The following is a 57,671-nucleotide window of genomic DNA, read 5'->3' as shown; positions in this document are numbered from 1 at the left end:
AGCAGCTGCCGGGCCTGGGCCACGTCGCGCTTGCGCGCAGGTAGCGGGAAGTACTCGGGGTGCGACGGCGCCACATGGTGGTCCTCGCCCACGGTGCCCATGCCGCGGTAGGCGATCTTGAGCATCTGCGCGTTGTCGGCGCAGAGCACCACGGCCTTGCGGATGCGCAGGTCGTCGAACGGCTTCTGGTCGCAGGCCATGCGCATGACCACGGTCTGCGCCGACTTGCAGCTGAGCAGGCGGGCATTGGGCAGGCGCTTGGCCAGGTCCACCTCGGCCACGCTGATGCGGTACAGCACGTCGACCTGACCGGCCTGCAGGGCGGCCAGTTGCGAGGAAATGTCGGTACCCATGTCGATATAGCGCAGCTCGTCCAAAAGCGCCGGCTGCCCCCAGTAGTCGGCACGCTTGGCGAAGGTCGCCTGCTTGTTGACATCGAACGACACCAGCTTGAACGGTCCGGTGGCCAGCGGATTGCGCGCCCAGTCGTCGCCATTCTTGAAGCTGCGGTGGACGATGGCGCAGGTGAAGGCGTTGAGCATCTCCGGGATGGCCAGCATCGGCCGCTTGAGGAGCAGGCGGAACTGGAAGTCGTCGACCTTCTCGAAGGCGGCGATTTCCTGGAACGCGGTGCGGTTGACCGACTTGGAATCGGCGGCGGTCCAGCGCTCGAAGTTGTGCTGCACGTCGGCGACGTTGAAGGTGTCGCCATTGCTCCACTTGACGTTCTGGCGCAGCTTGAAGGTCCACACCTTGAGGTCTTCGGACGGGCTCCAGCTTTCGGCCAGGTACGGGTGGGTGATGTTGTCGGCGTCGACCCAGGTGAGGAACTCCAGGCTGTTGCGCAGCAGGTTCGAGGCTTCGATCCAGGTGATCAGCATCGGGTCCTGGATTTCCTGGATGGCGCAGGCGAAGCGCAGGCTGCCTCCCGCTTGTGGAGTGGCGGCTTGCAGCGGCGAACCGAGCAGGCTGGAACCGAGGAAGGTGCTGGCACTGGCGGCCGCCACGCCGAGCAGGCTGGCGGTGCGCAGGAACTGCCGGCGGTTGATTTCACCGCGCTGCACTTGCTGGCAAAGGTCGTTGACGGCCGGGTGCGGCGCGGAGCCGTCCAGGGTGATGAGTTCGTCTTTCATGCGTCGCTCCAAACGTGACCAACGGCTGCGTGCAGTCGTGCGCGGGGCACGGCGTTGCCGCTGGTGGAAACAGGGATGGGAGTACCGTAAGGCTGCTGGCGTGGCTTCAGCCCGGGATCGATCGACGGCAGGAGTACGGCGTAAGGAGGACAGCGAGGGTGTGCGGCATGGTGGCGGCTCTCATGTTGTTTTTATTAAGAGATGCCTGAAGTTTCATGAATCGAAGCCGCTTCGACAAACGACTATTACGTCAGCCTAACCTGCGCTGGACGCATGTTACTGGGCGCGTGCAGCCTGTTCGCCACGAAAAAAGCCCCGGCTTGCGCCAAGGGCAAAACGCGGTGCCGAAGGAGGCGCGGCACCGGGGTATGCAACGCGGTAGAGCGGTGGGTCACTGGCAGTCGGCAACTTCTCCGGTACCGCCGAGGTTGCGCTCGGCCAGCCACACTTCATGCATCAGCCATTCGCGGAACTGCTCGACATGCAGCGGCAGGTCCTGCCCCGGACGGCTGACCCACCAGTACGACTGATGGCCGTCGACCTGCACATCGAGGACCTGCACCAGCTGCCCCGCCGCCAGTTCGCGGGCGACCATCTGCCGGTCGGCGATGGTGATGCCCAAGCCATCCATGGCCGCGCGGATGGCCATGTCGAGGGTGTCGAATTCGTAGCCGCCGCTCAGGTCCACGTCGCTGATGCGTGCCGCGTCCAGCCAGTGGCGCCAGGTCAGGTAGCGCTGGTCCTCGCGGGCCAGGACATGCAGCAGGGTCATGTTGCGCAGGTCGGCGCGGCGGTTTTCCTGTTGCAGCAGCAGGGACGGCGAGCACACGGCGATATGCCGCTCGTGCATCAGCAGCGAGCTGTCCAGTCCGTCCCATTCACCATTGCCGAAGCGGATGGCGCCATCGAGGGTGGCCATCTCCGCCAGGTTGTCCTGCAACTGGCTGGTGAGGGTCACTTCCAGGCCCGGGCAGGCTTCGCGCAGGCGCCCCAGGCGCGGCAGCAGCCAGCGGCTGGCGAAGGTCGGCGGTGCGTTGAGGCGGATGCGGTTGGCTTGCTGGTGGGTCTGGATGCCGCGAACCGTCAGTTCGATACGGTCGAACGACTGTTGCAGAGCACGCAGCAGGGTGCGCCCGGCGTCGGTCAGTTGCAGATGGTGGTGGCGGCGTTGCAGCAGCGCCTCGCCCAGTTGTTCTTCCAGCTGGCGCACCTGGCGACTGACCGCGCTCTGGGTGACGTTGAGCAACTCGGCGGCGCGGGTGAAGCTGCCGGTGCTGCCGGCCACTTCGAAGGCTTTGAGGGCGTTGAGGGCGGGGATCTTGCGCTTCACGTGCCAGGGTCTCCTGCGGTGTGGTTGGGGCTCGCTTTACTGGCTTTCCTGGCTAGGCGCGGAGCGGGGCGAAAAAAGTCGCGAAGTTACGCAGCGCGAGTGGTGCTCGCAAACGAGCAATACGCACCTGGAGCATGATAAAAGCGCACGCTTGTAAAGTCAGACGTTTCTGTAGAATTGCCCTACAAATACAAACAGTCGTGTAGGACCATGCGTACATTACCTCCGCTGAATATGCTCAGGGTCTTCGAAGAAGTCGCACACCATCGCAGTTTCAACCGTGCCGCCGTGTCGCTCAGCGTGACCCAGGGTGCGGTCAGCCGGCAGATCAAGCAGTTGGAGGACTACCTCGGCCTGCTGCTGTTCGTGCGCAGCCCGCGTGGCCTGGCTCTGACCGAAGCCGGGCAGGCCCTTGCCGGGCAACTGGGCGAAGCCTTCGACCGTATCGAGCGGGCGGTCGAAGTGTTGCGTGTACCTAACCTGCGCCAGCGCCTGCGCATCCTTGCGCCACCGACCTGGGCCACCCGCTGGCTGTCGCCGCGCCTGCGCCAGTTCATGCAGCGCTGTCCGGACATCAGCCTGAGCGTCACCAACCAGCAGGATGACCAGCACCCGGGCGAGCTGGACCTGCGCATTCTGTTCAGCCATCAGGACCAGGCCCATGGCCAGCAGCGCCTGCTGGTCATGGAACGGCATATCGCCGTGGCCAGCCCCGAGCTGTTCGAGGCGGGCAACCCGCCGCAACTGGGCGAGCATCCCTTGCTGCACATCCTGCATGGCGGCAAGCGCTTGCAGGTGTGGGAAAACTGGCTGGCCGCCACCGGCCAGCATGCGGTCGATGCCGCTGCCGGCATCGAGTTCTCCACCCTCGACCAGGTGATCAATACCGCCCTGGCCGGTGGCGGTCTGGCGGTGATTGACCGGCAGATGATCGAGCGTGAACTGGCCAATGGCAGTCTGTTGCCGATCAGTCCGGTCGAGGTCAGCGGCCCCTATGGCTACTGGCTGGATATTCCCGGCGACAAGCGCGGCCTGGCCAAGGTCGAGCGCTTTCAGGACTGGCTGGGCCTGATGAGCAACCCATGAGCCTCGGCGCCCGCCGGGTCGGTCTCGCCGGAGCCCGCTTCATCGAGGGATAGCGCCTTGGTTTCCGGGGCCCAGGCGATCGATACCAGCGCGCCCACCAGCAATACGCCGGCCAGCAGCGCCATGGTCGGGTTGAGGCCGATCCCGGCGACGCTCACCGGCAGCAGGAAGGTGCTGATCGCCGAGCCCAGGCGGCTGGCGGCGGTGGCCAGGCCGATGCCGCTGGCGCGCACTTCGGTGGGGAAGCTTTCGGCCGGGTACACGCCGACCAGGTTGCTCACCGCCGACAGCACCAGGGTGAACAGGCCGAACAGCGCCACCATGACCCAGGCCATGCTGCCCGGCATCAGGGTGAGGAGGAACAGCGCCGTGGCGAGCAACAGGAAACTGCTGATCAGGAAGCCGCGGCGGGTGAACTTCACCGTGCAGTAGATGCCCAGCAATGCGCCGACGATCAGCAGGGCGTTGAGCATCATTTCCGTGCCGAAGCTTTCGGCCAGTCCCATCTTCTGCAGGATGCTCGGCAGGAAGGTATAGATGGCGAAGTAGGGCATGACGATGCAGATGAAGAACAGGCAGTTGAACGCCGTGCGCTTGCGGTAGCGGGCGCTGAACAGGGCGGCGAAGCCGGATTGGCTGGCACGGCTCGGTGTTTCGTCGAGGGTGACGTGGGCGCCCAGGTGCTTGTGCACGATGGCGCGGGCTTCCTTTGCGCGGCCTTGTTGCAGCAGCCAGCGCGGCGATTCCGGGGTGCCGATGCGGGCGATCAGGATCAGCGCCGCCGGCAGGGCGGCGGAGGCCAGCATCCAGCGCCAGGCGTCGTCGCCCAGCGGCAGCATCGCGGTGCCGACGAAGGTCGCGGCGACGTAGCCGAAGGTCCACACCACCGAGAACGAGCCGAGCAGCACGCCGCGGTGCTTGCGCGGCGAGAATTCGGCGAGCATGGCATGGCCGACGCTGTAGTCCCCGCCCAGGCCGATGCCGATCAGTACCCGGCAGATGAACAGTTGCAGGGCGCTTTCGACGAAGAACTGCATGGCCGAGGCCAGGGTGATCAGCACGAAGCTGACCAGGAAGATTTTCTGTCGGCCCACCCGGTCGGAAATCCAGCCGAAGAACAGGCTGCCGAGAAACAGCCCGATCAGCGCGGAGCTGCCGATCAGCCCCTGCCACAGCGGCGACAGCTGCATCTGCGGGCTGATCAGGGTGAAGGCGATACCGATCAGGCCGAGGATATAGCCGTCGGTGAAATGCGCGCCGAAGGTCAGCCCGGCGATCTTGATATGGAAACGACCGATGGGCAGGTCGTCGAGTTTTACCGTTTGGCCCGTCATGTTGACACCTCGTTGTTCTTGTTGGGTCGGGCGGAGCAGGGGTGTGCCGCGTCGCTCGGCGACGCGGCAACCGGCGTGGCGGCTATCAGCCGGCAAGGCCTCCCATCAGCACGTACTTGATCTCCAGGTAGTCATCCAGACCGTATTTCGAGCCTTCCCGGCCCATCCCCGATTCCTTGATGCCGCCGAAGGGCGCGACCTCGGTGGAGATGATTCCTTCGTTGACGCCGACGATGCCGGCTTCCAGGCCTTCGGCCATGCGCCACACCCGGCCGATGTCGCGGCTGTAGAAGTACGCCGACAGGCCATACGGCGTGTCGTTGGCCAGGCGCAGCACCTCGGCCTCGTCCTTGAAGCGGAAGCACGCGGCCACCGGACCGAAGGTTTCCTCGCCGGCGATCAGCATCGCGTCAGTGGCCTCGGCCAGCACGGTCGGCTCGTAGAAGGTGCCGCCCAGCTCATGCCGGCGACCGCCGCAGAGCAGGCGGGCGCCACGTTCGAGGGCGTCGCCGACATGCTGTTCGACCTTGGCCAGGGCCGCCGCGTTGATCAGCGGGCCCTGGTCGCTTTCGCCCTGCAGCGCGTCGCCTACGCGCAAGGCCCGCACGGCCTCGGCGAAGCGGCTGGTGAAGGCTTCGTAGATACCGTCCTGCACGTAGAAGCGGTTGACGCACACGCAAGTCTGCCCGGTGTTGCGGAATTTCGAGGCCATGGCCCCGCGTACCGCGGCATCCAGGTCGGCGTCGTCGAAGACGATGAACGGGGCGTTGCCGCCCAGCTCCAGCGAGACCTTCTTCAGGGTGTCCGCAGCCTGGCGCATCAGCAGCTTGCCGGTGCGGGTCGAGCCGGTGAACGACAGCTTGCGCACCACCCCGGAGGCTTGCAGGGCTGCGCCGATGGCCGGGGCATCGCCGGAGACGATGTTGAACACACCGGCCGGCACGCCGGCCTGTTCGGCCAGCACGGCGAGGGCGAAGGCCGACAGCGGGGTTTCTTCCGAGGGCTTGAGCACCAGGGTGCAGCCGGCGGCGAGCGCCGGGCCGACCTTGCGGGTGACCATGGCCAGCGGGAAGTTCCACGGGGTGATGGCCGCGACTACGCCCACCGGCTCCTTGGTCACCAGCACCCGGGCATCGGCCTTCGGCGTCGGGATGACATCGCCGTAGACCCGCCGCGCTTCCTCGGCGAACCATTCGAGGAAGCTGGCGGCGTAGGCCACCTCGCCCTTGGCCTCGGCCAGTGGCTTGCCCTGTTCGCGGCTGAGCAGCGCCGCCAGGTCATCGCGGCGGGCCAGCATCAGTTCGGCCCAGCGCCGCAAAATCACCGCGCGCTCCTTCGCCAGCAGGCCACGCCAGGCCGGCAGTGCCTGCTCGGCGGCGGCAATTGCGGCGCGGGTTTCTTCGCCACCGCCCTTGGCCACCTCGGCGACCACTTCGCCGTTGGCCGGGTTGAGCACCGGGTAGGTGGCCGCGCTGTGCAGCCACTGGCCGTCGATGTAATGGCCGGTTTTCAGCAGGTCGCTCATGCCACCGCCTCCCGCAGGTCGAACGGGCCACGGGCCGGGCGGGCAGCACGGAGAATGCGCTTGCCGGCGGTGTAGTCGTTGATCACGTCGCACGGGGTGTAGTTGCGCTCCAGCTCGTACAGGTCTTCCTCGTCCAGGCGCATGTCCAGGGCGGCCAGGGCGCTGTCGAACTGGGCGGTGGTGTCGGCGCCCACCAGCATGCTGTCGACGCCGCCATGCTGGAGTACCCAGGCCTGGGCCACCTGGGCATTGCTCACGCCGTGGCGCAGGGCAACCCGTTGCACCGAGCGGGCGATCTCGAACGAGGCTTCGTCGCTGTACATCTGCTGGGTGAAGAAATCGGTCTGGTTGCGCGTCGATTGCACGTCGCCGGTGAGCAGGCCGCGGGCCAGCGGGCTGAACACCGAGACGCCGAGGCCCTGGTCCTGGCAGAACGGGATCATCTCGCGCTCTTCCTCGCGGTAGGCGCAGTTCAGTTGCAGCTGCATGTTGATCGGGCGTGCCCAGCCGTTGCGCTCGCAGGCCAGCAGGAGCTTGGCCAGTTGCCCGGTGAGCATGGTCGAGACGCCGATATAGCGGGCCTTGCCGGCGCGCACGATATCGTTGAGCGCTTCCATGGTTTCCTCGACCGGGGTGTTCAGGTCGAAGTAATGCAGCATGTAGATATCGAAGTAGTCCATGCCGGCGCGCTGCAGCGAGGCGTCGATGCTGTCCATGATGTGCTTGCGCGAATGACCGCTGGCGTTGATGCCCGTGCGGGTGCCGTAGCCGCATTTGGTGGTGACCACCAGGTCGTCGCGGCGGGCCAGGCGCTTGAGGATGCGCCCGACCACTTCCTCGCCGACCCCGGCGGAATAGAAGTCGGCCAGGTCGATAAAGTTGACCCCGTTGTCCAGGGCGTGGCGCACGATCGGCTCGCTCTGCTGTTCATTGAAGATCCACGGCTTCCAGTCCGGGGTGCCCATGTTCATGGTGCCCAGGCACAGCTTGGAGACCTGCAGGCCGGAGTTGCCCAGTCGGATGTATTGCATGGCGCGGACCTCAGGCTTTCGGGGTGTAGAAGGGGTTGGCGATCTGGTTGACCACGTCGGCCAGCTGGGCGCGGGCCGGCAGGCATTGCAGCGCGGCGCGGATCGCCGTGCGGCAGGCGTTGTAGTTGTTCAGGTAGACCGCATCGAGGTCATCGCAGGACGGGTTGACCCAGTTGGCGGTGACGATGGCCCAGTCATCCTCGGCTTCGGCCGGCAGGGTGCCGTCGAGCAGGGCTTCGGTGACCGCCTTGGCGATACCGGCCTGGGACGCGCCCCAGGTGGCGTTGGCATGCAGGTCGCCGTTGATCTCGGCCTTGTTGACGTACAGGGTCATGGGTTTGACCGGGATGTTCGGCGCGGCGATGACCATGAACGGGCAATGGCCCTGGCTGGGGGAGGCGAGGCTGCTGGCGAAGGCCTGCCCGGCCGGGCCGCTGCGCGGGCCCATCATGATGTTGATATGGGCAGCGTTGACGCCTGGGCCTTCGAAACCTTCGCCGATGTACAGGGCAAGTTGCTTCATGGAGCTAACCTCGATCATTTTGCGGTCTTCGGAAAACCCGGGCGGCACCTGCTGCCCGGGCTGCAAATCAGGTACTCGGCTCAACCGCAAAACGAAGGTGCTGGGTGCATGCGCAAGGGTGGAAGCAGGGGCATGCCGCGACGCTCTTTTTTGTAGTTGGACGAGCTTGCTGGCGCTGGCCAGTCGCGACGATTTTTAGCATCGGGGTGCGGCGGGGATGTAGCGAGATTAAGTCATCGGGTTATGCGCTGGAGTAATAACCGCGAGGCCGGGCAACGCTGCCAGCCGGGTGCTGGCAGCGGGCCGGGAGATCAGCGCAGCGGAATGCTGTAGCTGAGGATCAGCCGGTTCTCGTCGACCGAGCGGCTGAAGCTGGAACGGTAGGCGGCGTTGCGCCAGCGCAGGCGTGCCGTTGTGGCGATGAGCGGAGTGTGGTGGGGGCGGTCAGTTACAACTGGTAGGGGAATTACCAGCCTCTGAATCGATGCTGCCCAGGGCATCCATTCAGAGGCTGCGGGGTTCTAAAGTGCGCACCCTCCCGGTCGATAACTCAGGGTACGCATGGGCTCAAGTTCCTCATAACAACACATGCGACGTTCAGCGTTAGCGTTTCCCCTTGCCAAAACTATAAATACCCGCGGGTGAAGTCATGAATATCAAGCAGAAGCTGACCTGGGCGTTCGCGGCTATCGCGTGCGTGCCTGTCATCCTGGTCGCCGTTCTGGTGGTGTTGAATCTGCGTGAGGGGGCCCAGGCCGGTTTCCTCGACAGCAGCGGTCGTGAGATCCGTCAGATCGACAATGGCATGAAGCAGTTTTTCGACGGCATCAGCCAGAACGTCGACTACGTAGCCAAGGACCCGCGAGTTATCGCGGCCAAGGACCTCAAGAGCTACATCGGCGCCGACGCGGCACAGATTCCCCTTACCCAGACCAACAAAGAGTTGCTGGCGATCTTCGACCAGTTCGCCAAAAGCCACCCAAGTACCGCCTACCTGTCCCTGGGCCAGAGCGATGGCGGCTACGCCAGCTGGCCGGACGACACCAAGCTGAGCAACTACGACCCGCGCGTACGTCCCTGGTACAAGGCGGCCATCGCCGCGCCAGGCACCACCGTACGCACCGGTGCCTACTATTGGGCGCCGGACGATGTGACGCTGATCGGCACCGTGCACACGGTCGCCGACGCTACCGGGAAGATTCTCGGTGTGGTTGGCCTGGACGTATCGCTGAAACAGCTCACGGAACTGGTGCGCAACATCAAGCTGGGCGACAGCGGCTACCTGATGCTGGTGGAGGACAACGGCAACGTGCTGGTAGACCCCAGCGACGCCAAGCACAACTTCAAACCCCTGGCCGACCTGGGCCCCAACTACGCCGAGCTGGCCAAGCAAGGCGACGGTGTGACCCAGATCGAGATCGACGGCGTGGCCTACATGGCCAACGTGGTCAGTTCCAAGGACCTGGGCTGGCGTTTTATCGGCCTGATCAAGCGTGATGAAGTGATGGCCGAGGCCAGCCGCCTGACCTGGTTGATCGCCGCCATTGCCGCGGCATTGGCCCTGGTGTTCGCGATTGTCGGCGCCAGCTTCGCCAGCGTGATCGTGCGTCCGATTCGCAGCGTGGCCGACGGTCTGCAGGAAATCGCCGAAGGCGAGGGCGACCTGACCCGCCAGCTCAAGGTGCAGGGCAAGGACGAAACCGCCAGCCTGGCGGGCTGGTTCAACCAGTTCCTGGGCATGATCGCCCAACTGGTGCAGCGCATCGGCAGCGCCTCGTCCGACCTGCAGACCGCGGCCACCGACACCAGCCAGGTGGCCAACAACCTGAACCAGGCTGCCGGTCGCCAGCGTGAAGCGGTGGAGCTGGTAAGCACGGCGTTCAACGAAATGGTCGCCACGGCCAACGAAGTCGCGCGGTCATGCAGTGCCGCCGCGTCGAGTGCCGAAGAAGGCTACCGCGACGTCAATGACGGCCAGCAGCACATCGGCGAGGCCACCGGCAGCGTGCTCAAGCTCAGCGAGGATCTGCAAAAGTCGACCCAGACCATGCAGTTGCTGGAGCAGGACAGCCAGAACATCAACACCATTCTCGACACCATCCGCTCGATTGCCGAACAGACCAACCTGCTGGCGCTCAACGCCGCGATCGAAGCGGCGCGCGCCGGTGACCAGGGCCGAGGCTTCGCCGTGGTCGCCGACGAAGTCCGCGCCCTGGCACGGCGCACCGCCGACTCCACCGGCGAGATCGACAGCCTGCTGGGCAACCTCGCGCGCCGTACCCAGGAAGTCACCCAGCAGATGCAAGGTAGTCTGCAGGTGTCCCAGGCCAGTGTGGAGCGCATTCAGCAGGCACGTGACAGCTTCGACAAGATCCGTGGCTCGGTGGACTCGATCCGCGACCAGAACACCCAGATCGCCACTGCCGCCGAGGAGCAGCATCAGGTGGCTGAGGAGATCAACCGGCATATCGCGCAGATCCATGCCGATGCACAGTTGGTTGAAGGCTTTGCGCAGTCGTCACGGACGGGGTCGGGGCGGTTGATAGAGATTTCGGCGCAGCTTAAGGGGTTGGTGGGGCGGTTCAACTATTAGCATCTTCGTCTGGGTGAAAGCGCCGAGCGACGAGCGCTCGGCGACCCATCGTTAAGTCAGTCGTGCCATTCCACCAGCGGTTGCGGAATCCGACAGCCATCTAGCCGTTCGATCACAGCGGGACGAAGCTGCATGCTCACCTCGCTCCGCATTGGATGAAAGGTAAACGCTCAAGTGACTTCGCGAGACTGTGCTCGCTCGACCACGATGGAGATACCCATGAGCAACAAGCCCAGTACAGCCAGGCAACTGGCGACCCAGCCGGTCGAGGCCCAGCCCCAGCCAGCGGCGATCGCCCAGCCGCCCAGAGTGGCGCCAATGGCATTCGAGATATTGAAGGCGCTGTGGTTCAACGCCGCAGCCAGGGTCTGTGCGCGTCCCGCGACCTTCATCAAGCGCACCTGAAGCGCCGGCACCAGGGCAAAGCCACAACCGACCATGAACAGGGTGATCAGGGTGCCGATCGATGAGGACGAGAAGGCCGAGAAGAGCGCCAGGAACAGCACGTTCCACAACATGATGCAGACGATCGCCGGTATCAGGGCGCGATCGGCCAAGCGTCCGCCAACCAGATTGCCGGCGATCATTCCTAGCCCCCACAGGGCGAGGACCATGGGTACCTGGTCGACGCTGAAGCCCGAGACTTCGGTCAGCGTTGGGGTGATGTAGCTGTAGACGGCGAACATGCCGCCGAAGCCGATCGAGGCACTGGCGAGTGTCAGCCAGATCTGCAGGCGCTTGAGCCCGGCCAGTTCCGCTGCAGGGCTGGCGTGCCGATCCTTGGGAATTGCCGGGATGAAGTACCTGAACAGCGCTATGGAAATGCCGCCGGCCACGGCCAGCGCACCGAAGGTCGCTCGCCACCCCAGGATCTGGCCGATCCAGGTCGCCACCGGAACACCTATCACATTGGCTGCTGCCAACCCCGCCATGACGTAGCCTGCCGCCTGGGCTTTCTTGTCCTCGTCCACCAGCGTCGCAGCGACCAGGCAGGCGACACCATAGTAGGCGCCGTGGGGCAGACCGCCGATGAAACGCGCCGCAAGAAGAGACGCGTGGTTCCACGCCAGGGCACAGGCTGCATAGCCGAGGGCGAAGAGGGCCAGAAGCAGGATAAGGAGCAGCTTCCTCGGCCAACGCGCTGCAAGAATCGCAATGAGCGGGGCGCCCACCACCACCCCTAGCGCGTAGGCCGTGATGTAGCTACCCGCAGCGGGGATGGAGACGCCGGTGGTCCTGGCGATATCCGGCAAGAGGCTCATGGAGACGAATTCACCGGTACCGATGAACAGCCCTCCCATGCCGAGGGCCACGATCGCCGTGATTACCCCGCGAGGCGCGGAGAGGGGTTGGGTATCGCGGGCCGGGTGCGTCACTTGGGTATTCATGGAGATGCCTTTTCTAGCGTCAAGCAGCCTGCACTCGTTGCGCATGACCGCAACGAGCAGGTGTGGTATCGAGTGGGGGAGGTCTTACGCCAGGTCGGCGATCCAGGCCTTGAACTGGTCCGCGTAAGCTGGATGCCAGCGGGACAGTGCAGGGCGATTGTGGATCATGTCGTCTGCCGACCATTGCATCCGGCGCTGGTCGAGTTTGCGGGTGACTTCGTTGTCTTCGCAGAACAGATAGAACTCACCTCGTGCCATGCTTTCGAGCATGCGCTCGGCGACCTGGTCAGCTGTCCAGGGGGCCTGCGGCTTTACCGAGCGATCCGTCATCCCCGGGAAATTCATCGGCGTATAGGTGTAGCCAGGGATCAGCAAGTGGGCGCTCACGCGGTTTTCCGAACGCAGGTAGAGCTCGTGGGCCAGCTGTTCGGTCAGCACCTTCAGTGCCGCCTTGGAGACGTTGTAGGCCGCATTGCCAGGAGGGGTGGTGATCCCCTCCTTGGAGCCGAGGTTGACGATGGCGGCCGGCGTGTCCTTGCCGAGGAGGTACTCGGTAAACAATTGCTGGACAGCCAGCACACTCCAGAAGTTGACCTCCATGGTCTGGCGCCACTGATCCGGCTCGTGCCATGGTCCCGCGCCTTGGGCGATAGCCGCGTTGTTCACGATCAGCGATACGTCACCAAACCCTCGAGCGCGATCGTACAGCTGCTGCAACGACTGCGCAGAGGTGACGTCCCCGGTTATTGCCAGTAGCTGTGCCCGCGGATCGGCCTCGTTCAGTGTGTCGAGGGCGGCATCGAGCGCAGCCTGGTCCTTGTCGAATAACACGACTTTCATGCCTTGCGCGCAGAGCCGACGTGCGATCGCGAAACCGATGCCGACGGCTGCGCCAGTGACTACGGCAACATTGGCTTGATGGATGGCGGGATGGTTCATGGGATCAGTTCCTCAGTGGTGGCGGGTATGCAGTGTCAGCTCGGTGATTTCCGGCGGGACACCGAGCCGGACAGGAAAGCCGTTCCACAGGGCCGTGCCATTGCTGACGTAGAGGGTCATGTCGGCAACCTGGTACACGCCGGAAATGAAGCCGTCATTGGCATAGCGTGCGATTTGATCCAGGCCAAGGATCATGCCGCCATGGGTGTGGCCCGAAAGCTGGACGGCGACGCCTGCCGCCGCCGAAGCACTGGCATTTTCCGGGCGATGCTTGAGCAGCACGACCGGGGTTTGCGGGGGGATATCGGCAATCGCCTGGCTGAGATCGGGCGCGGATTGGTTGTAGTTCACGGCTACCTCGTCGGCGACACCGGCAATCGCAAGTTGCTGGTCATTGCGGGTGACCAGCACGTGCTCGTTGACCAGCATGTGCATGCCCAACAGTTCGAAGACCTGCCGCCACTGGCGTTCCTGGAAGTAGTATTCGTGGTTGCCGGGGATCGCGATGACGCCCAGCGGCGCACGCAATTCTCCCAGTGCGGCCACGTCGTGCTGCCTGGCCTCTGGTGTGCCGTCGATGAGGTCGCCGGTGATCACCACCAGGTCGGCATTCAGCGCGTTGGTCTTCTCGATCACGCTTGCCGTCCACGGCGCGTTGAACAAGCGACTGATGTGCAGATCCGACAGTTGCACGATGCGCATCCCCTCCAGCCCGGCTGGCAAGTTGGCGATCTCGATGCTTACGCGTTTGACCGCTGGAACCTGAACGGCCTGATGGACGCCGTATACCGACAGCAGTGCCGCGAGCACTGCTGCGCTGGCTCTGCCACGACGGCTCGGCCGGTTACGCTCGCCGGAAAGCAGCTTCAGGGCCAGGCCAATCAGGTCCAGCAAGAGCGTGATCACGATGAGCAGCACGAAGGCGCAAAACGCCCAGCCGAACAGGATGACCAGCAGGCGAGGCAATTCGGGAGAAAACATCGTGCCGGTCATGACGATCTGGAGAGCGTGGTACTGGGCGATACCAAGCAGCAAGATGGCCGCCATCACCCGGCAAGGAGTGGTCGTTAAGACCGGTAGAGCCCATCGCCAGATGAGATAGAGAGAACCGACAAAGGTGTATACGTGGAACACGTTGTTACCATCCATATTGAGTTGAATTTATGGTAGCGATCCGGAGCATGGGTTAGGTTTAGGTCAAATGAATGCCGTGTTTAATTTTGCTCATCACTGGAGGCTGAATGCCTGTTTTGCCAACCGCCAGGCTGTCCCGATCCGACCTGGCCGACCTCAATTCCTTTCTGGTGGTGGAGGGGCATCGCAGCTTCACAAAAGCGGCGATTGAACTGGGCGTGACGACTTCTGCGCTAAGTCATTCCATTCGCAATCTTGAGCAGCGGCTTGGGGTACGCCTGCTCAATCGCACCAATCGAACCGTGTCGCCCACTGCAGCGGGCGCGACCTTGGCGAAACGGCTGGCCGTGGGGTTTCAGGAAATTGGCGGGGCGTTGGCGGAGGTCGACCAGCATCGTGATCGGCCCTCCGGGCGCTTGCGGATCAACGTGCTGAGTGACGGTGCCAGGTTGCTGTTCACCAGGCGCCTTCCAGTCTTTCTGGATGCCTACCCGGACGTCGCAGTGGAAATCGCCATTGATGATCGCATGATCGACATCCTGGCGGCGGGATTCGACGCGGGTGTGCGTTATGGCGAGACCATTCCCGAGGATTTCATCGCCGTGCCGATCAGCGATCGAATTCGCTGGGTCGCCTCGGCGTCCCCCCGGTACATCAATCGCGCTCCTCGGCTTAATGTCCCGGAGGACCTGCTGAACCACAAGTGCATCCAGATCCGTACGGGACAGGGGGTGATCTACCGGTGGGAGTTCGAGAAAGACGGGGAGCAACGGGTGATCGACGTGCCCGGACAACTGTGCGTCAACGAAACCGAGTTCGGCATCCAGATGGCCCTCGCTGATCGCGGCATCACCTACTGCCCCGAGGAGCGCATCCGTCCGCATCTGGAGACGGGTCGCCTGCAGGTCGTGCTGCCTGACTGGTCGCCCGTCGAGCCGCCGTATTATCTCTACTATCCAGGGCGACGACAGATGCCTCCAGGCTTGCGCGAGCTTATCGACACGTTGCGTGCCGATTCGGCTTCATGGTCTGCACAACCATAGCCTTGGGCTGGTCGCGAACGTTGTAGCGCCCTCGGCAAAGCGGCATCAGTGCACCGTACCCGCGAGAAGTGCCAACAAGGCATCGGCATCCAGTTTTGCGCTCATTTCACCACCTTCCAGCAGGCTGTCGGCCAGGTCTCGTTTGCGAGCGTGCAGGCCGACAATCTGCTCCTCGATGCTGTTTTCGGCGACCAGCCGGTAAATGGTCACCGGGCGCTGCTGACCAATGCGATAGGCGCGGTCACTGGCCTGGTCCTCCACCGCCGGATTCCACCACGGGTCAAGATGGATCACATAGTCGGCAGCGGTGAGGTTAAGGCCGCTGCCGCCGGCCTTGAGGCTGATGAGGAAGATCTCGCCCATGCCAGCCTGGAACGCGTTCACTCGACGTTCCCGCTCTTTGGGCAGCACGCTGCCGTCCAGATACTGGTAGGTGATGTGTTTTTCATCGAGCAAGGTGCGGACGATGTTCAGGTGATCAACGTACTGGCTGAACACCAAGGCTCGATGGCCATTCTCAAGAAGCTCTTCGACGAGGGCGGCAAAGGCCTGAAGCTTGCTGCCTGGCAGCGTCGAATCCGCAACCACCAGGCTGGGATGGCAGCAGAAGCGGCGCAGGCGGGTGATTTCCGTGAGTATCCGAAACGACCTGTCCGCTCCTGGGGCCGATGCGGACACGTTGCTCACCGCTTGCTGGCGAAGGGCTTCGTAGAGATGAGCCTCTTCATCGGACAGCGGTACCTTGTAGGTGATTTCCGTGCGGGCGGGGAGTTCGTCGAGCACCTGGCTTTTCAGGCGGCGCAGGATAAAGGGTTGGATAAGCGCTTTCAGGGCCCGTCGGGCTGCTGCATCGCCCTGTTCGATCGGTTGGGCGAAGCGGCTGTTGAAGCTTTCCTGGCTGCCGAGCAGGCCTGGGTTGATGAAGTGGAACAGGTTCCACAGCTCGCCCAGGTGGTTTTCCAGCGGGGTGCCGGTGGCGACCACGCGGAAATTCGACTGCAGGGCCATGACGGCCTGGGAGCGCTTGGTCTGGGCATTCTTGATCGCCTGTGCTTCATCCAGCACGACACTGTTCCAGGAGCGGGCGGCGAAGGCTGCACTGTCCTGCTGCAGGAGCCCGTAGCTGGTGATGACCAGGTCACCGGGCCCGAGGTCATCCAGGTTGCGTTCCTGGTGATACAGATGCAGTTTCAGATGGGGAGCGAATCGCCTGCTTTCAGCTTGCCAGTTGAGGATGACCGAGGTCGGGGCCACGACCAGTTGCGCACCGCCGGTAGCCCGTTGCAGGAGAATGGCCAGGACCTGAACGGTCTTGCCCAGACCCATGTCGTCGGCCAGGCAGGCACCGACGCCCCATTGCGCCAGGCGTGACAACCAGATGAATCCCTCGTGCTGGTAGGCACGCAGGTCGGCTTGCAGGGTGCGGGGTAGCCGGGGTTGGTAATCGCGCAGCGACTGCAGTTTTTGCAGGTGCGTGTGCCAGCTCTCGTCGGCGGTGAATTCGCCGACCTCCGCTGCCAGGCCGGCCAGTATCGGTGTGGTCAACGGATTGAGGCGAAGGCCCTGGTCGGTGACCCGATCGGACAGGTAGGCCAGTTCATCCAGGTGTTTGCGCAGCTTGTCGTCAAGTGCCAGCCAGTCGTGCTCGTTGAGCCTGAGGAAGCGCCCCGGGCTGGACTTGATCAGTTCCAGAAGCTGGCGCAGACGCAGCACCTCGCCGTCATCGAATGTCATCTCGCCCTGCAACAGGAACCATTCCCCCTGTTTGCGCACGCCAAGCTTGAGCCCATCCAGCTTCAGGCGACCTTTTATGCGCATGCGTTCGCCTTCCGGCCAGATGCAGTGCACCTGATTGCCGTCCAGTGCGTGCAGTTCGGCGAGTACCTGCAAGGCATCCTGGGGCTGGTCCAGTTGCCATTCCTGACCATCGCTGTTGGCGTTGGCCAGTCCGGGGCAGGCTTGCAGCAACTGTTGCAGCGCCTGGCGCTCGCCGGTCAGGTCGCGGCATACCTGCAATGGCTTGCCGTCGCGCTCGCCGAGCACGTTCTGTGCGCCCTGGCCCGGTCGGAACCAACTGCTCTCGGCTAATGGGCGCACCAGCAGTTGCAAGCGCAAACCCTCCGCGAGTGGTAGCAGATAGGCGTAGAGGCGCGGATCTGCCGGCTCCTGATCGAGCTGCGCGGCGAGTTCGGGGAGGTCTGAATGGATCGGCAGCAACGGGGCGATGGCGCTGACGGCCTCGAGCAGTTGCGCCTTGCCTGATAGCGGTACGCTCAGGCCTTGGCCGATGATCTTGACGACTTGGCGCAGGTCGCCGTTGAGCGAGTAAATCTGCAGGCGGGTCGGCGTTTGCCTGTGCAGGTAATAGGTGTCGTCGGTGGTGAGGCCCTGCGGATCAAGGCGCAGATGAATCTGCCCGTCCCCGGCTTGCAGATGCAGGCTGGCATGGCCCGTTTCAAGCTCGACGCGCACGTCCGGGGCGTCGTGCCAGAACAGTGCCGGGTGGCCGACCAGCCTGGGCAAGGCCACGCCCAGAGGCAGTTCGTAATCGGCGTGGGAATAGAAGGACCGGTTGGCCTGGATCCCGCTGATCGCCTGACGGTCCTGTTCGCAGAGAAAGTCCAGGCTGTCGACTTCATCCATCAGGCGCTTGAGTGCCACCGGACGGCCTTTGCTCCATTGCCCCTTGGCGCCGAGCTTCTGCTCGCGCGGTTCAAGCTTGTTGGACCAGTGCTGGGGATTCACCAGCCACGCCAGGCGAGTCTTGTTCTTGCCCACGTTGCTGGCCGGCGCGCTCGCGGGCTTTAGCTGGCTCAGCGCGTCAAGTGCGTGCTGCCAGGCCGCCCGGCGTTGGAGCAGTGCGGCCAGTGGTTGCAGCCCTGCATCCTGATGCAGATCGTGAAGATGGCGCGGCACATCGAATTGCGCCGAGATCAACACATCGAACTCGGCCGCCAGCCAGGCGTAACCCCGTTGATCCAGTTCATCCCGGTAATCTTGCAGTGTCGTGCGCCAATCCTGCTCGCGCGCGAACGGGGCATCCAGCCAGTACGCGGCGAGGCCATGCATCAGGCCATCCAGACCCTTGAGCTGCTTGGTGCCCACGTATGACAGGTTCGGCGTATTGCCTTGCAATTGCTCGAAGAACTCATAGAGCGCCCAATAGGCGTTGCCGTACTGCTCCTTTTTGCCCAGGACCAGTGCCTGCTTGAGCGCGGCGTAGTGCTGGCTATCGTTTTCAGCGAAAAGCGCCAGAGAGTACATCGCGTTGAGCAGTGGCGGCAGGTCGATCTTGCGCTTCTTGGTCTGTCTGCGCTGTTCGGTGAGCCAGCTGCGCAGCACAACCAGGGCCTCGCTGGTCTGGCCGCGTAGCATCGAGTGCAGGGTTCGGGAGGTCAGTGGGCAATGCTCACCGCAGTGGCGCAGTGTTTCCGAGTCGCCTCGCCACAGAGCTTGCTCCATCAATTGCACATCCAACGCGGGGTAGGGATGGTGCGCCATCTCGCGCAGAGCCAATGCATAGCTCTCGCCTGTAGCGCCCAGCAGGCTGTTGTTCAAGCGAAGATGATCTTCGAGCAACAACCCGCGCACGGTCTCGTCAAGTTGCTCGAACACCTTCAGGCCAGCCGGATCCGACTGCAGAAGGTGCATGGGGTGTTGGCGTGCCCAGTCATTCGCATGAAAGAGACTGTCCGCTTGATGCAGCGACTGCTGCACCATTGGGGGGCTGCCGTAAAACAGATTCAGCCAGAGATCTTGCAGTACCCGGGGTTTGCCGGGGAATTGCCACTCCCCAAGTGCAGGCAGGCTATCGCTGATCTGCTGCAAGCGCAGCCTGCCGTCGGCGGCGCCCAGCAGGCTAAGGAGAACGCTGTTGCGCCGTTGTGCCGGTATGACGAAGTATTGCCCCTCTCTACGCTGATCGACTGAGACCCAGCCCTGTTCTTGCAGCGATTCCAGCAAGTCGGACAAGGTGGTGGTATCGAGCGGCTTGCCGTCCGGGTCACAGATATCCATGGTCCGCAGCAGTTTCAGCAGCGAGCCTTTGCCTTTGCCGGGGAAGGACATTGCCAGGACGTGGAGCAAGGCCTGGCAGTTTTCGGGCAGGAAATCGGGGGTGAGGGTTTGAGGGGGCATCCTGGATCTCGTTTTTAGCGGTCGGGCAACTGTACGTTATGGCGGCCTTCTGCAAAGGGCGACAGGCTTGCTGATAGCCGTTACAGGTGGATTACGGTGGACGCACCGAGGTCTGGTGCCGAACGTGCAATCCCTCACCCAGTCGCGCAGCTTATGTAGTGGGCTCGTCCCAGTCGCTATGTGTCGCAGCAATCAGCGCGTTCCAGTCATCAGGAGGGTTGCCGCGGCCCAGCATCTTCTCGAATACGGCATATGGATCGGACTTGCTGCCTGCGGAGCGCAGGGTGTTTTCGTCGTTGATCCATGCATAGACGATGACCTTGGATCTTGAGTCGTAGCGAAAGAACAGCCGAAAGCGCCTGCCGATTTTTGCCCGCCGCCAATGTCGGTAGGCTGTGCCCAGTGTGTTGCCTTGGCGGAACTCATCACGGCCAGGGTCGACTGGTACAGCTTCCATAATCAGGTGGCTCAGTGCCCGAAACAGCTTCACGTTGGCGTTGCTTTCAAAACCTTGCGGGTTGTTCTGCTCGGCCCGGGCGGCGGCTTCTTGCAATTTGCGTAGCTGTAAAATCACACCTTCATGGAACAACAGTGTCCAGCCATGGCGTTGCTTCAAAGTGCAACCTCGCCGCCAATGTCGTCGTCCAGATTTACAGGGTGGTTTGCGTTGGCGAGCATGGCCTGTGCCATGTCGTCTGGGAGTGTAGTGATGTTTCGTCCGTTGCGGATATCAGCCTCCAGCAGGTTCAGGAACGCGCCGATGGCAGGGTCTTCGTGGTCGGCCTCGACACGGCTGACCACGACCTCATTCCCGCGGACGTCGAACGCGACCTTGGTGCCTGTACTCAGGCCCAGCAGTTGGCGAACGGCCTTGGGTAGGGTGACCTGGCCCTTGGAGGTGAGCGTGGCGACTTCGTGGATGTCAGGCATGAGCGATTTCCCGGATGCATTAAAAGGAAAAGGTAAGGAGTTATCCTTACTTGGTCAATCCTGATTTTTGAGGGGCGTTATAGGTGGGGAGTGAGGCTGCCAGGGGCGAACCATGACTTACGCCACTTTCGGGAGCGTGATCTATGTAAAGCCGGTCTTTGGTTGGCTTATCGAAGGTGTCAGGTTCTTTCAGAGACTATCCGGATCCCCAAAGAACATTTGGGCAGGGCTCTAGGCATCCCAGGTGGTCAATGTTCTTGGGGAACAAAAACTCGGGCTTCTCTTCCGGGTAGTTCGGTGCAAGCCAGCTCCGCAGGTCTGCGCGGCGAATAGACCTGTAGACACGTTCGTCGTGGTCGTTGAGCGTTATAGGGCCGCCAAGGAAGGTTGCAGGTAGTTCGCCACAGGCAATGGCGTCATAGATACGCTCTACATGGAAATGTAGAAATGGCCACTGGGGGAAGCGTTTGAGCAGCTCGCCTGAATGAGAAATCTCGACTTGCAAGATTTCCGCTGCGTGATCAGTAAGATTGCACCAGAGGATCGCGGCATCGATGGGGTGGTAATGGCTCCTGATCGGATCCATGGTGAGCAGCCTCCTGCAGAAACTGTCCTGACTTGCGCTGGTGGGGCTGTTCTACTACGTCCTCTGTCGAGCGATTTGATTGCTTATTTCTGTTAACCCATCAGCGACGCTTGAGCGCGAAGAGCATTTTTATTGAGCAGTGACGCCGAACTGAAAGCTGGAAGCGGTAACACCACCCATAAATCCCTGCTCGTGGTAAACGACACGGGCAATGTCGTGCTCTGCAGCACCAATGGCCACCATGAGCGGCAGCAGGTGTTCCTCGCGCGGATGAGCCAGACGCGCTGCCGGAGCATGCTCCCAGTCGAGTAGCGCCTGGGTGCGATCTGTAGGTGGTAACGCCATGACCTGATGCAGCCAGCCATCAAATTCCGTCGATGCTATTACCGCAGCAGCGCCAAAGGCGCGCAGGTTGTGATAACTCAGCCCACTGCCTACCAGTAGTACACCCTCATCGCGTAGTGGGGCCAACGAACGCCCCAAGTCGATGTGCGTCTTTGGATCAAGTCCAGCTTGCAATGACAACTGCACAGTGGGCATGTCTTGGTCTGGGTAGGCGACGGCCATGGGGGCATACATACCGTGGTCATAGCCTCTATCGCCGTCCAGTTGTACGCCAAGACCGGCCTCCCGCAGCAGGCTCGCTACACGGCAGGCCAAGACAGGATCGCCAGGTGAGGCGTAACTAATGCGATAGGTGTGCTCAGGGAATCCGTAGTAGTCGTAAATCATGGGTGGATGTGGATGGGATTGCACCGAAAATACAGGCTCCTCCCAGTGCGCGGACACCATCAAGATGGCCCGGGGCTGGCCTCCCGCGTCTGCTGCCAGATTCCGCAACGACTGAGCGAGTTTCGCGTACGGGCCTGCAACCATGCCATCCATCCATGGCCAAGGCCCGCCGCCGTGCGAAATGAAGAATGTGGGTAATCTCGTGGTCATGGTTGCATGGTTCCTTAATTACTAGTGAACAACAGCATCATTGGGCCAATCCGATCTGCGTCAGGAGCGACTGGTTGTCCCAATACAACCATTCCTCATCCATAACGCCGTCCTTGGTCCAGTGACCGATCGTGACCATGCCCAGCTTGAAAGGCTTTCCCGTCGGCGCAATAGTCTTGCCGTCACCTATGGGCATCGGCTGCGAGAATGTTCCTTCGACATAGCCGGAGACCGCCGTCCACTCGCCAGAAGCGATGCGGATCGGATGCTCTCGGATGCGCGTGTCGGGAGCAAATACGAACATTGGTTTCAGCTCCTCGACATGTGCTGGCAAGCCTTTGGTGATACGACCGTCCGGCATGTGTACGACGATGTTGGGTGAGTGGCTCTTGGTCAACTCGCCCCACTTTTGGCCGCTATAGACGTTGAAGTCGAGATCGTCGAAATTCGTCAAATTGGCTTGCTCGGTTCGACGCTGAGCGGCAATCGCGGTGACCTGCCGCTTAAGTTCTTCCACTTGTGCCTGGTCCTCTGCTTTCAACGCAGTTTCCGGAATTGGAGCAGGCACCTTTGGTGTGCTGGCTGGTGACTGGGCGAAGGCGCTCAGGGAAGCGAGTACAACACCAATTGAGAAACCAACTTTCACGAGGGACTTTTTCATGGCTACGGTCCAACCAATACGCTTCATTTAGCTGGAAACATGGCATTTCCGTTGGCCGACTTGTCTGCTGGAACTTCCTCCTGCATGACGTCCCAATGTTCGACGACCTTGCCATTATCCAGGCGGAAGATATCCACCGCGATCATGTTCTTGCCGAACCAGTTGGTGTAGCGGCCGTGGATCATGACTAGATTGCCATCCTCCATGACCAGCCCTGGCTCATAGGTCGGGCTAGGGCCCTTGCTGCTAATGAAACCGCGCAACACATCCAGTCCGTTGGGCATGCCTGGGTTGTGTTGGATCATGTTGCCAGACCAATAGGTCTCCGCTTTTGCCAGGTTGCGCTGGTTAAAAACGACATCGAGGTATTCAACGACGATGGCCTTGTTGCTGGCAGCCTGCTTCTGTTGAGAGGCCGTATGGGTAGGCGCAGCAGGTGCAGTCGTCGATTGGGCGGAGACGGTGAAGGTAGCCAGCGTCAAGCTGAGAGTCAGGCACGCTGTGGCAAATTTCTTTTTCATTGTCAGTTCCATTGGTGGTCGAGTTAGACGATTTCAGTATTCGATGCTGATCTTTCCGAAGTGCCCACCAGCCTGTTGCAGACGGAAGGCCTCGCCCAAGTCGGTGAGGGGGAAAGACTTGCTGATGACAGGACGGATGGGCAGGGCATCAAGCGCACGAACAAGATCCTGCTGATGCTGCCGACTACCTACGATCAATCCCTGTAGGCGTTGTTGGCGCACCGTCAAGCCTGCGGTGGGAACTGGCCCGGCTGGCCCGGTGAGGACACCGATGAGCGCAATGTGACCGGCGACCCGTGCGGCTTTGATCGACTGCGCAAGCGTGCCAGCGCCCCCAACTTCGATCACATGATCGACGCCTCGCCCTGCTGTGATCTCCAGGACCGGCCTGGCCCACTCGGGTTCTTGGCGGTAGTTGATCAGGTGATCGGCACCCAGTTGGCGCACGCGCTCAAGTTTTTCGTTCGAAGACGAGGTGGCAATGACCGTGGCTCCCAGCGCTTTGGCAACTTGCAGGGCGAAGATGGAGACACCACCGGTGCCTTGAACCAGCACGGTGTCGCCAGCCTTGATTCCACCGTTGACGACCAAGGCGCGCCAGACAGTGACCCCCGCCGTGGTCAATGTCGCAGCCTCCGCATGGCTCCAGCCTTTAGGGGCGCGAGTGAAGGACGTCGCGTCGGCCACGACCCATTCGCGGGCGTAACCGTCCACGCCATCTCCGGGGACCGTGGAGAAATCTCCGTTGACCGGATCGCCATTCAGCCAGGTGGGGAAGAATGTCGAAACGACGTGGTCACCGACTGCGAATTCGCTGACGCCTTCACCCACCGCCTCGATGGTGCCGGCACCGTCAGCCATCGGAATGCGCCGATCTGCTGAGGGCATGTGACCGCTGACCACGCCCAAGTCATGGAAATTCAATGAGCTGGCATGGATGCGCACCCGAATCTGACCGGGTCCAGGAGTGCCGGGATCAGGCAAATCGACAATTTCAAGCCGGTCCAATCCACCGGGTGCGCGTAGTTGTATTGCTTTCATGATGTTGGTTACCCCAGCGTGATCACGCCCTTAAGATTGGTAAAAGAGCCGTCTGCACCAGCGATGTTGGTGTAGACGATGCCCAATTCGTAGTCCTGTACGTGCACAACGTTCGCCCCTGTGCCGGGCTCATGCCAATAAACCATGTAGATGTTGTTCACTAGTTCCAGCGCGGTGTAGCGCACCGTGTCCTGCACACCCTTGAACGGGCCGTCCAGCCCGATGAAAGACATCGTCGTGGCATCTTTGAAGTTCAACTCGAAGACGAGTTCGCCAAATCGCACTTGGGCCTTGCGCCCGATCATCGGAAAATTGGGGGACGTCACCGCATCTGCATCTGGCATGTCTTTCTCCTATGAATAGACGGAAGTGGTGGGGTCACTCACTCAGAATGAATCGAGCAGCCTGTTCTCCCACGTAGATGACAGGAGCCATCGTGTGGCCGCTGGTAAGCGTTGGGAAAACAGAGGCGTCGGCCACGCGTAGGTTCTTGATGCCGCGAACCTGCAACTTGGCATTGACGACAGCCGAAACATCGTCGTCCGTCCCCATTTTTGCCGTACCCACGGGATGGAAGACCGTGGACGCGTTGGCCTTGATGAAGTCGAGTAGTTCGGCGTCTCCGATGGTCGGTGCGGGCACGGTCTGCTCGGTCAAGGGTTTAAGAGCTTCGGTTTGCGTCAATCGAAGCAACTGACGCACGCCTTTGGCCAATGCACCGGCATCGTCTGACTCGCCCAAGTAGTTCGGGTCGATGGCGGGTGCGTCGGCTGGGTCAGCACTCGTCAAACGTACGGTGCCCTTGCTCTTGGGGTGCAGGAGCACCACCGCATAGGAGTAGCCAGCGCGTGGTTCGTTGACGTCCTGGAACAGGTCTTTGCCTTCGCCATCCTTCAAGGCCGGCTGATACATCGGAATCACTTCGTACTCAGGCCGGTCTTGACCAGACGTGAGCGAGAAGAAACCGATCCCGTTGCCGGAGAAGAAGGTTGCCGGCCCCGTCCGCTGAAAGCGCCACTCTGCTACCGACGCCGGATCACCGCTCGGGTAGATCGGAACGGGAAACTCCTTGGGGGCGACGACCTGGATGGCCACGCTCAGATGGTCTTGCAGGTTCGCGCCAACACCAGGAACATCAGCAGCCAAAGCGATGCCATGTGCTTGCAGATGTTCAGCAGGGCCAATGCCGGACAACATCAGCAGTTTTGGCGTGTTGATCGCCCCTGCGGCAACGATAACTTCACGGCCCGCAAGGGCCGTCTGCTTTTCATTGCCCACGGTGAACACCACACCAACCGCCTGCTTATCCTCGATGAGGATTCGGGACGTGTTTGCATGGGAGATCAACGTCAGATTGGGCCGACGCCGTACTTCCGGCGTCAGATAGGCATCGGCTATGGTGTGCCGATACTTGTCTTTGTGGATGGTCTCGACTCGGCTCGCCACGTAAGGGTTGGCGCCGTTGATGTCGCCCTTTGGCCCCAGGCCCGCTTCCACGAAGGCGTCCAACAAGAGATCCGGTACGTTGCCATCGTTGACCAATGGCTCCATCACCACGGGGCCATCGCCTCCGCGAAGGGCATCGCCAGCGGCTCGTTCGGAGTTCTCGATCCGTTTGAACGTCTCCGCCGCCGTAGTGGCGCTCCATCCCTCAAGACCTAGAGCAGCCCAGCGGTCGTAGTCGGCTAGCGCGCCCCGCGTCCAAAAGCCGACATTGATGGCGCTGCTGCCGCCAACCGCTTTGCCACGTGGTGTATAGACAGAACGGCCATTCAAATGGGTTTGCGGCACCGTGCTGTAAGCCCAGTCTGCTTCACCGCCCCATAGCGAGTGGAAAGTACCCTGAGCTCTACCCAGTTCACTGTAGGACTCACCGCCTGCTTCGAGCAGCAGCACGGTGCGGTCGGATCGCTCGCTCAGACGAGCAGCCACGGCGACGCCGGCAGGGCCGGCGCCAATGACAATGTAGTCGTATGTCATTGCATCCTCACAGAACGGGTCGTTGGGCCAGAGTTAGAGCGCCGCGAGGGCTGCCTTGTTCGCCTGCAGCCAATCCTCGAAGGACTGGGGTTGGCGGCCGGTGATGCGCTCGAAGTCACCGGTGACCTCAGCGACACGGCCAGCTTCGGTGTTGGTATCGAACGACGCGAAGACGCGCGCCAAGGGCTCGGGTAACCCAGCCTGCACCATGCCCTGTACCAAGCCTTCCAGCGGAACCTGCACGACCTCGATCGGCTTTCCGATTGCAGCGCCCACGGCGGCGCCGATGGCTGCCTTGGTCAGCGACTGTGCGCCGGACAAGGTATAGATGTTCTTGCCAGATTCGGTTCCCGCCAACACGGTGGCAGCCGCCAAGGCAAGATCACTGCGTGCGATATCTGCGCTACCTTGACCACCATCCGCCGCATACCACTTGCCGGAGGCGAGCACCGGGGGCAGGAACATGAACAGATTTTCGAAGTACCAGTGGTTGCGCAGCACCGTCCAGCCGGCCAGACCACTCTCAAGCAGTGCTTTCTCCGTGCCCTCATGGTCAGGTGCAATCAGCAGGGGGGCACCTGCGGGATTGGGTGCTGAGGTGTAAATGACGTGGCTGACGCCAGCCGTTTTCAAGCCATTGATTGCATTGGTGTGCTGTTCCAGCCGGCGGCCTGGGCGGTCAAGCGCATCAGTGCTGACCAGCAGAGCGCGCTCGACGCCGTCGAAGGCTGCCGCAAAGGTGTCGGGCTGTTCGAAGTCGAGGGCACGTGTCTCTACACCCTTGGCGGCCCAATCTGCCAACTTTGCAGGGTTGCGACTGGCCGCGACGATGCGACTAACAGGGACGGATAAAGTGTCAGTGAGGTGCTTCAGAACGAGTTGGCCAAAGTGGCCAGAAGCGCCAGTGACGAGAATCGAGTTCCTCATGAACAAACCTCCTAGGGTAGCGTTTGACTTCCAAAACCGAATGCTAGTAGCTACACTTTACTTTTGGAAGTACGCACCAAAAGGTTAGTGAAGGCGTTTATCGCACATCTGGAGAATGAAATGTCTCAAGCAGCGCAGGAAAAAACCTTGTCTGAGAAGGTCAGATTGGGGGAACTGTTTACAGTGGATTGCCCGTCACGAGACGCACTTAAGCATGTAAGCAGTCTGTGGGGGGTTCTGTGCCTCCTGAGCCTGCAAGAAGGTACTTTGCGCTACAGTGAGTTGCGGCGAAAGGCTGTCGGCATCAGCGAAAAGATGTTAGCTCAAACGTTGAAACGCTTAGAAGAAGACGGCTTTGTTTCTCGTTATGCCCACCCCGTCATTCCGCCCTATGTTGAGTACACATTAACGCCCATGGGGCGGGAGGTCACTGCGCATGTAGCCACGCTGGCTGACTGGATCGAGTCCAACATTGCGCGAATCATGGATTCGCGGCGAGAGAAAGGCGTTGCATAGGCATTGGTGACAGTGGCAGGTCGGCTGAGCAACAGACTGCCAGACCAAATCGATATGGATCATTGAGTGGCGGCCCGAGTAAACTGCGCGCAGCTCTTTGGAACTGAGGCTAATTGCCCGGTCATGAGTGAACGAATAATCATTGAGGCTTGGGCTGGTCGTTCAGGTGCAGCCTTTAATGGTTTATGAAACATCCGCCATGATTCACGCCATGGCGGAATTAGGATGATGAAATATGAAGAGTAGGAGGCTTAGGATGTTCCCAGGGTGTATTATGCTGAGCTAAGCTTGTGAAAGATATAATCAGCAGGCTCGCAGTCGGAAAGTGGAACGTTTCCTTCTAAAAGAAGTTGGCGAAGTAGTTGGTCATCTACTCGTACTTTCCACCCCTTCGCCCAGTGATCTATCACGATGTTATTGCTCTCACGTATTGCATCCATCATCTCCAAACGCTCCGGAAAATAGATGGCGAATCCATTCTCCTTCCAACTGGCGACCTTGATTCCCAGTTGTGCACAGATCGCTACCTTGATCGAGGCGTCAATGATATCAGCCTCCCTAGATAGATTCACGAGGGCCTGAAGCTCAGGGTTAGCGACACCATCAGTGCAAAGGATTTCTCCGCTTCCCCAAGACTCGGGCGGACAGATCTTGTTCTTGGGATCTACTTCAATGAACGGATTGATCTCCATTGGATAAATTCGGCAGACAAGCGGGCGTTCCTCATAAATACCGCACAAATTATCCGGTCGCAGATTTGGGCACTGCTCGAGTGCATTGCCGACGAATACGGCAATCACGCGAATGCTATTGTCGGCCTCGTTGACGGCAACGGATCTGGCCGCATTGTGTACGTAATGCGATGAGGTTGTCGGCCACGTCAGCTCGTTAAATGCTTCAAGTATAATTGCTACATGATGCCCTCGTGCCAGCCATTGTTCTGTTTCGGCGAGTGTTAGAGGTACAAGGCGGCCTTTGCAGCAGATGCCGCATCCTATGCAGCTATATCGAAGTGTGGTGTTTTTTATGCCTGGTTCTTGCATTCTAAAATCCTTAGAAACTATATTCGAGAGTTATTTTTTTGGTTTCAAGGGTTGCTCAGCATGTTTTGATTTTTTGATTGCTCAAATGGTTTTGGTCAATTGGTCAGCAGGCGTAAAAGGTACTCTGCAGGAATGGGGTAAAAACCCCATGGATTCGCTTATAGCTTTGACAGTGTCATTTGATAAAATGAGAAGGTGGTTTTTTGATAAAAATGGCTGGCTGTAAATTAAACTGGGATGGGGCGGATTTATCTGAAGGAATAAAGCGCTCCTTGATGTCCTAGCTATAGCTTGAACTGTTTCGTTAGGCGGCTAAGGTCAACAGCCAGCGTGGCAATTTCCGCAGCGGCAAGCGTCGTCTGATTGGAGCCCTCAGCAGTTTCGGTGGAGAGATCGCGGATGCTGACGAGGTTACGATCTACTTCGCGAGATACTTGAGCTTGCTCTTCAGCAGCCGCTGCAATCATTAAATTGCGCTCGTTTATTTGTCCCAGTGAGCTGGTGATCTCGTTTAGAACTTTTCCTGCTCCATAAGCCATCTGTAGTGTTATTTGAGCTTGCTCGCTTGTCTGCTTCATTGATGTAACAGCATTAGTGGTACCAGATTGAATAGAAACAACCATTTTCTCGATCTCATGCGTTGACTGCTGGGTTCGATGCGCCAATGCTCTAACTTCATCTGCGACGACAGCAAAACCCCGTCCCGCTTCACCCGCTCTTGCGGCTTCTATTGCTGCGTTGAGTGCGAGCAGATTGGTCTGTTCAGCGATAGCGGCTATCACATCCAGCACCTTGCTGATGTCAGTGGCCATAATGGCTAGTGCTTTTATCTCTGAGGAAGTTTCTTCGACATTGGAAACCATGATGTTGATTGCGTTAACCGTTTCCTCTACTTGTTTGCGCCCTGCAATTGCTGCAGCGCTGGATTCGGACGTCAGTTGCGAGGTCGATGCAGCATTACCTGCTACCTCTTCGACAGCCGTGCTCATTTCGGTAACGGCGGTGGCGGCCATCTCAAGCTCATCACTCTGACGCTGAATTGTCCGCGCAGCGCCTTCAGTAACCGCGTGCATTTCTTCCGAAGTTGCAGCAAGCTGAGTTGAAGAATCTTCAATCAACGACAAGGCACTGCGTAGATTTTCCTGCATTAATGAGAGTGATTTAACCAGGCGGGCCGCTTCATCAGAACCACTTGGAATGATTTCTTTACTCAAGTCATTCTGAGAGATGTGTTCTGCTATTTTTAAAGACTCGTTTAACGGGATGGTGAGGCTGCGTGTGTAGAGGAAAGCAAATCCTAATGAAGAAACTCCGCCTACAATCAAGGCTGATATGATGGTGATCACCGTATTCTTGTAAGTTTGAGTGGCTCGTGCCCCCGCATTGTCGGCCTTCTCCTCATTTAGTCTTCTCAATTCACTCAGTATTGTTGTGATTGTTTTTTCGTCATTCTCCATGCTGGAGCTGTATGTCTCCAGTGCAGACTCTAATTGGTCTGCTTTGACTTTTGAAAGGTAAGCTTCCTGAGTGGCTTTGTATTTGTTTTTTGCTTGGAATAAATCGCTGATGGCCTTGCGACCCTCCGGCAAGACTATTAGCTGGTTGAGCTCTTTTGTGTATCTATCTATTAAAATCCATGAGCTATTTATGTCGCTAGTCAAGCTGGCTTTATGTTTCTGGGGGGTGAGTGGGTTTTGGGTGCGCATGCTGATTAGCTGCATGGTTTGAAATTGCTCAATTATCTGACCAATCAGCTTTACACTGATAACGACGTTGTCCTCTACAAATTTCTCTTCCTCATGAAGGGATTTGGCCTGTCTTAGTGAAAGTAATCCCAAGGCGGTAATGGCCATAAAAAAGAAGCCGAAGCATAAAGTCGAGCGAGGCGCGAGGGCGAGCTTACGAAGTAGCATGGAGGTAATCCGCGATCATTAAATTTATGGTTTGCGTATGATTGGTTACGCTATTCGTTCTGCGATGGCCGCTTTCAAAAGGCGCTAAAGTGTTCTGGCGGCGTCTTCAGGGAACACGTACTGCAAGTTGCGTTTGCCGACACCAGCAGAGTACCTACAGTAGGAATTGGATCGTGCATTAAAATCCCTAGGCCTAAAGTGCATAACATCTTGGGTGGTATGCTATTGGCTGGGCATTTTTGTGGGAAGTACGCACCAAAAGGTTAGTTAGGGATTCTCCGATCAAGTCAGCACAGGCCGTCTGACCTATGCTGAAATAGCCCTTCGTCCAACAGTCCTTTACAAGCCCTCCATCCCATGAGTCAGATGAGCTTTTCCGATTTCGAGTACGCCGGTAAGCGCAAGCAAACCCGTCGCGAGCGTTTCCTGGCCGAGATGGAGCAGGTCGCGCTGTGGAACGGGTTGGTCGCGTTGATCGAGCCGCACTAAAAGGCCGGCGGCGGTCGTAAGCCGTATCCCCTGGAAGCGATGATGCGCATTCACTTGCTGCAGAACTGGTTTTCGCTGAATGATCCTGCAATGGAAGAAGCGTTGTACGAGATCACCTCAATGCGCCAGTTTGCTCGGCTGACGCTCAGCGCCCCGATCCCCGAAGACACGACGATCATGAATTTTCGGCACTTGCTCGAGAAACACCAGTTGGCGGCAGGCATCCTGGAAACCATCAATGCCTACCTGCGAGACAGGGGCTGTCGCTGCGCCAAAGTACCACTGTCAATGCCACGATCATCCATGCGCCTAGTTCGACCAAGAACAAGGACGGCGAGCGCGATCCTGAAATGCGTCGTCTGTGCCGACGCAGGCTATACCGGCGTTGAGAAAAGGCCAGAGCATGAAGGGCTACCTGTGATCTGGCAGATTGCTGCGCGACGCAGCACCTACAAGCACTTGAGCAAACGCAGCGTGCTCTACAAAGCCAAGCGCAAGATCGAAAAGGCCAAGGCACAAGTGCGTGCGAAGGTGGAGCACCCGTTCCGGATGATCAAACGCCAGTTCGGCTATGTAAAGACGCGTTTTCGCGGCTTGGCCAAGAACACGGCGCAACTGACTACACTGTTTGCCCTGTCGAATCTGTGGATGGTGCGCCGGCAATTGTTGCCTGCTGCGGGAGAGGTGCGCCCGTGAGGGCAGATAACCAAGGCTTTGCCTTGGTTATCCATTAATCAGCGGCTGAAAATCGGACTTTTCGGCATCCCTAAGCCGCCCATTTCCGGCTGATGAGCAGCTTGTTCGGAGAATCCCTAAGTGGGCGTATGAGCAGGCTTGACCAACAGCGGGTGGCGCTCCGCAACTATGACAGCAGAGCGTCTTGTTCGGGGCATAGCGGCAACGCTGCGTAGGAAAGGAGCGAGCGCCTTACTCGACTTTGTCTAATCCCGTCGCCGTAGGGGGAATCATGGGTGTTTGGCTAGCGGGTGCAAGCCACGAACAATGAGTCCAGAATCAAGGCTATTCCCGTTTCTGGAATGGCAGAAAGACTTTTGCTTTCAACGGCTCGCACGCCCGATGCGAGTCTCGGCCATCCGTATAATTTGCCAGGTTCGGTCACAGCGCGGACGTAGGCATCGCTGAGTTTTCGCCTGATCACTGGTGGCTGATCTGGAGGCAACATAAGGGGGCATCACTTTTAAAATTGCCAAAAGTTGCCCCCAGTTATCCCCCAAGGCCCTTGGAAACCAGTGGGTTTGGAAGGACGGTCATGGACTGATAAGTCGTATAAGACGCTGGTTTTAAAGGATTTTGATGGGGCTTTAGAGGGGGCTCAGAGACTATCCGGATCCCCAAAGAACATACTAATCCTCGACCGCAACCACTTCTCCCCCGGATCATTATCCTGCGCCCCCCGCCAGGCCATATGCAGCTCGAACGTCCGCGTCTCCAACGGCAATTCCTCAGCCCGCAACCCTCCGGCCGCCGTGAGGATATCCGCCGTATAGTCCGGCACCGTCGCCACGATATCCGTCCCGCTCAGCAAACTCCCCAGTCCATTGAACTGCGGCACCGCCAGCACTACATGCCGCTCGCGGCCGACCTTGGCCAGCTCTTCATCGATAAACCCGCTCAGGTCCCCGGCAAACGACACCAGCGCGTGGGGCCGCTTGCAGAAGTCATCCAGGCTCAACGCGCCCGGCACGCTGTCCGCCCGCAGCAGTTTCGGCTTGCTGCGCCGCAGCACCTTGCGCTTGGCATTGGCCGGCAGGTCGTCGGTGTAGCTGACGCCAACCGAGATTTCGCCGGAGGCGAGCAGGGTGGGCATCAGCAGGTAGTTGACCCGCCGTACCACCAGCACCACGCCCGGGGCTTCGGCGCGCACGCGCTTGAGCAGCAGGGGCAGCAGGGCGAATTCGGCGTCGTCGGAGAGGCCGATGCGGAACACCGCGGTGCTGGTCGCCGGGTCGAAGTCGGCGGCGCGGCTGACCGCGGTGGAGATGGAGTCCAGCGCCGGGGAGAGCAGGGCGAAGATCTCCGTCGCCCGCGCCGACGGCTCCATGCTGCGCCCGGTACGGACGAACAGCGGGTCGTCGAACAGGGTGCGCAGGCGCGACAGCGCGGCGCTGATCGCCGGCTGGCCGAGGAACAGCTTTTCCGCCGCACGGGTCACGCTGCGTTCGTGCATCAGGGTCTCGAAAACGATCAAAAGATTGAGATCGACGCGGCGCAGGTCGTTTCGGTTCATCGGCTTCGCTTCGTTGGCGGAATGGGGCGAGAGGTGAATCTTGCGGGCAAAGACTGTTACCCTGCGTTGCAGATTATGGCTGTGTGCCAGTTTACGGCAAGAGCCGTAGCATGAGCCCAATCGATGACAAGCATGTCGACTATTAATGACCACTGATGGTCTTACCGTGAAAGCCCCGATAGAGTTCAGGGCATTAGAGGTTTAAAAGGCGAGGTTTGCGATGTCCCGCATGATCCGTTTCCACAAGTTCGGTCAGGCCGAGGTGCTCAAGATAGAGGAGCTGCCCACGCCCGCGCCAGCTGCCGGGGAAGTGCAGATTCGTGTCCAGGCGATTGGCATCAGTTGGTACGACGTGCTCTGGCGGCAGAATCTGGCGCCGTCCCAGGCACGTTTGCCATCCGGTATCGGCCATGAAATGGCCGGCGTGGTCACCGCCGTGGGCGAGGGCGTCGATGACCTGGCCGTGGGCGACAAGGTCGCCAGCTTCCCGGCCACCAGCCCCAACGAGCATCCGGTCTACGGTGAGGTCATCGTCCTGCCGCGCACTGCGCTGACCCGCTACCCGGACATCCTCAGCCCGATCGAGGCCAGCGTGCACTACACGCCGTTCCTCATCGCCTATTTCGCCTACGTCGACCTGGCCCGGGCCAAGGCCGGGCAGACCGCGCTGATCACCGACGCCAGCCATTGCGCCGGGCCGTCCTTCGTGCAGTTGGGCAAGGCCCTGGGCCTCAAGGTGATCGCCGCGACCCGCGAGGCCGACGAGCGCGAGCCGCTGCTCAAGCTGGGTGCCGACAAGGTGATCGTCACCGAGGAACAGGATCTGCTCATGCAGATCAACAAGTACACCGACAACCGTGGTGTCGACATGGTCCTCGACGGCCTGGGCGGGCCACAGATGTCGCTGCTCGGCGATGTCCTGGCGCCGCGTGGCAGCCTGGTGCTGTATGGCCTGCAGGGCGGCAACCAGACACCATTCCCGGCTTGTGCGGCGTTCCAGAAGAACATCCAGTTCTTCGTCCACTGCATCGGCAACTTCACCGGCAAGCCGGAACTGGGCATCACCCAGGACCAGGTCGCCCTGCACCGGGCCTTGCGCGACATCAACCAGTTCACTGCGGATCGCCAGTTGCTGCCGCAGATCATCCAGGTCTACCCCTTCGAGCGGGTGGTGGATGCCCACCGGCATATGGATGAATGCCCTTGCGGCGGGCGCGTCGTGCTCGAATTGCCGGACGCCTGAGCCGGTCTTTAGCCGCTTCCCACCAAGCCCGAGAATCCTCTCGGGCTTTTTTGTGAAATTTGCCTCCTAAATTTTCAGAAATTTCCTATTAGTCTTATAGGGACTAAGGACATGGCTTGGGCTATGTTGTTGCTGTCGGAATCAAGATATTTCACTGTCTGTAGAGTTACCCGGCGATGTGCGTAAATCACCGGAGCCTGCATGACAGATACTTGTCCGCATACAAGAAAAGTGTTTGGTCCGTTGTCGTCTCAAGGAGCGAGATATGTCCGTCGAATTGCTCGAACGAGTTGAGGCCCGGCCTGCAAGGCCTGGCGCCCGATGCAGCAAGGTTCTGCCGCGATACCTGACAACTTGTCAGTTGTTTTTGTAGGAATGTAGGAAGTTTCCTTCAATACAGACACTCTGCCGCTCTCGTATAACCACGCTGAACTTCGTGGGCATTTCACCTTTGCACTTTCGAGCGGTCTTCGGGTTTTCAACGGTTGCGATAACTATCAGGGAATTGAATATGGGCGCGATTCACGACCAGGCCATGCAGTATGTCTATCAGCAGGTATTGCAACGGGTGCTGGAGCGCATGACCCAAGGGCAGCGCGCCTCGTTGCAGTTGCTGATCCAGCGTCTGCTGGTGATTGCCGGCGGCCTGGAGTGCATCGGCGGGCTCAAGGTCATGCTGGTGCATACCGGCAGCCAGCACAGCACCCAGAGCCTGGCGTTTCTGCGTGCTGCGCAACTGAGCCTGGCGGCGCGCTCGCCCGGCACCTTCGTCCTGCGCATTGCCACGGCGCGGCACAGCGATATGCCGGCAGTGGTGCTGAGCAACATCGAGCGCGCCTTCGCCGCACTGGTGGTCCATGACGATCCCCGGGTCGAACTGTTGATGCTGGAGGACGGCCAGGTACGCGGCTTCGATGTCCGCCAGCCGATTTGCCGGGCCCAGCAACAGGCCGACCGCCATGCCGTGCTGATGGCCGGTCACGTGACGGCAGGCGACGAGCAAATGGCCCTGGGACATCGCCACTATCTCGACCTGGCCGATCTGCACCGCCTGGGCGCGGCCTGGAATGGCGGGGTGGATGTGCTGATCAGCGGCGAGCCGGCCTCCCGGCGCAAGCGCTTCATGGCCACCGCCCTGCGCATGATGCGTGCCGCCGGGGTGCCGCGGGTAAGGCCGATCGAGGCCTTTCCCCGGGCGCTGTTCGAGGTGGTGGCGGCGATCCGTGACGAGTACCGCATGCCCTTGCCGGCGGACAAGCCTGCCGAGACCAGGGTGTTCGAGGCGCGGGGGCGCATGCCGCGCTTCGTTGCCATCGACGATCTGACCTACGACCCGGCCTGCGGCCACGGCCCCTTGCTCGGCGAACTGCTGCGCTACGAGCATGACGAATGGGCCTTCGGCTTTCCCGATTGCGAGGTCGGCAACCCTCTGCTGCGGGCGCACCTGTCGGGGTTGCACCGCGAGTTCATCGAGGAAGGCTGCTACCAGGATGGCGTGGACAGTTGCGTGCAGCGCAGCGAGGAGGCGATGAAGGCCGGACAATTACCAGCGGCCCTGCGCGAACATTTGCTCGGTCCGTGGCAGAAGGGCGAGGACCTGCAGCAGGTGCGGCGCCTGGCCGGGGACTTCGCCTCCCAGGCCTGGGGTATCAGCGAGACCCAACTGGTCTGCCTGTTATTTGCGCCGATCATCGATCAGGGGCGACGCCTGGAGGATTTCCTGCGCCGTTGCCATCCGGGCATGCTCGTGGCCCTGCCTTACCTGCACAAGGCCTTGCAAGGCCAGTCGGCCACCGATCCGGTGCTGCAATGGCTGACCAGCACCAGCGGCCTGCCGATGGCGACCTTGCAGGCGCTGTATCGGCGCTCGCCGCTGCTCAGGCGTGGCTAGGCCATTCCCGCTGCGATCACCTCACGCAGCCAGCGATGCCCCGGATCCCGATGCACCCGTTCAGGCCACAGCATCAGCATCTCGAAGCCGCGTACCGCCAGTGGCGCCTCTACCACCCTCAGCCGCGGATCGGTGCTGACCAGGCGCTCGGGCACCATGGCCACCAGGTCGGTGCTGGCCAGTACCGAGGCCAGCAGCATGAAGTGCGGCACCGACAGCACCACCTGGCGGCTCAGGCCCTGTTCCGCCAGGGCCACGTCGGTCGGGCCATGGAAGCCACCACCATCGGGAGACACGATGACCTGCTCCAGAGCGCAGAACTGCTTCAGCGTCGGCTTGCGCCTGAGGCCGGGGTGGTCGCTGCGCCCTACCAGAACGTAGCGCTCGACGAACAGCGAACGCTGGCGCAACTCTGCCGGGGCGGCCTCGGCGATATGAAACGCCATGTCGATCTCGCCGCGTTCTGCCTGGTGCACGATGGCCGTCGGTTGCAGGTCGAGTACGGCAATGCGGGTCGCCGGGGCGGCGCTGCGGATCTTCGCCAGGGCCGGTAGCAGAATGGTCGAGGCGCCGTAGTCAGTGGCTGCCAGGCGCCAGGTCTGTGTGGCGCTGGCGGGGTCGAAGGGCTGGGTCGGGGCGATGGCCTGGTGCAAGGCTTCCAGCGCCTGGCGCAGCGGCGCACGCAACGCCTCGGCCCGGGCGGTAGGGCGCATGCCACGGGGGCCGGGGAGCAGCAGGGGATCGTCCAGCAGCTCGCGCAGGCGTGCCAGTTGCACGCTGACCGTCGGCTGCGCCAGGTGCAGGCGTTGCGCCGCGCGGGTCACGTTGTGTTCGGCGAGCAGGGCGTCGAGGGTGACCAGCAAATTGAGGTCGAGGCGCCGCAAGGTATCGTGCATGGCAATGCCTGGGATATTGGATATTCATTTCTACTATATCTCAGCACCGCGCATGATGCGCTCCATCCCCTTACGGAGTGTCACCATGAATGTACTGATCGTCTACGCCCACCCTGAGCCTCGCTCTCTCAACGGCGCGCTCAAGGACCATGCCCTCGCTTACTTGCAGAACCAGGGCCACAGCGTCCGGGTCTCGGATCTCTATGCAATGAACTTCAAGGCGCAGATCGACGCCGCGGACAACACCGCAAGCCAGCCCGGCACGCGTTTCCGCGCCTCGGAAGACTCGCGCCAGGCCTATGCCGACGGCACCCAGAGCGCCGATATCGCCCTGGAGCAGGACAAGTTGCGCTGGGCCGACGCGGTGATCCTGCAGTTTCCCCTGTGGTGGTTCGGCTTGCCGGCGATCCTCAAGGGCTGGGTCGACCGGGTCTATGCCTATGGCTTCGCCTACGGCGTCGGTGAGCATTCCGATCAACACTGGGGCGACCGCTACGGCGAAGGCAGCATGAGCGGCAAGCGCGCGATGCTGATGGTCAGCACCGGTGGCTGGGAATCGCATTATGCGCCACGCGGGATCAACGGGCCGATGGACGCGATCCTGTTCCCGATCCAGCACGGCATCCTGTTCTACCCGGGCTTCGAGGTCCTGCCGCCGTTCGTGCTGCATCGCACCAGCCGCATCGACGAAACGGCCTTTGCCCAGGCGTGCGCGGAGCTGGAGCAACGCCTGGATGGCCTGTGGAGCGATGCGCCGATTCCCTTCCGCCGGCAGAACGCCGGGGACTACCTGATCCCCGAGTTGACCCTCCGGCCGGAGCTGGCGCCGGGAGAGGAGGGGCTTGGGATCCATCTGCAGGGACCGCAGTTGCGAGACTGATCGACCCAGGCTTCGGCCGATTTCAGTTCGGTGTCAGTGAGAATCGGTTGAGCAGGCGTCGGGCCCATTCCCAGTTGTTGCTTTCTACCCCTGTTGCACTGGCCCCAAGCGAAGTGCAGGCCGAGCTGTCTGGCAGGGGGGCCCCTGTATCATCCATGGCTACGGGGAATGGCTGCGCGGCACATTCCGGGAATGGATACACGCCCGCCGCCAGGCGCGGATGGTGTGCCAGCGCGCCGCTGACCGGGCGATCGAACACCCTGGCGAATACGGTTTGCCGCAGTTGCGGGTTGGCGAACAGGATGAAGCCCCCCTGGGGCTCGCCCGTTCCATGTCCGTAGCGCCGCTCCTTGGCAGAACTTGGTGTCGGCTCGCCGCTGGTACGGGCGTAGGGCAGGCCGTAACGTTGCCATTGGTGGTTGCCGTCGATGGAGCGGACCATGCTGTACAGCGCCGAGTAGCGTCCCGGAACGCTGCTATCGGGAATCTGCTGTGGATTACCACCGAGCACCCAGACCAGATTGCGCAGCCCTGCCACGTCGAGCAGGGCCATCTTCGACAGGGTGCGGGCATGCTTGAGCGCAGCGAAGGCATCCGGGTCCAGTACACCCTGTTCAAGGCCGATATCCTGGTCGATCTGCTGGGCGATGGCGTCGAACACCAGCAGATCCTTGCCCGCCGAGTCTCCGGTGACGCGATACACCTCGTTGAGCTTCGCCGCCGTAGCGTTTTCCGGTCGGGCCAGGAGCTCGATGAAGTCGCCGGTGGTGCCATCCGGGGCGATGAATTTTGTCAGTTGCAACGCGGCATCGTCGGCGGCCCGCTTGGCCTGGTTCTTCAGGTGATCCTTCAGTTCGTTCAGGCGGCGATGCAGGTCGGAGAGGGGCGGCGGCAGAATCCGCTCCACGAGCTGGTTGAATTCGTCGTTCAACTGTTCGTAGAAGGCCACCGCTTTGCAAATGCTCTCGTCGACCTGGTAAGGCTTGGGCGTGAAGGCGCTGCCATAGCACTGCATCCAATGCAGGTACTCCGAGACGAAATGCGATTCCCCAGTGAGCAGGCCGATGGCGACCCGATGCGAGGTCTCGATGTATTCCCGACCTGCCACGGCGATGCCGGTGCTCCAGTTATGCGCGTATCCGGAAAGAATGTCGGAGCGGGCGATCAGGTCCTTGATGCCGTCGCGGATGAAATCGGTATTGAGCAGGTTCTCACGCAGTTCGGCGAGGCGGGCGGCCGCTTCGTCGGCAGTTTGCCTCGCCGTGCTGGTTAATTGCTGCTCAGCCTGGAATTGCGCACGCTGTACCTCGAACGCGGCGCTTGCGGCGTCCCGGGTTGCTTGCAGGGCCATGCGCTGGCTCTCGGCGGCCAGTTTTTCCTGGAGCGCGGCAGCCTCCTTGGCGACATTGGCTGTAGTCTCCGCAGCAGCCTTGGCCACGGCCGCCTGGATGTCGGTAATGCGTTTCTCGGTGGCAGTGACTTCGTTGACCAGGTTGGTGTAAACGTTGTTGACCGCATCGACGAGACTGCAAACCTGCTTGTTCACCGACTTGCAGACGTTCTTGCAGAACGGAACTATTCCACCCAGGCAGGTCCAGTTGCATCCCAGGTCCACCAGCACGTTATGGCACTGTTCGACGGCGATCTTGCTTGGGGTTGTCATCAATTGGTTGTTCAGGTCGCTGAGCGAGTTCCTCAGGCGCGCGAGGGTATCCGCGCCGTCCGTGGCGGCCTGGCGCGCGGCTTCGGCCGCGGCAGCGGCGGCCTGGGCTTCGAGGGACTTGAGATTGATCAGGTCCTGGTTCTTCTGCAGGGCGTCGGCGGCATCGTTGAAGGTGGCTTCGGCGGTGTCCAGCGCACCTTGCAGCAGGGCGAGTTGCTGTTCGCGTAGTGCCAGGGCCTCGCGGGCGACCTTGAGCTGCGCTTCACCGTTATTGACCTGCGCCCCCAGGTCGATGGATTTGGCCACATAGTCACCCAGCAGGCGTCCGGCGTCCTCTTCCAGGTCGTCGAGCTGATCGGCCAAGTGTTCGACCGACACCCGGACCCCGTTCATCGCCGAGATATGCCCGGCCACCCCGGACTTGTTGGCTGTGCGTCCGGCGGAGGAGTCGAAGATCAGTCGATCCCGCAGGTATTCGGTCGGTATGCGCAGGTCATCAGGTGCGACGGAGAAGCCAGGCAGCCTGGCGTCGATGTACTTTTCCAGGACGAAGTGCCGGCGCTCCACGGCGCGTTCGTCGCCAAGCATGAAAATGTCGCCCGAATAGGCATTTACATAGGTGTGGGCGAACACATCGCTGGCGGCATGTACCAGATAACCTGCGGCGAAGGCCAGTTCGGCGCCTGGTTTGGCGGTGCTGTAGAAGTGCACCAGCCAGTCGCTGGTGCTCCAGTCATCTTCCAGGCCGGGATGGGTGGTCACCTGCCCGGTGATCAGGTCCGGGTAGGCGTCCGGACCGAGGGTGCCGGCGAGAAACGCCTGTGGCTGGTTGCGAATGCTTGAACAGAGCGCTGCGTCCAGGGTCACGGGGACATCGCCGACTTCGATGCGACATGATCGACTCACTTCGGTAATGATCTGCTGACCAATCCAGATGTGGGTCTTCAGACCGAAGGCGGCAGCGGGTGTCGGTACCAGAATGACTGCCAACCACGCGAGAATGCCAAGCGTCCTGCTCATGTAGCCTCCTTGGTGATGTTCCGGCGCTTGTGGCAAGGCCGGGTTCGATCACCCAGACATTCGAACTTTCAATAGACGTGCGAATGCATTGACGCGCGGTATTGTCCTGCTGCGCGAGGAAGGCCTGGGAAGGCGCCTCGAACCGGGCAATCAACTACCCGTTGGTTTTCAACGTAGCAGGGTGCCATTATTGGTGTGCTGATCGGCGCAACAAAAAGTGAACTTTTTCGTGGTCTTCCGATGCACGGCATGGTGCGCCAGCGGCAATCACGGTGGATATCGACCAAGCCGCAGCTTCGGCGAATGTGTCGTTCAGGAGCGGCTGGCAGCTTGAAAGCTGTGATCATCAGGATTCGCCCAGCCAAGTTTTGTTAGGCTCTGTACGAAATGCGTTCGAACTTGCCGATGCCGCGTTAAAACAGGTCTCGAATGCATTTCGTACAGCGTGCAAGTTTGTCGCCCCTACCGAACCACCCGTCCTGGAAGAACCCCGTGGCAAGAAAATCCCGAAGAGAACTGGCCATCGCCGAACAGGGCGAGATCCCGGTCACCGTCATCGATGTGGCACGGGTGGCGGGGGTGTCGCCGATCACCGTGTCCCGTGCCTTGCATCGCCCCGAGCGGGTCAGCGAAGCCACCCGCGAACGGGTGCTGGAAGTGGTCCGGGAAATGGGCTATGTGCCGAATCTTCTGGCCGGCAGCCTGGCCACCAGCAAGAGCCGGCTGGTGGCGATCCTGCTGCCGACCATCGCCAACTCGATCTTCGCCACCCTGGTCCAGTCCGTCATGGAGCGCCTGACCGAGGCGGGCTATCACTCGCTGCTGGGCCCGACCGGCTACTCGCCGGAAAAGGAAGAGGCGCTGCTGGAGGCGATTCTCGGACGGCGCCCGGACGCCATAGTGCTGACCGGCACCCTGCACACCGACGGCAGCCGCGCGCGTCTGGCCTCGGCGGGGATTCCGGTGGTCGAGGCCTGGGACCTGAGCGAGCACGCCCTGGACATGCAGGTCGGTTTCTCTCATGAAGAGGTCGGACAACTGGTTGCCGAGCATTTCCATGGCAAAGGCTACCAGCGCTTCGCCGTGATCACCGTCGACGACCCGCGCGGCATCCGCCGTTGCGAGGGCATGACCCGGCGCCTGGGCGAACTCGGCATCACTGATGTGCCGGTCGAGGTGCTGCCGCTGCCGTCCACCTGGTTCGTCGGCAGGGAAGGGCTGCGACGCCTGTTGCAGCGAGAAACGCATCCGCAACTGGTGTTCTGCAGCTCCGACAGCGTCGCCCTCGGCGTGCTTGCAGAGGCCGCTGCACAAGGCCTGCGCGTACCCGAAGACATCGCCGTGCTCGGTTTCGGCGATACCGTCGACAGCCAGCATGCCCATCCGCCGCTGTCCACCATCAGCGTCAATTCCGCTGCCATGGGCCGCGCCGTGGCCGAGGCGCTGCTGCGCCGTCTGGCCGGCGGCAAGGCGGTAGAACATCACGACACCGGCTTCTTCCTGATCGAACGCGCCAGCACCTGAATTTCGCCTGTCCGACGAAAAACATGAAATTGCTGCTTGAATGATAACGTTATCCATACCATGATAACGTTATCGTTGTACGACGACATATGTCTTCAGCGAGCAAACCGACTACCCGCACAACAATAAATCCGTGGGAGCGTTACCCATGCAACAGGCCACTCCGGCTGCCAAGCCGACCCGCGTCCGCTACCTGATCCTGCTCATGCTGTTCCTGGTCACGACAATCAACTTCGCCGATCGCGCGACCATTTCCATTGCCGGCTCGAGCATCCAGAAAGAGCTGGGCATCGATGCCATCACCCTCGGCTATATCTTCTCCGCCTTCGGCTGGGCCTATGTGCTCGGGCAGATCCCCGGTGGCTGGCTGCTCGACCGCTTTGGCTCCAAGCGGGTCTATGCCGGGAGCATCTTCACCTGGTCGTTCTTTACCTTCCTGCAAGGCTTCGTCGGTGATTTCGGCGTCAGCACGGCGGTGGTCCTGCTGGTGCTGCTGCGCTTGTCGGTAGGGCTGGCGGAGGCGCCGTCGTTCCCCGGCAACTCGCGGATCGTCGCTTCCTGGTTCCCGACCAAGGAGCGGGGGACCGCGTCGGCGGTGTTCAACTCCGCGCAATACTTCGCCACCGCGCTGTTCGCGCCACTGATGGGCTGGATCGTCTACCGCTTCGGCTGGGAGCACGTGTTCATCATGATGGGCGTGCTCGGCATGCTGTTCTCGCTGGTGTGGCTGAAGGTCATCCACAGCCCGCGCAAGCACCCGCTGGTCAACGCTGCCGAGGTCGAGTACATCGCCAGCAACGGCGGCCTGGTCGATCTCGAAGAACAGAAACAGCAGCGCGCCGCCGGACCGCGCTGGGCCGACCTGCGTCAACTGTTGGGCAACCGCATGATGGCCGGGGTCTACCTGGGCCAGTTCTGCATCAACTCGCTGACCTACTTCTTCCTCACCTGGTTTCCTGTGTACCTAGTGCAGGAGCGCGGCATGACCATCCTCAAGGCCGGGATCATCGCCTCGCTGCCGGCGATCTGCGGCTTCCTCGGCGGCATCCTTGGCGGCGTGTTCTCCGACTGGCTGCTGCGCCGCGGCAACTCCCTGAGCGTGGCGCGCAAGACGCCGATCGTGCTGGGCATGGTGCTGTCGATGTCGATGATCGTCTGCAACTACGTGGAAGCGGACTGGATCGTGGTGGCCTTCATGGCCCTGGCGTTCTTCGGCAAGGGCGTCGGCGCGCTGGGCTGGGCGGTGGTTTCCGACACCTCGCCGAAGCAGATCGCCGGGCTGGCCGGCGGCCTGTTCAACACCATCGGCAACCTGTCATCGATCTCCACCCCGATCGTTATCGGCTACATCATCGCCGCTACCGGCTCGTTCAAGATGGCCCTGGTGTTCATTGGCGCCAACGCCCTCATCGCGGCCATCAGCTACCTGTTCGTGGTTGGCGATATCAAGCGCATCGAACTGCGCGGCACCAGCGAGCCCACTGCGGTTCCCGCCACCACCCAGGCTTCTCACTGAGCTCCGAATACAACAAGACCACAAGGAAATGTCATGAACGCACTGACCTCGACCCAGACCACCCAAGGCGCGCCGCTGATCACCGAACTGCAAGTGGTCCCGGTGGCCGGCCATGACAGCATGCTGCTCAACCTCAGCGGCGCCCACGGCCCGTACTTCACCCGCAACGTGCTGATCCTCAAGGACAACGCCGGGCGCATCGGCCTGGGTGAAGTGCCGGGCGGCGAAAGCATTCGCCAGACCCTCGAAGACGCTCGCGAACTGCTGCTCGGCCAGTCCATCGGCAACTACCAGGGCCTGCTGAACAAGGTGCGCAGTGCCTTTGCCGATCGCGATGTCGGCGGTCGTGGCTTGCAGACCTTCGACCTGCGCATCACCGTGCATGCGGTCACCGCCCTGGAATCGGCGCTGCTCGACCTGCTTGGCCAGCACCTCGACGTGCCGGTAGCGGCCTTGCTCGGCGAGGGCCAGCAGCGCGATGCGGTGGAGATGCTCGGCTACCTGTTCTATGTCGGTGACCGCCAGCGCACCGACCTGCCTTATCGCAGCGAGGACGATGCCGACAACGCCTGGTTCCGCGTGCGCAACGAAGAAGCCCTGACCCCGGAGCGGGTCGTGCGCCTGGCCGAGGCGGCCTACGAGCGCTACGGCTTCAAGGACTTCAAACTCAAGGGCGGTGTATTGCGCGGCGGCGAGGAAATCGAGGCAGTAACTGCCCTGGCCGAGCGCTTCCCCGAAGCACGCATCACCCTCGACCCGAATGGCGCCTGGTCACTGAAGGAGGCCATCGCCCTATGCCGTGACCAGCATCACGTCCTGGCCTATGCCGAGGACCCGTGTGGCGCGGAAAACGGTTACAGCGGCCGCGAAGTAATGGCCGAATTCCGCCGTGCCACCGGCCTGCGCACCGCCACCAACATGATTGCCACGGACTGGCGGCAGATGGGCCACGCGATCCAGTTGCAATCGGTCGACATTCCCCTGGCCGACCCGCATTTCTGGACCATGCAGGGCTCGGTGCGGGTCGCGCAGATGTGCAATGACTGGGGCCTGACCTGGGGTTCGCATTCCAACAACCACTTCGACATTTCCCTGGCCATGTTCACCCATGTCGCAGCGGCCGCGCCGGGTAATGTCACGGCGATCGACACCCACTGGATCTGGCAGGACGGCCAGCGCCTGACCCGCGAGCCGCTGAAGATCGAAGGCGGGTTGGTGCAGGTACCGAAGAAACCGGGCTTGGGTATCGAACTGGATCGGGATGCCTTGATGCAGGCCAACGAGACCTACCGCAACATGGGCCTGGGTGCCCGGGATGATGCGGTGGCCATGCAGTACCTGGTGTCGGGTTGGCGCTTCGATAACAAGAAGCCGTGCCTGGTGCGCTGAGTGCCTGCAACCTGATTGTCCTTGCGCCTGCTTGCCTCATCGCGGCAGGCGCATCGCACCACCATCCTGCCCCCCCCCTCGCCGAATTGCACCATGCAAGGCAATAAGCCATCATTCTCCCTCGCGACCCGCTCTGGCCCGCGGTTTAAGCAGATGTTCACGGAGGAAATGAATGACAAAGGAGAGCGTCGCGTCACTGCCGGCCGATATCCTGGATCACTGGCACAAGGCGCTGACGGCAGATGATCTGCTTGGCATGCAGGCGAGCGATGTGCGTATCCCGGTGCTGAAAGTCGAACGCATGTCGTGGCCGAACTTTGCCTTGGGATTCAGCGAGGGAAACAAACCGGCGCTGGCGTTTCTGCTCGAGCGTGTCGCCACCGAGCGCGCACGGCGTGAGGAAGATGCGCGCAGAACGCGGGAAGAGGCCGGACTCAGTGGTCCCGAACCGGAAAAGCCGGTGGAGGATCCACGTATACCCATGGCATTGGTGTTCCACCGCACCGCCTCGCCGAACGACAAGCCCTCCGCCATATGGCCGGACCCGCAGACATCCGAGTCCCCGCCACCGCGACCACTGAACATTGCCTTCTGGTTTCCTTTCGATCTGAACGAGCGCAACGAAGTCTGCCTGCCCAAGGACCTCGGCGACTGTCGCCCGCGGATCGTTCGCCAGTGGCTTGAGCCACAGCCGATGCTACGCCCGACCGAGCTGCCGCCCGCCATTGGCCATTTCCACACTTACCGCGAGGAACTGAACAGTTTCCTTCTCACCTTCAATCAGAACCCGGCCTGGAGCACCTACGTCAAAGGTTGCCTGGCACTGTTCGACAATGTCCAGGCCGATGGCAAGGCAGATGCTTTGGCCTCGATCCCCGGGTATTGGCTAGCGGTCCCACGACAACCGGGTTACGCGACCCTGGCGTTGGCCAAGGTGTACAAGGCCCTGACCGCTGCCGAGGACATCGGCGCCCTGGCACAGTTGGTCGAGCCCGACCGCTTCCGTTCGGGCATTGTGGTGGATGAGCCGGCCCCGGCTGCGCTTGTGGCCCGGCATGTGGCCATGGTCGACAAGTCTGCAAACAACGAAGCACCGGACGCGGCGCGTAGCGCGGACCCTTTGAACGACTCGCAGCGCCGTGCCTTGCACGCTCTGCTGCGCTTGCAGGGGCAGAGTGGAGTGGTGGCGGTCAGCGGTCCGCCAGGGACCGGCAAGACGGCGATGCTGCGGGCGATGATCGCCAACCAGTGGGTTCTGGCGGCGTATGACCGACAGGAGCATTGCCCGGTGACCTTTGTGTGCGGCGCTACCGGTCAGAGTGTGGAGAACGTGATGGGCACGTTCAACGGCGCGGTAGGCAGGGTTCATCCCCTGGCGCGACGCTGGCTGAACCCGGTCGGCAAACGGTTGCTCGGGTTTACTGCCAGTGCGCCGTCGAAATCCAGGGCGGGTGAGCATCGCCTCGAATTCACCATCCTTGAAGTCAAGGACAAGGTCCTGTGCACCAATGGCGTCGGTTCTGCCTGCCTGACAAAGGCTGGGAAAGAACCAGGCGACGCCGCACTCAAGCTGGCGCGGCACTTCGAGAAAGCCTTTACTGAACGGCCCGAACTGTTCCGCTCGCTGTTCAGTGAGGCGCAGAAAGAGGAGGTCAGTCAGGTCATCCGGCAGATCTGGCGTGAGCAGAAGTCCGAAAAGGTCGAGGCGAGCATGCTTTGCAAGGGCCTGGAGACCCTTGCCGGGATACTTCATAGCGGTCTGGTGTCGGCCATCGAACGTCAGGCCGACATCGACGCACTGGACGATGTGCAGGCCCTGGCCGAGCGCTTTCCGAGTGAGGGGTGGTCCTGCGCATGGGTTGAAGGCATCCAGGCGGATCTGCTCCGCGCCGCGACACCCCAGGCGCGCCAGGCGCAGCAGCAGAAGTTGCTGGATGTGGTGTGGCGCCCGGTCATTTTCCAGCTCGCCGCACGCTATTGGGAGACCCGTTGGCTGATCTCGGTCATCGCCTGTCCCACGCCGCCGGACCGGCAAAGCGCGCTTAGGCGTGCGGCCATGCTCTTTCCCTGCATCGTCGCCACCCTGCACAGCGCGCCGAATCTGCTGAGCGATGGCAAGCAGCCGCTGTTCGCCTTCGTCGACCTGCTGATCATCGACGAGGCGGGACAAGCCGCGCCGGAACTGGGCGTACCGGTACTGGCCCTGGCGAAGCAAGCGGTGATCGTGGGTGACATGAAGCAATTGTCGCCGGTGTCTTCGGTGACTCCCGAAGTGGAGGCCCGCCAGGTGGCTGATCGCTGGCCCCAGCAGCCCTGGCTGGAGGGGTTGCGGTATCGTGGCGCCGACGCGGCCAGCGGTTCGGTGATGAAACTGGCCGCGACCTCTGCGTCTTTTGCCGAGGCCATGCCCGATGGACGTCTGCGTGATGGTCTGCTGCTGCGTGAGCATTACCGCTGCGCGGAATCGATCATCAACGTTTGCATCGACCTGCTCTATCACGATCATGACCGGGATGCGCAGGGCGACGTGATCAGCCGCGAGCTCAAACCCATGGTTCGCGACCCGTTGCCGGGTTGCTTCGAGGACGCTGGGCTGGCGCTGCTGGAAGGAGACGAAGAAATCCGCCTGCGCAAGCGCCTGAAGGGCACCTTCCCGCTGCCGCCGCTGGCGTTCTACCAGACCGGCGGCCCTAATGACGAGCCGTGCAAGGGCGACTCCTGGTCCAACCCTGGCGAAGCCGAGGCCATCGCCAATTGGCTTAGGGCATTCGGGCCGCGTTTGGCGAAGTGGGCCGCTCGGGTCGAGGGGCACCCGGAGCGGCCGGTGCCCCTGGAAAAACTGGTAGCGATCGTCACCCCGTTTCGCGGTCAGGTCGAGGCGATCAAGAGCCGGATACGCGAGCTTCTCGATCCCGAGGACGCCAATCTCAGCGCACGTTTGACCATCGGCACCGTGCATACCCTGCAGGGTGCGGAAATGCCGGTAGTGCTATTCAGTGCCGTGAACCGGGAAAGCCGTGCCACCTGCCGCACGGCGGATAACCACCGCGACCGGGTATTCATCGACCGCGATGACGGCCGCCTGCTCAACGTGGCGATCAGCCGGGCGCAGAAGAGCTTCATCCTGTTCGGCCATTCCGACCTGTTCTTTGCCCAGCAAGCGATGGACCCGCTCAACGACTTGCCGTCGGCCGTGGTCGGCCGCTGCCTGGCCGGGGTGCGCGAGCCGGGTCATGAACGGCTCACCGGTGCTCCGCGGGTGCCGGCTCGCAAGCTGGGACCATCAACCCTGATGGTGGTGGAGTCGGTGCACAAGGCAAGGATCATTCAGGAATTGGTGGGCGAGGGTACCCAGGTGTTCGGCTGTGGCGGTCACATTCGTGATTTGCCAGGGCCCGGGACGGTCGCCTGGCAGGATGGCCTCAAGCCGCACTGGCAGTTGAGCGAGCGCGAGGGCAGTGAACTTGCGAGCGCCCTGCGCAATACCGGTAGCCGCCTGTTGCAGTGTGACGAACTGGTACTGGGCACCGACGATGACGCTCAGGGCGAAGCCATCGCCTGGCACATGATCCAGGTGCTCAAGGAGGCGCCGTGGTTTATGCATGTGCGCAGGATCCGGCGCATACGTTTCCATGCCTTGACCAAGGAGGAAATGCAGAGGGCCCTGTTGGACGGGCATTGTGTCGAGACTCATGGTGACGGCGCCGAAACCCGCGCGGCCAGCGCTTGTCGAGCCCTGAACATGGGCCTGGCCTACGGCGCCATTGCCTTGCGGATACTGGACAACCTGATTGGCTCTGTCTACTTGCGCCATGGCATTCCCGGCGGCGGGCGGGTCAAGGGACCCTTGCTCCGGGCCCTGGCCGGGGAGGGTGATTCTGCACCTGTCGCGGCCAGGCCGGGCAAGCGCCAGGGCATCGCCATCCGCTTGAGCGTGAACGGTACCCCGGTGCCTGCACGCCTGATGGTGCTGCGTGAAGGCGAGGCCTGGTTACCCTGGGGCAGCAATGACAAAGAGCAGGTCGACAAACTCGTCGATCTGCTGCCGCACGCCATCGTCGCGACCTCGCCCTGCCTGATCGAACAGGAGGAGCGTCTGTTGGCGCCGGCCGAGTCGCTTGGCACCAACCTGATTCTGCAGGAAGCCTTCAGGCGCTTCGGCTGGCTGCCGTCGTACACCATGAATGCGTTGCAGAAACTCTACGAAATGCGCCCAGGTGCGGACGCGCCCGCTCTGCGTACCACTTCCACGGCCTGGGCGGCCCTTGATGAGCGGGGCGAGCTGTACCTCACCTCGGCAGGGCGCGCCCAGGCTGGGACGCTGCTGGAGAAGAGCTGGTTGAAGAAGATCAGCGCGAACGAGTTGCTGAAGGATTTCGATAATGCGCTGGGCGATCTGTCCACCAGGGTGGAGGCCAGCGAAGATGACTATCGCCAGTTCCTGTGGACCTGGGCGTCGAGGTTCGATGACGTAGCCCCGGTGGCTGCTGGCGAGGTTGTTGTCGCCGGGCCCGAGGCGCCGACCATCGATGAACAGGGGCAGGTAATTGCCTTGTTCGCTGGCCAGCCGGAAGTGGCACGTAGCACCTGGGCTGCGGCATCCGCGATGCCGGTGACGGCGCTGCAGAGCTCCGTCGACCCGGACCCCGACTCTGACCCCGAACCTGCGCTGGAGGATGCATCCGAGCGCGAGCCGGAGGCGAAAGGCGGCCGCGCCGGCGCCCATGGCGCTCTGCTCCCGCTGAATATCGAGGTGGCCGCCGACAGCCCGTCGATGGCCGGCTTCACGCCACAGCAGCGTCAGCTTTACGACATGATGACCAGGCTCACCTTGGCCTCTGCCGTGCGCGATGGCGAGATGCACTGTGTGCGCCGGATCTATCCGCTGTCATGGCCGGGTCGGGAGGTCAAGAACAAGACCGAGCTCGGCGTGGAGCTGATCACCGGGCGGCCAGGCGCCTACACCGGCTGGTTCGACCTCGACCCCGACGGCATCGGGCGTCACACCGACGGCTGGGCGCCGTTCGAGATGGAGGTTTTGCTCGACGCTGAGCAGGCGCCCGCCCTGCGCCTGGAACTGCCCGACCACCCTGTACGCACCCGCTCGCTGCTCGAACCGAAGGTCGACCGCCTCCTGGCCTGGATGCAGGCGCGCGGACACGGCCGGCCCTCGACCTTTGGCAAGCACATTGAAGACTTGATTCGCGGCCACGGGCCGCTTGATCCGATGGAGGCGCTGACGGATGAATAGCCAGTTCGCGGCCATGAGCCGGGTGCGAAGCGCCTACGCCGCAGTGCTGCAAAACCCGGGCGACGTCAATGCCCAGGCGGCATTCCAGGCGGCTCACCAAGCCGAGCAGAATACCTACGTCGACGCTTTCGACGTGGGTGGCATTTCCTACCCGCGCTCCGATGGGCACAAGATGAGCGAGCGCGAGGCGCGAGCGGTGATTTCGAAACTGCTCACCACGCCGGGGGAGGTGCTGAACCTGCGGCCCAGCGTGATCGAGGCGGCCTACCCGCTCGAGGACGAGGTGCTGCGTGACGAGATCAACGGGGTCGTGGCGCTTGCCCGGGACATCAACCGCCTCGACTGGCGCACGGACACCCTGGATGCGAAGAGCAAGGAGAAGATCCGCGAACTGCTGCGGATGCCTACGCTGGCTGGTGCCTACAAGGCCATCAAGAAGACCAAGAGTGTTGCCAACCGCAGTGTCCTGAGCATCTACCGGGGGTACGATGCCGACCATCTGATTCGCGACGAAGTGCTGCGCGGGATGGCGGTCCGCAAGCAGTCCAGTACCCTCGACGAGAGCTTCGCGACGTACCTGCAGGACTCGCAGAACAAAGGGTCGCAGCACCGCTATGTCACCGAACAGCAGGATCTGGCGCTGAAGAAGCTTCTCGCCAGCACTGCCAAACCGACACTCGGTGCCTACCTGGAGCACGTCTTCGTGTGGATGACCCACGTCTATACCACGGCCGACCTGGGGGTCGATGTGGCAATCAAGAAAAGCCACCTGGGTAGCGGCGATGATTTCGCCAGGTTCAGTGTCAAGGGCTTTGCCCTGACCCAGGCCGGTTACATGACCTGGCCCGAGCGCCAGGAGGTCGGTCGCGCCGTGGCCCTGGCCCTGATGATCGAGGCCAGGGATTTCTATGCGGGCCTGAACAAGGGCCTGGACTATGTGCTGCCGATCGGCCTCACCACGACTCCCGGCGCCCAGCCAGCGCAGCCATCCCCACTCCCATCCGCGACATGAGCCCCGACAATGACTGAATCGACCCTGGTGCCTGACGGCAGGCGCTATCAACTGGCGGACCTGACCCTGGCCATGCAGCAGCCGTGGTTCGCTGTGCATGTGCATGACGAACAGAGTCCCATCTCGTCGTGGATCCTCAGTGGCGAGCCTGAGGCGGACGGGCTGGGTGTGCGGGCGCGTGTCTGGCTGGCAGATGTCATCCAGGGCATCGTCGCTGACGGGGATGGGCGGGTCTGGGCCATCACCCGGGACGATCAGTTGATCACCAACAGCGACCTGCGGCAGGTCGCCGGATGGCGGCGGATGGATGCACACCCGCAGTTGCCGGGGGAAGGGCATTGGTACTCGCGCAAGATCAGCTGGCATGCCGCCGATGGTGAGCGCATCGAGCTGGCCAGTTGCCTGGCCTGGGTCAACGACGGTCTGCTGATTGGCACCGTATCCCGTTGTCTGTATCGCTGGACATCCGGCGAGCATGCCAGACTCGAGTACGAAGAGCAGGGTGTGGGCGCCATGGGCGGCGTCAACTCGATCGTTGTGACGTCCGGCGCCGTGCATGCCTTGGGCTACGGTGGATTGCTCCTGCGTCGAAACGCGCCAGGTGCCTGGCAACGCCTGCAGGGACCCTGGCCAGAGGAGGCGACGGCCTTCGTCAATCTGATTGCCGGTGTCGAAGGTCCAGCGGGGGCGCTATGGGTGGTGGCGGCGGGAGGCTCGGTGATTCATGTGAGCGCAGACGAAGTCGGCATGCTCGCCCAGGTTCCGGGCGAACCGCTGGGTATCTGTCGCTTTCAGCAGCAATGGTTCGTCTCGACCCTGGACGGTTGCTATGAGCTGTGCGCAGAGGGTGAGGTGGCATTGGTCAGGCGTGGGGTGCTTATGGGCAAGTCGATCGCCAGCAGTGATTGCTTGATCGCCTTCGATGCCGAGCCGCCGCTGCCAGACAGCGCCGGGGTTCATCTGTGGTTGCGTTCGCGGACGAGGGATCGCTGGGTTCGGCAGTTGTTGTGTCGGGCTTGAGGGGTAAAAGTCGCTGCAGTGCCCTCGGCCAGCGTGTTGCATTCAACTGATCAGTTCCCGGGCAATCAGATCCAGCCGGTGCCCCACCTCATGTTTCAATACCTCGATGAAGCGGCTGATCTTGGCATCGACGAACTGCCGCGAACTGTACACCGCATACACATTGCGCTCCTGCGTGTAGTAGTCCGGCAGCACCCGCACCAGATTGCCCGCACGCAGGTCGTCGATGGCCGAGAACCCGGCCAGCAGGCCGATGCCTGCGCCGCTTCTGATTGCCACCGCCATCGCCTCCATGTCATTCACGCTGAAGCCAGGCCCGGCAGGGACGAAGCAGGCATCACCATGCCGGCTTTTCAGCTGCCACTCATCCCGCGCGTAATCCACCGTACCCAGCAGCAGGCACTGATGCTGCGCAAGGTCCTGTGGCGTCTCGGGCGGTGCATGACGCTCCAGGTAGTCGGGGGAGGCCACCAGCACGCAGTGGCTGACGCCGATCTTCTGGCTGACCCAGGCCGAATCCGGCAGGGTTCGTGCGATCTGCAGCGAGACGTCGAGCTGGTCTTCCAGCAGGTTGGGCATTTTCTGCGACAGCAGCAGGTCGACGCTGACCTGGGCGAAGGTCTTGCGGTAATGCAGCACCGCCTCGGTCACCAGGTGCCGGGCCAGGCCGGGCACGCAATGCACCCGTAGCGTCCCGCGCGGCTCCAGCAGGGCGTCGCGGGCCTCGGCCTCGGCGTTGTCCAGGTCGGCGAGGATGGCGGTGCAGCGTTCATAGAAGCGCCGCCCGGTATCGGTCACCACCAGGCGCCGGGTCGAGCGCTGCAACAGGCGTGCGTCGAGCATCTGCTCCAGCGCCGAGACCGCGCGAGAGACATTGCCCACCGTCGAGTCGAGGTGGTTGGCCACGGCGGTGAAGCTGCCCATCTCGACCACCTTCACGTACACCGCCATGTTCGACAGCTTGTCCATTGCGACCTTTCCCGAGCCCTGTTGATTGTGCGGATTCGCGGCAAATGAAAAGCGATATTTCCTTCTGGCACAACAGTCATTCCCGTTGGCCGGGCTAAATCCGAGCTGCCGTCCTCCCTAGACTCGCTGCTACCGCCCCCGGCAACCCTAAGGAAGACGACAACCATGACTACCCCCTACGACCCGCTTTACCTGTTTATCGACGGCGAATGGATCGGCACTGAAGGCCGTGCCAGCGCCCCTGTGGTCAACCCTGCCAGTGAAGCCGAGATCGGCCGCGTGCCGCTGGCCAGCAGCGCCGACCTTGACCGGGCCCTGGCGGCAACCGGGCCTGCGTTCGAGCAGTGGCGCCGCACCCCGGCCAGCGAGCGGGCGTGGATCCTCAAGGGCGCGGCCGACCTGCTGCTCGAGCGTGCCCAGGCCATCGCCACGCAACTGACCCTGGAAGAGGGCAAGCCGCTGGCCGAGGCCCTGGATGAAGTGAGCCGCGCCGCCGAGTACTTCGAATGGTTCGCCGAGAGTGCGCGGCGCATCGATGGTCGAGTAGTGCCGTCGAGCCGCCCCGGCGTGCTGCAACTGGTCAAGCGCGAGCCCATCGGCCCGGTGGCGGCCTTTACCCCGTGGAATTTCCCGGCGATCACCCCGGCGCGCAAGCTGTCCGCCGCTCTGGCCGCTGGTTGCAGCGTGATCCTCAAGCCCGGCGAGGAAAGCCCGGCCACGGCCCTGGCCATCGCCCGTGCCCTGGACGATGCCGGCCTGCCCAAGGGCGTGCTGCAAGTGGTGTTCGGCGTGCCGGATGAAGTTTCCAGCCAACTGATCGCATCGCCGCTGATCCGCAAGGTCGCCTTCACCGGTTCGGTGCCGGTCGGTCGGCTGCTGTCGGCCAAGGCTGCACAGGGGGTCAAGCCGATCACCCTGGAGCTGGGCGGACACGGGCCGGTGCTGGTGTTCGCAGATGGCGATATCGAACGCGCGGCGCGGGAAGGGGCTGCCAATCGCTTCCGTGGTACCGGTCAGGTGTGCATTTCCTCGACCCGTTTCCTGGTGCAGCGCGCGGCCTATGCGGAATTCGTCGAGCACTTCGTTGCCGCCACCCGAGCGCTGCGGGTTGGTGATGGCCTCGATCCCCGCACCCAGGTCGGCCCGCTGGCCAACCTGCGCCAGGTGAGCAAGATGGAAGAACTGGTGGCCGACGCCGTGGCCAAGGGCGCCAGGGTGCTGACTGGCGGCGAAAGCCTGCCCGGCCCCGGCTATTTCTTTGCCCCCACGGTTTTGACCGAGGTGCCGATGAGCGCGCGGATCATGCATGAGGAACCCTTCGGCCCGATCGCCATCCTGATGCCGTTCGATGAGCTGGAAGACGGGCTGGAAGAAGCCAACCGCCTGCCTTACGGACTGTCGGCCTACGCCTTCACCAACAACGCGCGCACCGCCATCGACGTCGCCGACGGCTTGCAGGCGGGAATGATCGGTATCAACCAGTACCGCATCGTCGCCACCGAACTGCCGTTCGGCGGGATCAAGGACAGCGGCCACGGCTCCGAAGGCGGCAGCGAAGGCATCGAGCACTACCTGACCAACAAATTCATCAGCCAGATCTGAGCCGGGAGACCCATCCATGAAAGCCATTACCCTGGAAACCTTCGGCGGTCCCGAAGTCCTTGAACTCAACGAAGTCGCCACGCCGCTGGTGCGCTCCACGGACCTGCTGGTGCGCGTGCACGCCGCCGGGGTCAATCGTGCTGACCTGACCCAGCGCCGCGGCGGCTATGGCCGGCCCGACTTCGGCGACTCGCCGATCATTGGTCTGGAAATCGCCGGCGAGGTGATCGAGATCGGCAGCGAGGTCAGCGGCTATCGGGTCGGCGACCGGGTCATGGGCATCGTCGGTGGCGGTGCCTACGCCGAGATCGCCCGTATTGACCATCGCATGGCCATGCCGATTCCGGCGCAACTGGACTATGTGCATGCGGCGGCGATTCCTGAAGTCTTCGTCACCGCCCACGAAGCCATGCTTCACCTGGGGCGGTTGCAGATGGGCGATTCGGTGCTGATCCATGCCGCTGCCGGTGGAGTCGGTTCGGCTGCGGTGCAACTGGCCCGTGCCAGCGGCGCCCGGATCTTCGCCACGGCCGACGGCGGCAAGCGGGCGCGGGTCGAACAGCTCGGCGCCGATCGGGTCATCGACTACAAGCAGGAGGATTTCGCCGAGGTCATTGCCCGGGAGACGGAGGGCCGTGGCGTCGATGTGATCGTCGATTTCATCGGCGAGCCCTGGTTCGCCAGCAACCTGCGTTCCCTGGCCAACGGCGGGCGGCTGGTGCAGGTCGGCATTCTCGGGGGTGGTGGCGAGGTCAAGCTGCAATTGCAGGACATCCTCTACCGTCATCTGCAGATCATCGGCACCGTGATGAAGTCGCGCAGCCAGCGGGAAAAACACGCCATGGTCCGGCGTTTTCGCGAGCACTGGCTGGAGCGTTTCGATGAAGGCGGGCGCCTGCTGCCGGTGGTCGACAGCAGCTTCCCGCTGGCCTGCGCCGCCGATGCCCATCGGCGTATGGAGTCGGCAGAGAATGTCGGCAAGATCATCCTGACGATGAACGGCTGAATATTCCTGCGGATTTGGCTTGTGGCCACTATGCTCCGGCAATGCCATCAGAGATGATGGCATTTTGCTCGGGGAGGGCGGCCATTTTGACAAGAATCAACGCTGCACAAGCGGTACGAACAACGCTGCTGGGATCGACCCTGGCGCTGCTGGGGGGTTGCATACTCGACCCGATCTCGATCATCACCGATCCGATCATGTATGCCGCCGACGCAGCCGGGCCGACCGACGCCGAGTTCAAGGCGCAGAACGATGCGCAGGTCAGGCAGTACCTGGTCGACCACTATCGTGGCCAGACCTGCGCGCAGATCACCGTGCAGTGGGCCGAGCGCAAGGCCGCCGTGGCCCGCGACAGTACCCAATGGGGCGGGCCGGTGGCGCTATCGGCGGCGGAACAGGTGGCCAGGGAAAAGGGCTGTTCAGTGGATGACACTGTCGCGACCACGGTAACGGCCCCCACCTCGTCGACGGCCTCGGCAACGCCGGCGCCTGTACTCGACGCACCGGAGCGGGATCCGGCCAGTTTCGCCTCGGTCATTGCCAATCCGCCGGCGGGCTGGGGGCCGACTTCGCCCAAGGGCACGCGACAAAGGACCCTGGCGCAGTGGATCGCCGAGGAAACCCCGGAGCACTACCAGAACCGTTCCTGCGATTACCTCAACCAGGCGTTCTTCGTCAGCCGGCAAATGGAAGGCCTGACGGATGTCGGCGCCCAGGCCTGGGGCGCGAGCCGGCGGGTTGCCGTGCGCAAGGTGCTGGATAGCCGCGACTGCCCGGCATGGACCACCAATGGCTCCGGCCGGACCGGGATCGGCATCAGCCCGATCGACCCGATCAAGGCGCCGCTGCTGGGCATGCCGGCAGCGGGCGCCTCGGTCGAACGGGTGATCCCCGGTGGCAATGGCGAGAAGGCCGGCTTGCAGTTCACCGACGTGATTGTGGCCGTGGATTCGGCGCCAGTAGCTGATTCGATCGATTACCAGGTGGCGGTCGGCCGGCTGCCCACCGGTGCCACGGCCATGCTCAAGGTCTGGCGCAAGAGTGCCTTCATCAATGTGCCGATCGTGATCGGGCCGCCACTCGCCGCGCCTGCTGCGCCGGCTGTGGCTGCGAGCAAACCGAAGCGGACCACCTCCACGCCGCTGCTGGACATGCAGATCGGTCCGGTCAGCGCCGACTATGCCAAGGCCGTGGGCCTGGCGGAGGCGAAGGGCGCCTGGGTGATCGAAACGCTAAAAGGTGGAGAAGCCGAGCGTGCCGGGTTGAAGCCGCTGGACGTGATCATCGAAGTGTCGGGGCAGGAGATCGCCACGCCGCAGGATCTGAATGTCATCGGCTCGCGGATGCGCGAGGGCTACAAGGCATCGGTGGTGGTCTGGCGGGATCGGGCCCGTAAGGATCTGCAGATGGTGCTGAACTGAGGTGATTCGCCTGTGGACTCACTGCATCAATCGCTGGCAAGCCAGCTCCCACAGGTTTTGTGTCTGGCCTGAATCCAGCGGCTGGCCCGGAACCCCTGTGGGAGCCGGCTTGCCGGCGATGAGGCCATCAGTTTCAACATCAGACCTGCTGACAGGGTAGTTCTTGCCGGCCTAATCGCTGGCAAGCCAGCTCCCACAGGTTCCTGTGCCAGGCCCGGATCCAGCGGCTGATCCGGAACCCTGTGGGAGCCGGCGTTGCCGGCGATTAGGCCATCAGCTTCAACATCAAGCCTGCTGACAGGGTAGTTCTTGCCGGCCTGATCGCTGGCAAGCCAGCTCCCACAGGTTCCTGTGCCAGGCCCGGATCCAGCGGCT

41 protein-coding genes and 3 pseudogenes (1 of these 44 running past the window's edge) are annotated in these 57,671 nt (G+C 62.0%); 18 read left to right on the top strand and 26 right to left on the bottom strand.

Annotated elements, in window-relative coordinates:
• Both ACODSK_RS16960 and ACODSK_RS16955 read right to left on the bottom strand, forming a co-directional pair.
• Positions 1–1,133 carry the 5' portion of an ABC transporter substrate-binding protein gene (locus ACODSK_RS16960; protein ID WP_489017751.1) on the bottom strand. Its footprint begins 496 nt before the window's first position, so the window shows 1,133 of its 1,629 coding nt (coding positions 1–1,133); its start codon is at positions 1,131–1,133; its stop codon lies beyond the left edge, outside the window.
• Positions 1,134–1,524: 391 nt separating this feature from the next.
• On the bottom strand, positions 1,525–2,463 hold the full coding sequence (locus ACODSK_RS16955; RefSeq protein ID WP_489017749.1) for a LysR substrate-binding domain-containing protein: 939 nt from the start codon (positions 2,461–2,463) through the stop codon (positions 1,525–1,527).
• A 210-nt stretch (positions 2,464–2,673) separates the two neighbouring features.
• On the opposite strand from ACODSK_RS16955, the gene ACODSK_RS16950 reads away from it, so the two are divergent.
• A complete protein-coding gene (locus ACODSK_RS16950) occupies positions 2,674–3,549 on the top strand; it encodes a LysR substrate-binding domain-containing protein (RefSeq protein ID WP_489017747.1) in 876 nt (291 codons plus the stop codon).
• On the opposite strand, the gene ACODSK_RS16945 is transcribed toward ACODSK_RS16950, so the two are convergent.
• From ACODSK_RS16945 to fae, 4 genes are all read right to left on the bottom strand, one after another.
• Complete coding sequence (locus ACODSK_RS16945) at positions 3,516–4,883, bottom strand: MFS transporter (protein ID WP_489017746.1); 1,368 nt, start codon at positions 4,881–4,883, stop codon at positions 3,516–3,518. The two genes, ACODSK_RS16950 and ACODSK_RS16945, sit on opposite strands and share 34 nt — an antisense overlap.
• 85 nt (positions 4,884–4,968) lie before the next feature.
• The gene (locus ACODSK_RS16940) at positions 4,969–6,408 is read right to left on the bottom strand and encodes an NAD-dependent succinate-semialdehyde dehydrogenase (protein ID WP_489017744.1); all 1,440 of its coding nucleotides are present in this window, start codon (positions 6,406–6,408) and stop codon (positions 4,969–4,971) included.
• Positions 6,405–7,439 carry an aldo/keto reductase gene (locus ACODSK_RS16935; RefSeq protein ID WP_489017743.1) on the bottom strand — a complete coding sequence of 345 codons (1,035 nt, stop codon included), beginning with the start codon at positions 7,437–7,439 and terminating at the stop codon, positions 6,405–6,407. The genes ACODSK_RS16940 and ACODSK_RS16935 overlap by 4 nt, the downstream gene beginning before the upstream one ends.
• Positions 7,440–7,449: 10 nt before the next feature.
• Positions 7,450–7,962, bottom strand: coding sequence for a formaldehyde-activating enzyme (gene fae, locus ACODSK_RS16930; RefSeq protein ID WP_489017741.1), 513 nt, complete (start codon positions 7,960–7,962; stop codon positions 7,450–7,452).
• 649 nt (positions 7,963–8,611) lie between these two features.
• On the opposite strand from fae, the pseudogene ACODSK_RS16925 reads away from it, so the two are divergent.
• Together ACODSK_RS16925 and ACODSK_RS16920 are read left to right on the top strand one after the other, a co-directional pair.
• Positions 8,612–9,694: pseudogene (locus ACODSK_RS16925) on the top strand (HAMP domain-containing protein); the annotation flags it as partial.
• Positions 9,695–10,039: 345 nt separating this feature from the next.
• Positions 10,040–10,555, top strand: a pseudogene (locus ACODSK_RS16920) (methyl-accepting chemotaxis protein); the annotation flags it as partial.
• Positions 10,556–10,725: 170 nt separating this feature from the next.
• On the opposite strand, the gene ACODSK_RS16915 reads toward ACODSK_RS16920, so the two are convergent.
• From ACODSK_RS16915 to ACODSK_RS16905, 3 genes are all read right to left on the bottom strand, one after another.
• On the bottom strand, positions 10,726–11,943 hold the full coding sequence (locus ACODSK_RS16915) for an MFS transporter (RefSeq protein ID WP_489017739.1): 1,218 nt from the start codon (positions 11,941–11,943) through the stop codon (positions 10,726–10,728).
• Positions 11,944–12,027: 84 nt separating this feature from the next.
• Complete coding sequence (locus ACODSK_RS16910; protein ID WP_489017737.1) at positions 12,028–12,882, bottom strand: SDR family NAD(P)-dependent oxidoreductase; 855 nt, start codon at positions 12,880–12,882, stop codon at positions 12,028–12,030.
• Between the two features lie 12 nt (positions 12,883–12,894).
• Complete coding sequence (locus tag ACODSK_RS16905; RefSeq protein ID WP_489017736.1) at positions 12,895–14,016, bottom strand: metallophosphoesterase; 1,122 nt, start codon at positions 14,014–14,016, stop codon at positions 12,895–12,897.
• A gap of 107 nt (positions 14,017–14,123) precedes the next feature.
• Here ACODSK_RS16905 and ACODSK_RS16900 point away from each other — a divergent pair, with 107 nt between their 5' ends.
• The gene (locus ACODSK_RS16900) at positions 14,124–15,059 is read left to right on the top strand and encodes a LysR family transcriptional regulator (protein ID WP_489017734.1); all 936 of its coding nucleotides are present in this window, start codon (positions 14,124–14,126) and stop codon (positions 15,057–15,059) included.
• A gap of 45 nt (positions 15,060–15,104) precedes the next feature.
• Here ACODSK_RS16900 and ACODSK_RS16895 read toward each other — a convergent pair whose 3' ends face one another.
• The 11 genes from ACODSK_RS16895 to ACODSK_RS16845 all read right to left on the bottom strand — a co-directional run bounded on the left by ACODSK_RS16895 (position 15,105) and on the right by ACODSK_RS16845 (position 26,784).
• The gene (locus tag ACODSK_RS16895) at positions 15,105–19,196 is read right to left on the bottom strand and encodes a DEAD/DEAH box helicase (protein WP_489017733.1); all 4,092 of its coding nucleotides are present in this window, start codon (positions 19,194–19,196) and stop codon (positions 15,105–15,107) included.
• Between the two features lie 151 nt (positions 19,197–19,347).
• Positions 19,348–19,812 carry a type II toxin-antitoxin system YhaV family toxin gene (locus ACODSK_RS16890; RefSeq protein WP_489017732.1) on the bottom strand — a complete coding sequence of 155 codons (465 nt, stop codon included), beginning with the start codon at positions 19,810–19,812 and terminating at the stop codon, positions 19,348–19,350.
• The gene (locus tag ACODSK_RS16885; protein WP_489017730.1) at positions 19,809–20,126 is read right to left on the bottom strand and encodes a type II toxin-antitoxin system PrlF family antitoxin; all 318 of its coding nucleotides are present in this window, start codon (positions 20,124–20,126) and stop codon (positions 19,809–19,811) included. The genes ACODSK_RS16890 and ACODSK_RS16885 overlap by 4 nt, the downstream gene beginning before the upstream one ends.
• Before the next feature lie 196 nt (positions 20,127–20,322).
• Positions 20,323–20,712, bottom strand: coding sequence for a hypothetical protein (locus ACODSK_RS16880; protein ID WP_489017728.1), 390 nt, complete (start codon positions 20,710–20,712; stop codon positions 20,323–20,325).
• A gap of 129 nt (positions 20,713–20,841) precedes the next feature.
• Positions 20,842–21,654, bottom strand: coding sequence for a DODA-type extradiol aromatic ring-opening family dioxygenase (locus tag ACODSK_RS16875; protein WP_489017726.1), 813 nt, complete (start codon positions 21,652–21,654; stop codon positions 20,842–20,844).
• A gap of 37 nt (positions 21,655–21,691) precedes the next feature.
• Positions 21,692–22,315, bottom strand: coding sequence for an ester cyclase (locus ACODSK_RS16870; RefSeq protein ID WP_489017724.1), 624 nt, complete (start codon positions 22,313–22,315; stop codon positions 21,692–21,694).
• A gap of 23 nt (positions 22,316–22,338) precedes the next feature.
• The gene (locus ACODSK_RS16865; RefSeq protein WP_489017723.1) at positions 22,339–22,836 is read right to left on the bottom strand and encodes a nuclear transport factor 2 family protein; all 498 of its coding nucleotides are present in this window, start codon (positions 22,834–22,836) and stop codon (positions 22,339–22,341) included.
• A gap of 33 nt (positions 22,837–22,869) precedes the next feature.
• A complete protein-coding gene (locus ACODSK_RS16860) occupies positions 22,870–23,877 on the bottom strand; it encodes a zinc-dependent alcohol dehydrogenase family protein (protein WP_489017722.1) in 1,008 nt (335 codons plus the stop codon).
• Positions 23,878–23,885: 8 nt separating this feature from the next.
• A complete protein-coding gene (locus tag ACODSK_RS16855; protein ID WP_489017720.1) occupies positions 23,886–24,221 on the bottom strand; it encodes a MoaF-related domain-containing protein in 336 nt (111 codons plus the stop codon).
• A 34-nt stretch (positions 24,222–24,255) separates the two neighbouring features.
• On the bottom strand, positions 24,256–25,857 hold the full coding sequence (locus tag ACODSK_RS16850) for a GMC family oxidoreductase (RefSeq protein ID WP_489017718.1): 1,602 nt from the start codon (positions 25,855–25,857) through the stop codon (positions 24,256–24,258).
• Between the two features lie 33 nt (positions 25,858–25,890).
• Positions 25,891–26,784: an SDR family oxidoreductase gene (locus ACODSK_RS16845; RefSeq protein ID WP_489017716.1), complete on the bottom strand. Its 894-nt coding sequence runs from the start codon at positions 26,782–26,784 to the stop codon at positions 25,891–25,893.
• Between the two features lie 120 nt (positions 26,785–26,904).
• Here ACODSK_RS16845 and ACODSK_RS16840 point away from each other — a divergent pair, with 120 nt between their 5' ends.
• On the top strand, positions 26,905–27,300 hold the full coding sequence (locus tag ACODSK_RS16840) for a winged helix-turn-helix transcriptional regulator (RefSeq protein ID WP_489017714.1): 396 nt from the start codon (positions 26,905–26,907) through the stop codon (positions 27,298–27,300).
• A 272-nt stretch (positions 27,301–27,572) separates the two neighbouring features.
• Here the strand turns inward: ACODSK_RS16840 and ACODSK_RS16835 are convergent, their stop codons facing one another.
• Positions 27,573–28,343, bottom strand: a complete 771-nt coding sequence (locus ACODSK_RS16835) for a YkgJ family cysteine cluster protein (protein WP_489017712.1) — start codon at positions 28,341–28,343, stop codon at positions 27,573–27,575.
• Between the two features lie 284 nt (positions 28,344–28,627).
• Positions 28,628–30,256 carry a methyl-accepting chemotaxis protein gene (locus ACODSK_RS16830; RefSeq protein ID WP_489017710.1) on the bottom strand — a complete coding sequence of 543 codons (1,629 nt, stop codon included), beginning with the start codon at positions 30,254–30,256 and terminating at the stop codon, positions 28,628–28,630.
• A gap of 357 nt (positions 30,257–30,613) precedes the next feature.
• Between ACODSK_RS16830 and ACODSK_RS16825 the strand changes: the two are divergent.
• Positions 30,614–31,441: pseudogene (locus ACODSK_RS16825) on the top strand (IS5 family transposase).
• 637 nt (positions 31,442–32,078) lie between these two features.
• Here ACODSK_RS16825 and ACODSK_RS16820 read toward each other — a convergent pair.
• The gene (locus tag ACODSK_RS16820; protein WP_489017708.1) at positions 32,079–32,993 is read right to left on the bottom strand and encodes a LysR family transcriptional regulator; all 915 of its coding nucleotides are present in this window, start codon (positions 32,991–32,993) and stop codon (positions 32,079–32,081) included.
• 220 nt (positions 32,994–33,213) lie between these two features.
• Here ACODSK_RS16820 and ACODSK_RS16815 point away from each other — a divergent pair, with 220 nt between their 5' ends.
• Both ACODSK_RS16815 and ACODSK_RS16810 read left to right on the top strand, forming a co-directional pair.
• A complete protein-coding gene (locus tag ACODSK_RS16815; protein ID WP_489017706.1) occupies positions 33,214–34,236 on the top strand; it encodes a zinc-dependent alcohol dehydrogenase family protein in 1,023 nt (340 codons plus the stop codon).
• A 511-nt stretch (positions 34,237–34,747) separates the two neighbouring features.
• The gene (locus ACODSK_RS16810; protein WP_489017704.1) at positions 34,748–36,127 is read left to right on the top strand and encodes a hypothetical protein; all 1,380 of its coding nucleotides are present in this window, start codon (positions 34,748–34,750) and stop codon (positions 36,125–36,127) included.
• Here the strand turns inward: ACODSK_RS16810 and ACODSK_RS16805 are convergent.
• The gene (locus ACODSK_RS16805; protein ID WP_489017702.1) at positions 36,124–37,023 is read right to left on the bottom strand and encodes a LysR family transcriptional regulator; all 900 of its coding nucleotides are present in this window, start codon (positions 37,021–37,023) and stop codon (positions 36,124–36,126) included. The genes ACODSK_RS16810 and ACODSK_RS16805 overlap by 4 nt on opposite strands.
• Positions 37,024–37,108: 85 nt before the next feature.
• Here ACODSK_RS16805 and ACODSK_RS16800 point away from each other — a divergent pair, with 85 nt between their 5' ends.
• Complete coding sequence (locus ACODSK_RS16800) at positions 37,109–37,903, top strand: NAD(P)H-dependent oxidoreductase (protein WP_489017700.1); 795 nt, start codon at positions 37,109–37,111, stop codon at positions 37,901–37,903.
• Positions 37,904–37,925: 22 nt separating this feature from the next.
• Here ACODSK_RS16800 and ACODSK_RS16795 read toward each other — a convergent pair whose 3' ends face one another.
• The gene (locus ACODSK_RS16795) at positions 37,926–40,586 is read right to left on the bottom strand and encodes a zinc dependent phospholipase C family protein (protein ID WP_489017698.1); all 2,661 of its coding nucleotides are present in this window, start codon (positions 40,584–40,586) and stop codon (positions 37,926–37,928) included.
• Between the two features lie 492 nt (positions 40,587–41,078).
• Here ACODSK_RS16795 and ACODSK_RS16790 point away from each other — a divergent pair, with 492 nt between their 5' ends.
• The 6 genes from ACODSK_RS16790 (at position 41,079) to ACODSK_RS16765 (ending at position 52,298) form a co-directional block, all read left to right on the top strand.
• Positions 41,079–42,110: a LacI family DNA-binding transcriptional regulator gene (locus ACODSK_RS16790; protein ID WP_489017696.1), complete on the top strand. Its 1,032-nt coding sequence runs from the start codon at positions 41,079–41,081 to the stop codon at positions 42,108–42,110.
• Positions 42,111–42,258: 148 nt separating this feature from the next.
• Positions 42,259–43,626, top strand: a complete 1,368-nt coding sequence (locus tag ACODSK_RS16785) for an MFS transporter (RefSeq protein WP_489017694.1) — start codon at positions 42,259–42,261, stop codon at positions 43,624–43,626.
• A 33-nt stretch (positions 43,627–43,659) separates the two neighbouring features.
• On the top strand, positions 43,660–45,015 hold the full coding sequence (gudD, locus tag ACODSK_RS16780) for a glucarate dehydratase (protein ID WP_489017692.1): 1,356 nt from the start codon (positions 43,660–43,662) through the stop codon (positions 45,013–45,015).
• Positions 45,016–45,187: 172 nt separating this feature from the next.
• The gene (locus ACODSK_RS16775; protein ID WP_489017690.1) at positions 45,188–50,266 is read left to right on the top strand and encodes an AAA domain-containing protein; all 5,079 of its coding nucleotides are present in this window, start codon (positions 45,188–45,190) and stop codon (positions 50,264–50,266) included.
• Positions 50,259–51,278 carry a hypothetical protein gene (locus ACODSK_RS16770; RefSeq protein ID WP_489017688.1) on the top strand — a complete coding sequence of 340 codons (1,020 nt, stop codon included), beginning with the start codon at positions 50,259–50,261 and terminating at the stop codon, positions 51,276–51,278. The genes ACODSK_RS16775 and ACODSK_RS16770 overlap by 8 nt, the downstream gene beginning before the upstream one ends.
• Before the next feature lie 9 nt (positions 51,279–51,287).
• Positions 51,288–52,298 (top strand): hypothetical protein, encoded by a 1,011-nt coding sequence (locus ACODSK_RS16765; protein WP_489017686.1) that lies wholly within the window; start codon positions 51,288–51,290, stop codon positions 52,296–52,298.
• A gap of 42 nt (positions 52,299–52,340) precedes the next feature.
• Here the strand turns inward: ACODSK_RS16765 and ACODSK_RS16760 are convergent, their stop codons facing one another.
• Positions 52,341–53,267 carry a LysR family transcriptional regulator gene (locus ACODSK_RS16760; protein WP_489017684.1) on the bottom strand — a complete coding sequence of 309 codons (927 nt, stop codon included), beginning with the start codon at positions 53,265–53,267 and terminating at the stop codon, positions 52,341–52,343.
• A gap of 165 nt (positions 53,268–53,432) precedes the next feature.
• On the opposite strand from ACODSK_RS16760, the gene ACODSK_RS16755 reads away from it, so the two are divergent.
• The 3 genes from ACODSK_RS16755 (at position 53,433) to ACODSK_RS16745 (ending at position 57,296) form a co-directional block, all read left to right on the top strand.
• On the top strand, positions 53,433–54,869 hold the full coding sequence (locus ACODSK_RS16755; RefSeq protein ID WP_489017682.1) for an NAD-dependent succinate-semialdehyde dehydrogenase: 1,437 nt from the start codon (positions 53,433–53,435) through the stop codon (positions 54,867–54,869).
• A gap of 16 nt (positions 54,870–54,885) precedes the next feature.
• Complete coding sequence (locus ACODSK_RS16750; protein WP_489017680.1) at positions 54,886–55,875, top strand: NAD(P)H-quinone oxidoreductase; 990 nt, start codon at positions 54,886–54,888, stop codon at positions 55,873–55,875.
• Between the two features lie 86 nt (positions 55,876–55,961).
• A complete protein-coding gene (locus ACODSK_RS16745; protein WP_489017679.1) occupies positions 55,962–57,296 on the top strand; it encodes a PDZ domain-containing protein in 1,335 nt (444 codons plus the stop codon).
• Positions 57,297–57,671: the final 375 nt, after the last annotated feature.

It is taken from the genome of Pseudomonas sp. FG98 (genome assembly GCF_057808595.1).
This window is presented reverse-complemented; position numbering and strand designations above follow the sequence as displayed.

What these genes read in the sequence shown, in the direction of transcription:
- ACODSK_RS16870 (WP_489017724.1), bottom strand. Translation starts at nt 22,315, where the DNA reads ATGAAAAAGTCCCTCGTGAAAGTTGGTTTCTCAATTGGTGTTGTACTC.
- ACODSK_RS16845 (WP_489017716.1), bottom strand. Translation starts at nt 26,784, where the DNA reads ATGAGGAACTCGATTCTCGTCACTGGCGCTTCTGGCCACTTTGGCCAA.
- ACODSK_RS16765 (WP_489017686.1), top strand. Translation starts at nt 51,288, where the DNA reads ATGACTGAATCGACCCTGGTGCCTGACGGCAGGCGCTATCAACTGGCG.
- ACODSK_RS16875 (WP_489017726.1), bottom strand. Translation starts at nt 21,654, where the DNA reads ATGACCACGAGATTACCCACATTCTTCATTTCGCACGGCGGCGGGCCT.
- gudD (WP_489017692.1), top strand. Translation starts at nt 43,660, where the DNA reads ATGAACGCACTGACCTCGACCCAGACCACCCAAGGCGCGCCGCTGATC.
- ACODSK_RS16770 (WP_489017688.1), top strand. Translation starts at nt 50,259, where the DNA reads ATGAATAGCCAGTTCGCGGCCATGAGCCGGGTGCGAAGCGCCTACGCC.
- ACODSK_RS16805 (WP_489017702.1), bottom strand. Translation starts at nt 37,023, where the DNA reads ATGCACGATACCTTGCGGCGCCTCGACCTCAATTTGCTGGTCACCCTC.
- ACODSK_RS16915 (WP_489017739.1), bottom strand. Translation starts at nt 11,943, where the DNA reads ATGAATACCCAAGTGACGCACCCGGCCCGCGATACCCAACCCCTCTCC.
- ACODSK_RS16855 (WP_489017720.1), bottom strand. Translation starts at nt 24,221, where the DNA reads ATGCCAGATGCAGATGCGGTGACGTCCCCCAATTTTCCGATGATCGGG.
- ACODSK_RS16760 (WP_489017684.1), bottom strand. Translation starts at nt 53,267, where the DNA reads ATGGACAAGCTGTCGAACATGGCGGTGTACGTGAAGGTGGTCGAGATG.
- ACODSK_RS16800 (WP_489017700.1), top strand. Translation starts at nt 37,109, where the DNA reads ATGAATGTACTGATCGTCTACGCCCACCCTGAGCCTCGCTCTCTCAAC.
- ACODSK_RS16820 (WP_489017708.1), bottom strand. Translation starts at nt 32,993, where the DNA reads ATGAACCGAAACGACCTGCGCCGCGTCGATCTCAATCTTTTGATCGTT.
- ACODSK_RS16895 (WP_489017733.1), bottom strand. Translation starts at nt 19,196, where the DNA reads ATGCCCCCTCAAACCCTCACCCCCGATTTCCTGCCCGAAAACTGCCAG.
- ACODSK_RS16865 (WP_489017723.1), bottom strand. Translation starts at nt 22,836, where the DNA reads ATGAAAAAGAAATTTGCCACAGCGTGCCTGACTCTCAGCTTGACGCTG.
- ACODSK_RS16810 (WP_489017704.1), top strand. Translation starts at nt 34,748, where the DNA reads ATGGGCGCGATTCACGACCAGGCCATGCAGTATGTCTATCAGCAGGTA.
- ACODSK_RS16940 (WP_489017744.1), bottom strand. Translation starts at nt 6,408, where the DNA reads ATGAGCGACCTGCTGAAAACCGGCCATTACATCGACGGCCAGTGGCTG.
- ACODSK_RS16755 (WP_489017682.1), top strand. Translation starts at nt 53,433, where the DNA reads ATGACTACCCCCTACGACCCGCTTTACCTGTTTATCGACGGCGAATGG.
- ACODSK_RS16935 (WP_489017743.1), bottom strand. Translation starts at nt 7,439, where the DNA reads ATGCAATACATCCGACTGGGCAACTCCGGCCTGCAGGTCTCCAAGCTG.
- ACODSK_RS16795 (WP_489017698.1), bottom strand. Translation starts at nt 40,586, where the DNA reads ATGAGCAGGACGCTTGGCATTCTCGCGTGGTTGGCAGTCATTCTGGTA.
- ACODSK_RS16750 (WP_489017680.1), top strand. Translation starts at nt 54,886, where the DNA reads ATGAAAGCCATTACCCTGGAAACCTTCGGCGGTCCCGAAGTCCTTGAA.
- ACODSK_RS16815 (WP_489017706.1), top strand. Translation starts at nt 33,214, where the DNA reads ATGTCCCGCATGATCCGTTTCCACAAGTTCGGTCAGGCCGAGGTGCTC.
- ACODSK_RS16830 (WP_489017710.1), bottom strand. Translation starts at nt 30,256, where the DNA reads ATGCTACTTCGTAAGCTCGCCCTCGCGCCTCGCTCGACTTTATGCTTC.
- ACODSK_RS16850 (WP_489017718.1), bottom strand. Translation starts at nt 25,857, where the DNA reads ATGACATACGACTACATTGTCATTGGCGCCGGCCCTGCCGGCGTCGCC.
- fae (WP_489017741.1), bottom strand. Translation starts at nt 7,962, where the DNA reads ATGAAGCAACTTGCCCTGTACATCGGCGAAGGTTTCGAAGGCCCAGGC.
- ACODSK_RS16835 (WP_489017712.1), bottom strand. Translation starts at nt 28,343, where the DNA reads ATGCAAGAACCAGGCATAAAAAACACCACACTTCGATATAGCTGCATA.
- ACODSK_RS16785 (WP_489017694.1), top strand. Translation starts at nt 42,259, where the DNA reads ATGCAACAGGCCACTCCGGCTGCCAAGCCGACCCGCGTCCGCTACCTG.
- ACODSK_RS16840 (WP_489017714.1), top strand. Translation starts at nt 26,905, where the DNA reads ATGTCTCAAGCAGCGCAGGAAAAAACCTTGTCTGAGAAGGTCAGATTG.
- ACODSK_RS16775 (WP_489017690.1), top strand. Translation starts at nt 45,188, where the DNA reads ATGACAAAGGAGAGCGTCGCGTCACTGCCGGCCGATATCCTGGATCAC.
- ACODSK_RS16885 (WP_489017730.1), bottom strand. Translation starts at nt 20,126, where the DNA reads ATGCCTGACATCCACGAAGTCGCCACGCTCACCTCCAAGGGCCAGGTC.
- ACODSK_RS16945 (WP_489017746.1), bottom strand. Translation starts at nt 4,883, where the DNA reads ATGACGGGCCAAACGGTAAAACTCGACGACCTGCCCATCGGTCGTTTC.
- ACODSK_RS16900 (WP_489017734.1), top strand. Translation starts at nt 14,124, where the DNA reads ATGCCTGTTTTGCCAACCGCCAGGCTGTCCCGATCCGACCTGGCCGAC.
- ACODSK_RS16910 (WP_489017737.1), bottom strand. Translation starts at nt 12,882, where the DNA reads ATGAACCATCCCGCCATCCATCAAGCCAATGTTGCCGTAGTCACTGGC.
- ACODSK_RS16880 (WP_489017728.1), bottom strand. Translation starts at nt 20,712, where the DNA reads ATGGATCCGATCAGGAGCCATTACCACCCCATCGATGCCGCGATCCTC.
- ACODSK_RS16950 (WP_489017747.1), top strand. Translation starts at nt 2,674, where the DNA reads ATGCGTACATTACCTCCGCTGAATATGCTCAGGGTCTTCGAAGAAGTC.
- ACODSK_RS16860 (WP_489017722.1), bottom strand. Translation starts at nt 23,877, where the DNA reads ATGAAAGCAATACAACTACGCGCACCCGGTGGATTGGACCGGCTTGAA.